Raw genomic sequence first — 56,465 nt, 5'->3', positions numbered from 1 at the left:
GCGGGCAGGATCAGCTTGGTCGGCGTCGCGACGAAACAGATCCGCGAGACGTTGCGGCCGCGCACGCGCAACCGAAGCTTGGGATGGAAATGCCCCGACAGCTCGGGCCGCGTCTCGCGCGCGCTCGCTTCGTGGCGGAGCACCAGCCCGTCGACCACCGCCTCGTCGACCACCACGCCGCCGCAGCGATCAACCAAGCCGGCATCGTGCCCCGCATCATGATTGCCCGTGATCCACGTCCAGCGCGCCGCCGAGGTCAGGCTGCGCAGCGTCGCCTGCGCCGCGGCGGGCAACCGCTCGCAGCCCTTGGGGTCGTGGAAACTGTCACCGAGGCACCAGATCTCGCGCGGGCTGAGCGCGTCGACGACCGCGCTGAGATCGGCAAGCGTCGCGAGCGAATCGTAGGGCGGCAGCATCTGCCCGCGCTTGGCAAACCAGCTCGCTTTCTCGAAGTGGAGATCGGCCACCAGCAGCGCCTGGCGCGCCGGCCAGAACAGCGCACCGTTGCGCAAGGCGAGCAGGGAATGCCCCCCGAAGGCAAGCGGGGCGAACGAAAAGGGAACCATGACCCCGCCTATGTCGCAATCGATGCAACCATGCAACGCTGTCCGGCCGAGCGACGGTCCCGTTCGGTTAAACCGCTTGCGCAAAGGCGTAACGGGCGTAAAGCGCGCCGTCCTCTCCGGCGAGCCATTACCCCCTTATGACCTCTGCCACTGACAGCATTGTCGCCAAAGCCACCCCGCACCCAGCGCTCGTCGCGCTGACGATCGGCGCGATCGGCGTGGTGTTCGGCGATATCGGCACCAGCCCGCTCTACGCCTTTCGCGAGGCGCTCAACCTGACCGCCAAGGACGGGCTCGACCCCGGCGAGATCCTCGGCGTGCTGAGCCTGGCGATCTGGTCGTTGATCCTCGTCGTCACCGTCAAATACGTCATCTTCCTGATGCGCGCCGACAATCAGGGCGAGGGCGGCGTGCTCGCGCTGACCGCGCTGGCGCGGCGCGCGCTCGGCAAGCGCTCGCTGATCGCGCTCGTGCTGGGCGCGGCAGGTGCGTCGCTCTTCTATGGCGATGCGCTCATCACCCCGGCGCTGTCGGTGCTCTCGGCGGTCGAGGGGCTCAAGACGATCCCGGGGCTTGGCGACGTGTTCTCCGACTCGGTGATCCTCGGCGTGACGATCGTCATCCTCGTCGCGCTCTTCTTCATCCAGAGCCGCGGCACGGCGAGCGTCTCGGCGCTGTTCGGCCCGGTCTGCATCGTCTGGTTCCTCGCGATCGGCGCGCTCGGGCTGTGGCACATCACCGACGAGCCCTCGATCCTGCGCGTCATCTCGCCGCATTACGGCGCGATCTTCCTCGCGACGCACGGCGTGACCGGGCTCTTCGTGCTCGGCGCGGTGTTCCTCACCGTCACCGGTGCCGAGGCGCTGACCGCCGATATGGGCCATTTCGGCGTGCTGCCGATCCGCATCGGCTGGTTCGTGCTCGTCTTCCCGTGCCTGATCCTCAACTATCTCGGGCAAGGCGCCTATGCGCTGAGCGCGCTCGAGGCCGCCGCCGCGGCGGGCAAGCCGTTCGTCAACCAGGACTGGTTCTTCCTGATGGCCCCCGAGGGCCTCCGTCCGTGGCTGATCGGCCTCGCAATGATGGCCACCGTCATCGCCAGCCAGGCGGTGATCACCGGCGCCTATTCGCTGACGCAACAGGCGATCCAGCTCGGGCTCCTCCCGCGGCTGCGCATCCGCCAGACCTCGGCGACGCAGGCCGGGCAGATCTACCTCCCCTCGATCAACTGGCTGCTGCTGGTCGGCGTGCTGGTGCTGGTGATCCAGTTCCGCACCTCCTCGGCGATGGCCGCGGCGTATGGCATCGCGGTGACGGGGACGATGGTGGTGACGACGCTGCTCGCCTATATCGTCGTGCGGCATCGCTGGAACTGGGGGCGCCCGCTCGCGCTCGCGGTAATCCTGCCGTTCCTGACGCTCGATTTGATCTTCTTCGGCGCGAACATCCTGCGCGTGATCGAGGGTGGCTGGGTACCGTTGGTCGTCGCCGCGGTGATCGGCCTCGTCATCTACACCTGGAACCGCGGGCGCGGGATCGTGCGCGCCTTCGAGCTGCGCCAGAGCGTCCCGCTCGCCGACCTCGCCGCCGCGCTCGCCAAGCGCCCGCCCGAGCGCGTCGAGGGGACCGCGGTGTTCCTCACCGCCAACCCCGACAGCGCCCCCGGCGCGTTGCTGCACAATCTCAAGCACAACAAGGTGCTGCACGAGAAGAACCTCATCTGCAGCATCCGCACCGCCGACCGCCCCTCGGTCGAGCAGGACGAGCGCGCCGAGATCCGCCCGGTCGACGCCAATTTCACGATCATCGTGCTGACCTATGGCTTCATGGAATCGCCCGACGTGCCGCGCGACCTGGGGCTCGAGGCGGTGAGCCACAAGAAGTCGCTCAACCCCGCCAAGACGAGCTATTTCATCGGCCGCAACACGATCAAGCCCGCTGCCGACCAGGGCATGCCGCTGTGGCAGGACCGGATCTTCATGTTCCTGCAAAGGAATGCGAGCGACCCGACCGACTTCCTGAAGATCCCGCCGGGGAAGGTGCTCGAGTTGGGGGAGCAGGTTACCGTCTAGACTACGCCGCGCTCTGGTCTCGGTATCACAGCGCGATCCGCCGACACAAAACGCCCCCCACCGGCATGGCCGACGGAGGGCGTTTCGCAGCGCAAGGGGTCGCAGCGTGCCTTACGGCCGCAGCACCACCTTGATCACCCCGTCCTCCTTGTCGCGGAACTTCTTGTACATCTCTGGCGCATCCTCGAGGCTCGCCGGGTGCGTCACGACGAAGCTCGGGTCGATGTCGCCCGCCTCGATCCGCGCGAGCAGCGGCGCGGTATAGGCCTGGACGTGGGTCTGGCCGGTCTTGATCGTCAGCCCCTTGTTCATCAACGCGCCGAGCGGGACCTTGTCGCCCATCCCGACATAGACGCCGGGGATCGACACCGTGCCGCCCATCCGGCAGCTCATGATCGCTTCGCGCAGCACATGGATGCGATCGGTGGCGAGGCCGATCGTCGCCTTGGTCTTGTCGAGCACCGCATCGAAGCTGCCATGGCCCGAGGCCTCGGCGCCGACCGCGTCGATGCAGCTGTCGGGGCCGCGGCCCTTGGTGCGGAATTGCAGCTCGTCATAAACGTTCTCGGTCTCGCTGAAATCGATCGTCTCGGCGCCGCCGGCTTGCGCCATCAGCAGCCGCTCGGGCACTTCGTCGATCGCGATGACGCGGCCCGCACCCAGCATCAGCGCCGAGCGGATCGCGAACTGGCCTACTGGACCGCAGCCCCAGATCGCGACCGTGTCGCCGGGTTCGATCTGCGCATTCTCGGCGGCCATGTATCCGGTCGGGAAGATGTCGGAGAGGAACAGGGCTTGCTCGTCGGTGACGCTGTCGGGCACCTTGATCGGGCCGATATCGGCCATCGGCACGCGGAGGTATTCCGCCTGGCCGCCGCAATAGCCGCCGAGCATATGGCTGAAGCCGAACAGGCCGGCGGGCGAATGGCCCATCGCCTTGATCGCCAGCTCGGCATTGGGGTTGGTGCGCTCGCACGCCGAGAACAGGCCCTTGCGGCAGAAGAAGCAATCGCCGCAGCTGATCGTGAAGGGGACGACAACGCGGTCGCCGATCTTGAGGTTGGTCACTTCCGAGCCCAGCGCGACGACTTCGCCCATGTTCTCGTGGCCGAGGATGTCGCCGGCCTGCATCGTCGGCTGGTAGCCGTCGAGCAGATGGAGATCCGACCCGCAGATCGCGCAGGCGGTGACCTTGATGATCGCATCGCGCGGATGCTGGATTTCGGGATCCTTGACGGTGTCGACGCGAACGTCGCCTTTGCCGTGCCATACCAATGCGCGCATTTCTTTTCTCCGGTCGCTGGATGCTTCCGCCGGGGGTGCGGAAGCGTTTTCATGCGGCCTAACGCGTCAGGGTGCGGATTGGGGGGCGTAAGCTTTTGTTTTTTGGGCTGATCGGGATCAGGTTGGGGACAAAGCGCGGCCTTCGCGTTCTTCAGGGAAGGCGTGGACCCCACCCACCGACGTCACCCCGGCCTTGTGCCGGGGCCCACCGAGACGCGCGTCCTGCCGCCGCAGCACATGCGGCGGGTGGGCCCCGGCACAAGGCCGGGGTGACGGTTTGGGGGTGTTGCGGATCGGGCGCTAGCCGGCGTAGGCCTTGACCAAATCAAACAGATAATCGCGCCCGTCATACAACGACTTCACGTTCATCCGCTCGTTGAGCCCATGCGCGCGGTTGAAGTCGCCGGTCATGAAGATGCCGGGCACGCCGTAGACCGGGATCCCGATCCCCTCGAAGAAGATGCCGTCGGTCGCGCCGGTCGACATCAAGGGCAGGATCGTCATGCCGGGAAAGTGCTTGGCCGCCACCGCCTGCGCCGGGCCCATCACCTTGGGGTCGAGGCTCGGCGGCACGGCAACGGGGCGGATCGGCGCGTTGGCGCTGACCTTCACCGCGGCGCCGGCGAGCGCCTGCAGCTTGGCGAGCGTCCCCTCGACGGTCTCGCCCGGGAAGATGCGGCAGTTGATGTTGGCGGTGGCGCGCTGCGGGAGCGCGTTCTCGGCGTGGCCGGCGCTGAGCAGTGTCGCGACGCAGGTGGTGCGCAGTGTCGAGTGGAAGGTCTTGTCGGTGCTGACGATCTTGTCGGCGGCGGTGTCGGCTGGGTTGGCGACGAGTTTCAACATCGCGTCGCGCATCTCGGGCGGTTGCGCCAAGGCGGCGCCCTTGAAGAAGGCGCGCGTCGTGTCGGTGAATTTGATCGGGAATTCGTAGCCCCTAATCGCCTCGATCGCGTCGGCGAGCTGGTAGATCGCGTTGGTCGGCACGGGCTGCGAGCTGTGGCCGCCGGGGTTGGTGGCGGTGAGCGTGAAGTTCTGCGAGGCCTTCTCGCCGACTTGCATGAACATCGCGAGGCGCTTGCCGTCGTCGGTCATCTGGCCGCCGCCGCCTTCGTTGAGGCCGAATTCGGCGGCGATCAGGTCGGGCTTGTTCTTGGCGAGCCACTGCGCGCCGTTGAAGGCGAAGGTGGTCTCCTCGCCGCAGGTGAGCGCGAGCTTGATCGTGCGCTTGGGGCGGTAGGTCTGCTGCTTGAAGCGGATCAGGCTGTCGGCCCAGATCGCCGCCATCGCCTTGTCGTCGGTGCTGCCGCGGGCGTAATAATAGCCGTCCTCCTCGATCAGCTTGAACGGATCGCGCGTCCAGTCCTCGCGCTTGGCCTCGACCACGTCGAGATGCGCGAGGAGCAGCATCGGCTTGGCCTTGGCGTCGCTCCCCATGAGGATCGCGACGAGGCCGCCTTCCTTGGGATGATCGGGGACGCTGAAATAGGTCAAGTCGGAATCGGCGAAGCCTGCCGCCTTCAATCGCGCGCCGATCTGCGCGGCGGCGGTGGTGCAGCTTCCCGAGGACAGCGTGGTGTTGGTCTCGACCAGCTCCCTGTAGAGGCCGAGATAGGCCTTCTGGTCGGGGCGGTCCTGCGCGGTGGCGGCGCTGGCGAGCGCGGTGGTAGCGAGCAGACTGGTGGCGAGGATCTTGGTGATGCGTGCGAACATTGGGGCCCCCTGTGTTTGGCACGAGGCTAGCGTGGTGGCGGGGGAACGCAACGGCGCGAGTCAAAAGCGCCTCCCCTGAACGGGAGGTGCGAAAAAAGGTTATGGCGCCTTTGGCTGCGCGAGGCGCAGTTCGCGATTGGCGAAGTCGATCCGCACGCGGCCGAACAGCCGCAGTGCATCCATGCCGAGCAGCAACGCGGGCCGGTCGTGCAGCCCGAGCCGCGCGAAGGGGGCGGCATCGACGAACGCCACCTGCAGATTGGCAAAGCTGATCTCGCCGAAGTGCACGCGGTCGAGCAGCGCCTGCTCGGCCTGGAGCGAGGCGCCGGTGACGCTGAGCACGCTTACCGCCGTCACCGCGCTGCTCGACGGCGCGGCAAGCCGGCGGAGCGCGAGATTGCCCATGCTGGTATCGGCGCCGGTGTCGATCACCACGCGCACGGTGCGCCCGCGATAGCTCGCATCGGTGACGACGAGCTGGCCGAGCAGATTCTTCGCGCGGATGACGATATCGTCGGGGCCGAAGCGCTCCTTGCGCAGCCGCTTGGTCGAGGGGATGACGGTCATCGTCTGCGCGGCGAAGTCGATCGTCACGGCATGGCCTTGCAGCGTGTCGATCCCGACCAGGCCGGCGGCGCCGAGATTGCGCGCAACGAGCGCGGGCGCCTCGATCCCGCGCGTCGACAGCCGCGCGCCACCGCCCGGCGATCCGATCTGCAGATCGGGGATGACGACGGTGCCGAATTGCGCCGACCCCGCCATCGCGGTGACATGGACGCTCTTCCCGGGCACCAGGCCAAGCTTGGCGGCGAGTTCGCGCGCGATCACGGTCCGCTCGGCGCCGGTGTCGACGATGAAGCGATACGGGCCGGCCGGACCGATCGTCACCGGCACGGTCATGCGAAGGCCCTCGGAGACGAAATCGAGCTGCTCGGCAGGGTTTTGCTGCAGCTCATGCTGCGCAACAGGCGAGGCCGCTGGGGTCGGCACAGGCTGGGGCTGGGCCAGCGCCGCGGCGATCGGGACAGCGACAAGCAGCACCGGGTTCATGGCGACAAACTACGCCCGTTTCGGCCGCTCGCCAAGCCGATCAGTCGAGCCGCATCGCCTCCTCGGCGAGCGCCTCGGCCTCGATCAGCAGCGCGTCGTCGGCGAGTCCCGTGGCGATCTTCTCGCGGCCGATCAGCGTGAGCACGGGCACCGCGAGTGGCGACACGCGGTCGAGATCGACGTGGAGCATCGTGTCGACCGCGCGATCGAGCAGGTCGGCCAAGCGCCCGACATCGGTCATGCGCGCGCGCGCGTCGGCCCAGGCGGCTTCGAGCAGCAAATGGCCGGGCTCGTATTTGCGCAGCACGTCGTAGATCAGGTCGGTCGAGAAGGTGACTTGCTTGCCGGTCTTGCGCTTGCCGGGGTGCTGGCGCTCGACGAGGCCACCGATCACCGCGACCTCGCGGAAGGCGCGTTTGAGCAGCGCCGAACTTTGCACCCAGTCGACGAACTCGTCCTCGAGAATGTCGGGCGAGAAGAGCGCTTGCGGGTCGGTGATCGGCTCGAGCCCGTAACAGGCGAGCGCATAATCGTTCGAGACGAAGCCGAGCGGTTTGAGCCCCATCGTCTCCATCCGGCGCGTGACGAGCATCCCGAGCGACTGGTGCGCGTTCCAGCCCTCGAAGCTGTAGGCGACCATGTAATGCCGTCCCTCGCGCGGGAAGGTCTCGACGAGCAATTGCCCGGGCGCGGGAAGCGTCGAGCGGCGCTGCTGCATTTCGAGCCATTCGCGCACGTCGTCGGGAAAGCGCGGCCATTCGGACGGATCGGCGAGGAAACCGCGGACGCGCTGCGCGAGGTTGGTCGACATCGCCATCCGCGCGCCGCCATAGGTCGGGATCCGCGCGGGGCGTGCGGTCGCGCGGACGAGCAGGTCCTCGGTGTCCATCCCCATCACTTCGAGGCTCATGCCCGCAAAGAAGAAGGTGTCGCCGGGGCTGAGCGTCGCGGCAAACCCCTCCTCGACCTTGCCGAGCGAGCGGCCGTTCTTGAAGCGGACGGTGAGCATCGTGGCCTCGACGATGATCCCGGCGTTCAATCGATGCTGCGCAACAAATTTGGGATGGCTGACGCGCCAGCTGCCATCGGCATCCTGCGTCAGCCGTTTGAACTTGTCATAGGCCTGGAGCGCATAGCCGCCGTCGCGGATGAAGCCGAGCACGCGGCTGAAGGTCGCATCGGTCAGCGCGGAATAGGGCAAGGCCGAGCGGATCTCGTCGAGCATCTCGGCTTCCTGGAACGGCGCGGCGCAAGCGCAGGCCATGATATGCTGCGCCAGCACGTCGAGCCCGCCTTGCCGGAAGATGTCGGGGTCGAGCTCGCCCGCATCGACCGCATCGAGCGCTGCACGCGCTTCGAGATATTCGAAGCGGTTGCCGGGGACGAGCACCGCCTCCGATGCCTCGTCCATACGGTGATTGCTGCGCCCGATCCGCTGCAGCAATCGCGACGATCCTTTCGGCGCGCCCATCTGGATGACACAATCGACATCGCCCCAATCGACCCCCAGGTCGAGGCTGGCGGTCGCGACGAGGCCGCGCAATTTGCCGTCGGCCATCGCGCCCTCGACCTTGCGGCGGGCTTCGAGCGACAGCGAGCCGTGGTGGATGCCGATCGGCAAGCTCATTGCGTTGACCTTCCACAAATCCTGGAAGATCAGCTCGGCCAAGCTGCGCGTGTTGCAGAAGACGATCGAGGTCTTGTGCGTCTCAATCTCGGCCATCACTTGCTCGGCGGCATAGCGGCCCGAATGGCCCGACCAGGGAACGCGGCCCTCGGGCAGCAGGATCGCGATGTTGGCGGGGACGCCGGGCTCGCCCTGCACCAGATCGACCGTATCGATATCGCCATCGGGGGCGAGCCAGGCGCGATAGCCGTCGGCGTCGGCCACCGTCGCCGACAGCGCGACGCGGCGCAGGTCGGGGGCGAGGCGTTGCAGCCGTGCCATGCACAGCGACAGCAGATCGCCGCGCTTGCCGGTGGCGAAGGCGTGGACTTCGTCGACGACGATCGTCCTGAGATTCTCGAAGATCAGCCCGCTGTCAGGGTAACTGAGCAACAGGCTGAGCGATTCGGGCGTGGTCAGCAGGATCTGCGGCGGCTTGATCCGCTGGCGCGCCTTGCGGTCCGAGGGGGTGTCGCCGGTGCGCGTCTCGACGCGGATGTCGAGGCCCATCTCGGCGATCGGGGTCAGCAGGTTGCGCTGGACGTCGACTGCGAGCGCCTTGAGCGGCGAAACGTAGAGCGTGTGAAGGCCTTGCGTCGGGGTCTCGATCAGTTCGGTCAGCGTCGGGAGGAACCCCGCCAGCGTCTTGCCAGCACCAGTGCTCGCGACGAGCAGGCCGTGATGCCCCGCCCGCGCAACGTCGAGCATCGCCAACTGGTGCGCGCGGGGAGCCCAGCCCTTGGCAGCGAACCAGTCGGTGATCGGGGCGGGAAGGTCGGATACGCTCACTCCCCCGATATGGGGTGCGCGACGCGGCAATGACCAGCCCCGCGCGCGCGAGTCACCGAATTGCGCGATACTCGCTGTAGCTCGTGCTGGTTTGCATCGTCCCGGCCTTGCCCATCATCGCGCCCGTCAGCGCGCTGGTCGCGTCCGACGGGACGACAATGCCATCGCCGAGCAGACGATAGCGCTGATCGACCGTGATGCTGCGCAGCGAGGCGACGAGCATTACGCTGAAGCTCTTGTTCGACGTCATCCGCACGCGCTCGACGAACGGCACCGCGCCGCTGGTGTTGACCAAAGCCTCGACCTGCGTATCGGCCGACGCATCGTGCGACCCGATCTTGAAGGTGCCTGCGGGCAGCCGGGCAAAGCGGTAGAGCACGCCGCCGCCGACCTCGCTGCGCGTCGCGGGGCTGCCGAACCACGCCGCCAGTTCCGCATAGGACGGGATCGGCCCGTGATTGGCCTTGCGTGACTTGGCGATTTCCTTGGGGGTCGGCGCACGGCCGTCGATGCTGATCAACGACCAGCGCTCGGCGGGCGCGCGGCTGGGGTCGAACTGCTCGACATAGGTTTTCCGCGGAGCGCCGGTCCGCTCGAACGCGAGCGTGCGGCGAAAGGCATGACGCACGGTCGGCGTGGCGCGGGCGGTCGCGACGATCCGGGTCTGCAGCGCGTCGGCGTGCGCGGCGGTGACGGGCATGGCCGCTGCCAGCGCGATCATGCCGAGGCCAAACATCTTGCTGTTATGGCGGGTCGGCAGGGCGGAAGGTAAAGGGACGCAAGTCATGCCGTACCGATCCTACAGCAATGGGGCCAATCCAAGGCGCACCCAAATCCCGCTACCCGCGCGGAGAGGGAGATTTGGAACTCAAACGCGTCCCACCCATATAGCCATGATGGCAAAGCTCGGCGACTGGATCGAACCCCACCCGCACGGAATCTACGTGAAGCCCGCCGATGTGTGGATCGATCCGTCGCGCCCCTCCCCCGTCGCGCTCGTCACGCACGGCCATGCCGATCACGCGCGTGGCGGGCACGACGCGGTGTGGGCGACGCCCGAGACGCTCGCGATCATGGACGCGCGCTATGGGCCGCAACCCGGCAACCCCGTGGCCTATGGCGAAAGCCACACCTTCGGCGACGTCAAGGCCACCTTCGTTCCCGCGGGGCACGTGCTCGGCTCGGCACAAATCCTGCTCGAATATCGTGGCGAGCGAGTCGTCGTGTCGGGCGATTACAAGCGCCGCGCCGACCCGACCTGCGCTGGCTTTCAGCCGGTCAAATGCGAAGTGTTCATCACCGAGGCGACGTTTGGATTGCCCGTCTTCCGCCACCCCGAGACCGGCGACGAGATCGACAAGCTGACCGCCGCGCTCCACGCCAATCCGACGCGCTGCGTGCTCGTCGGCGCGTACGCGCTCGGCAAGGCGCAGCGCGTCATCGCCGAACTGCGCGCGCGCGGCCATGACGCGCCAATCTATATCCACGGCGCGCTCGAGAAACTGTGCGCGCTGTACCAGGCACACGGCGTCGAGCTTGGCGAGCTGCGCCCCGCGACGGTCGCGAACAAGGCCGAAATGATGGGCCATGTCGTGATCGCGCCACCCGGTGCGATGGCCGATCGCTGGTCGCGCCGCCTGCCCGATCCGATCACCGCGATGGCATCGGGTTGGATGCGTGTACGCCAGCGCGCGGTGCAGCGCGGGGTCGAGCTGCCGCTGATCCTGTCGGACCACGCCGATTGGGACGAACTGACCGACACTTTGACCGAGATCGCGCCCAAGGAAGTGTGGGTGACGCATGGCCGCGAGGATGCATTGGTGCATTGGTGCCAGACGCGCCAGATCAAGGCGCGTGCGCTCGCGCTGTCGGGCTATGAGGATGAGGACGACTGAGCGATCGCGCTGGACTGCACGCCCTAACATAAAGCGGCGCCGCCTACCAAATAATCGGCAGCGCCCCTGGACGATTACAGCTTCAGGTGATTGCGGCCGCGCTGGCTATCATGCTTTTGATGCGTGATTGCGCGGTCGGCTTCGGCCTGGCGATCGTGGATCATGCGCTTGTCGGCAGGCGTCAGGCGACCGCCGTGGCCCGCGCGTTGCCGCGCTTCGAGTCGGTCGATCGAGCGCTGCTGCGCCTTCAACCGTGCGCTCTCGGCGCGCGTGAGCTTGCCCGAGCGATCGCCCGCGTCGGTGCGACGCTCCTGGTTTAGCTGGCGCAAATTGACCTGGGCGATGGCGGGCAGCGCCGCACTCAGCGTCACCGTCGCGGCGAGCATCGCCATAATTGCCTTACGCATTGAGATTGCTTCGTGAATTCGAGCCGCCCACCCTCAACGCGCCACGCGCCGCTTCTATCATACGGTCGCGCGATCGGTGAATTCGAGCGGTGGGAATGCCCTGCTCATAGGATTGTCACGTAAGTGAATTTATTGCTTCACATATCTGCAATATATGTCATCATTCTGTAACAGACTAATGTGGAGACTGATGATGACCCTGAAATTCGCTATCGCCATCCTTGTCGCAGGCGCGGCCGTCGTTCCGGCCGCAGCGGCGCCAACGCGCGATCCCGCCGCTGCCGTGCGCACGCTCGAAACCGTATCGCAGCTCTCGCCAAACGACGGTGGTGTCGCGATCGAGCTCGCCGCCGCCTATCAGCGCGCCGGCCGCACCGCCGACGCCAATACCGCGCTGCGTCGTGCGCTCACGCTCGACAATGCGATGCTCGAAACGCCGACCGGCGATGCCGTCTGGTCGCACCAGGTCGCCAAGCGCGCGCTCGCACGCGACGTTGCGCTGACCGCACGTTGAGCCTGTGGCCGGCCTGACTTCGGTCGGGCCGGCTCGCGCTTTCGATTAGGCGCGCCCTTTACGCGCCCCCGTTATGCGCCCTCGAGTGCCCGCGCCCGCCGGCGCTGCACCGACGATCCGATCCCGAGCGCCTCGCGATATTTCGCGACCGTGCGCCGCGCGATGTCGAAGCCCTTGGCGTTGAGCAATTCGACCAACGTGTCGTCCGACAGGATCTTGTCGCCCTCCGCCCCGATCAGCGCCTTGATCGCCGATTTGACCGCTTGTGCAGACACCGCCTCGCCGCCTTCGGACGACTGGATCGCCGAGGTGAAGAAGTATTTGAGCTCATAGAGCCCGCGCGCGCACGACAGATATTTGTTGCTGGTGACGCGCGACACCGTCGATTCGTGCATCTCGATCGCGTCGGCGACCTGGCGCAGCGTCAGCGGCTTCAACTGCGCGACGCCGTGGAGGAAGAACCCCTCCTGCTGCTTCACGATCTCGGCGGCGACCTTGATGATCGTGCGCTGGCGCTGGTCGAGCGCTTTCACCAGCCAGTTGGCACTGGCGAGCATGTCGCCGAGCCACGCCTTGCTCGCCTTGTCGCCGCGTGCGCTCGACAGTTCGGTATAATAGCTGCGGTTGACGAGCACGCGCGGCAGCGTGGCTGCGTTGATCTCGATTCCCCAGCCGTCCTTGCGCTTGGCGACGAACAGATCGGGCACCACGGCCTGGGTCGGTTCGCCGCCGAAACGGCAGCCGGGCTTGGGATCATAGCCGCGGAGTTCGCGGATCATGTCGGCCAAGTCTTCGTCATCGACGTTGCACAGCCGGCGAAGCCGCGTGAGATCGCCGCGCGCGACGAGATCGAGATTGTCGATCAGCCGCGCCATGCACGGATCGTAGCGGTCGGCTTCCTTGGCTTGGAGCGCGAGGCACTCGGCGAGATCGCGCGCGCCGACGCCGGTCGGCTCGAAGGTCTGGATGATGGCGAGCACTTGCTCGACCCGCGCCAGCGGCACGCCGAGCCGAGTCGCGATGTCGAGCAGCGACGCGGTGAGATAGCCGCATTCGTCGATCTGATCGATCAGATGCGCGGCAATGAACAAGTCGGCGCCTTCGATAGCGGTGCCGGCCTGCGCGAGCAGATGGTCCGACAGGCTGAGGCCGGTATCGGCGAAGCTGTCGAAATCGGGGCCGTCCTCGCCCGTCCCGCCGCCGCTGCTTGCGCCGTTGAGACCGAGCGACCCGTCCATCCCCGCGCCCCCCGCCTGATCGGCTGGGCTGTCATGGTGGAAGCTCTCGGCGGTGAAATCGACGTCGAGCGAGGCCTCGCCCGAATCGCCACCAGCCAGCAGGAGTTCGTCGGCGGTGGCGGGTTGGTCGCGGATCGGGGCGTCGGGTTCACGGTCCTGCGTCGGGCCGTCGTCTTCGGGCGCGCTCGCCTCGAGCAAGGGATTGCGCTCGATCTCCTCGGCGAGGAAACCCTCGACCTCGAGGTTCGACAGCGCGAGCAGGCGGATCGCCTGCTGCAGCTGCGGCGTCATCACCAGCGATTGCGACTGGCGAAGATCGAGGCGCGGCGCGAGACTCACCGATTCGTCGCCCCGGCGTAGGCCGGGGCCGCTGCGTTCGACGCGCCCGCTCCACCAGACAACCCAGCGGCCCAGGCCTGCGCCGGGGCGACGAGGGAGGTGGCGTCCACCATGATCAGAGCGAGAAGCCCTCGCCGAGATACAGCCGCCGGACATTGGCGTCGGCGACAAGCTCGGCGGGCGAGCCGGTGAACAGCACGCGGCCGTCATAGATGATGTACGCGCGGTCGACGATCTCGAGCGTCTCGCGCACGTTGTGATCGGTGATCAGCACGCCGATGCCGCGCTTCTTCAATTCGCAGATCAGGTCACGAATGTCGGCGATCGACAGCGGGTCGATCCCCGCGAAGGGCTCGTCGAGCAACATGATCGACGGATCGGCGGCAAGCGCCCGCGCGATCTCGGCGCGGCGGCGCTCGCCGCCCGACAGTGCCATCGATGGGGAATCGCGCAACCGCGTCAGGCCGAACTCGTCGAGCAGCGTATCGAGCCGGAGCGCGCGCTGCGCCTTGTCGGGCACGGCGAGCTCGAGCACGCTGAGGATGTTCTGTTCGACCGTCATCCCGCGGAAGATCGAGGTTTCCTGCGGGAGATACCCGAGGCCGAGGATCGCGCGGCGGTACATCGGCAGGCCGGTAATGTCGTTGCCGTCGAGCATGATGCGGCCCGAATCGGGCTTCACCAGCCCCATCACCGAATAGAAGCACGTCGTCTTGCCCGCCCCGTTCGGCCCGAGCAGCCCGACCACTTCGCCCTTGGCGACCGACACCGAAACGTCGGTCAGCACGCTGCGCTTGTCGTACGATTTGGCGATCGACACGACCGACAGCCCATCATTCACCGGCTGCTCGGCGATCGGCGGCGCGCTGTCGAGGGTCATGGTGTCGCTCATCGGGGCGTGCTCGCAGTTTAGAGTTAGCGAAGGGTTAACCGCACGGCATCTGGCAGGCTTCGTGCATGCCTATACGCCATTCGCACCGCGCGGGATAGCAGCGGGCGCCGAATTGCCCCGCTTTCGCGTCAGTTACGCTTGGGGACCGAGAAGGTCCCGCTGACGCGACCGCCGCTGCTCGTCGTGGTGCCGGCCTTGCCGCCACCGCCGCCGCCGACCGACGAGCCGTCGATCACTGCGCGACCGGTATCGAGGTTGATCGTCAGGCGCCCGCCATTGACGGTGTTACCCGCCTGGATCAGCGTAACCGCGCCGAGCATCGTCACGACGCGCTTGTTGAGATCGTACACCGCGAAGTTGCTGCGCGCGGTCTGGTCGGGCCGAGTCACGACGACATTCCCCGCCGCGTCGAGTCGCGACACCTGCGGGCTGCCATCGACGACCTGGCCGGTATAGGCGACCGTCATCCGCGCCGCATTGAGCGTCATTTCGGCCTGCTTTACCGACACGCTGCCCGACAGCAGCGCGCGATTGGCCTTGTCCTGCAACTCGATATGGTCGGCGCTGAAGTTGATCGGCGCGGCCGAATTGTGCGCCGTCTGTGCGCTCACGACCGCCGCCCCCGACAGAACGAGCGAAACGGCGAAAAAGGCGAGAAGGCGCTGCATCGGGACTATCTCTTCTTTCGCGGGATGATCTGCAAGTGCGCATTACCATCGAGCCGCACGATATGATTGACCAGATCGGCATTGAGCTGGTTGCCGCTGAAGGTGCCCTGCGGCACCGAGCCCGTCACCGCGCCGCCGCTCTTCATCGTCCGGGTCTTGAGATCGACCGTCGAATCCTGCGTGACGAGGCGGTAGCCACCGCTGCCGTTGACGCGCACCGGGCCGTCGATCGTCACTTGCTGCTTGTCCATGTCGTAATGGCCATGCTCGCCGACGATGTTGGCAGGACCGTCCTTGAGCCCGATTTCCGCGGTAAGCTTCTCGAGCTTGACGATCGGTTCCGCCGAACTCTTCTGCACCGCCGACCCCGCGGTCAGCGCGAAGGCCTGGCCCTTGTCGTCCTCGCCCTTGTAGCTCGCCGACTGGACGCGCAGCCGCTCCTTGGCGACCTCGACCTTTTTCTTGTCGAGCAGGAAGCTGACATCGCCGCCCGAATAGAGCGGGAGCACGACGACGAACGCGGCGAGCACGCCGATCAGGATCGGCAGCACGATGCGCAGCGTGCCGATCACGCGGTCGTGGCTACTGCCCGGCGCCGCCCATACCTTGCGCGAATCGCGAATCGCGCGCGCGTCGGACCGCGCGTCAGACATGGGGCTGCTCCCCGCCGCGGCTGGCATCACATGTGCGCAAAGATGTCGACTTCCGGCCAGCCGGCAATGTCGAGCTCGGCGCGCCACGGCAGGAACTGGAAGCACGCCTGCGCGAGTTCCATCCGGCCTTCGCGGACGAGGCGGCGGTCGAGCTCCTCGCGCATCGCGTGGAGATAGCGCACGTCGGACGCGGCATAATCCTTTTGTGCCTCGCTCAGCACCGGGCCGCCCCAGTCGGACGATTGCTGCGCCTTGGAGATATCCTGGCCGAGCAATTCGCGCACCAGCTCCTTGAGCCCGTGGCGATCGGTATAGGTGCGCACCAGCCGCGAGGCGATCTTGGTGCAATAGACCGGCGCTGCGGTCACTTCGAGATAATGGCTGATCGCCGCGAGATCGAACCGCCCGAAGTGGAACAGCTTCACGCGCGCCGGGTCGGCGAGTAACGCGCGCAGATTGGGCGCGGCATAATCGCTATGGGGCGAGAAGCGGACGAGATGCTCGTCGGGGCCACCGTCGGACAGCTGTACCAGGCACAGCCGGTCGCGCGGCGTGATCAGCCCCATCGTCTCGGTATCGACCGCAATGTCGGCGCCGGGCGCGAACAGTTCGGCGGGGATGTCTTCTTCGTAAAGATGTACAGTCATCGCCCGGCCCTAGCGGCGAATGGGCCGCTGCTCAATGGGTGGGCTTGCGCTCACCCTCAATGCGACGGCGTGCGTCCCCGCGCGCGCCGCGCCGCGATGTTGAGCGCCTCGACCACACCCGAGAACGCCATCGCCGCATAGATATAGCCCTTGGGCACATGCACGCCGAAACCGTCGGCGATCAACACCGCGCCGATCATCAGCAGGAAGCCGAGCGCGAGCATGACCACGCTCGGATTGGCGGCGATGAAATTGGCGAGCGGCGTCGCTGCCAACAGCATCACGCCGACCGCGACCACCACCGCGACGATCATCACCGGCAGATCATCGGTCATGCCGATCGCGGTGAGGATCGAATCGATCGAGAACACCATGTCGAGCAGCAGGATCTGGACGATCGCCATGCCGAACGACAGCGCCGCGCCGGCCTTGCCGGGCGTCTCCTCGCTCGCTTCGTCGTGGTCGATCGTATGGTGGATCTCGGTGGTCGCCTTCCACAGCAGGAAGACGCCGCCCGCCATGAGGATCAGGTCGCGGACCGAGAACGCGGTTTCGAACGATGGCGCGCCGTGCGCATCGAGCATCCCCGTCAGCCCGAGATCGAAGACCGGCCGCACCAGCCCGGCGATCCAAGCGATGATCGACAGCAGACCGAGTCGCAGGACTAGCGCCAGGCCAATGCCGACTCGGCGGACCTTTTCGCGCTGCTCGGGCGGGAGCTTGTTCGACAGCAGCGAAATGAAAACCAGGTTATCGATCCCGAGCACAATCTCCATGACGATCAGCGTCGCCAGAGCGGCCCAGGCGGCGGGATCGGCGAGCAAGGCGGGGATCGACATGCCCGAGTCTGTGCCGTGCTTGCCACATCTGCGCAAGAAGCGTGTGATTCGTGCCGTATTTTCGACGAATTCATTCGCAGGGTCTGGCAATTTGCGTTACACGATTCGGTGGCACGATTGGTTTGGTGCCGAAACCCTGCGTCTTTCGTCCGACGCAACGGTTGCGATATCGATGTCGGACGAACCGGGAAGACGAACAGGGCATGAGTTTCGATAAAGGACGCCGCGGCGATCGTGGCGGGCGCGGGCGCGACAAGCGCGACGGTTTCGGCGATAGCGGCGGCTTCGACGGCGGCTTCGGCGGCGGCGGTGGCGATCGTTTCGGCGGCGGCGGCGGTGATCGCTTCGGTGGCGGTGGCGATCGCTTCGGCGGTGGCGGCGGCGATCGCTTCGGCGGCGGCGGCGGCGGTTTCCGCAGCGGCGGTGGCGGCGGTGGCGGCGGCTTCGGCGGTGGTGGCGCAGGCGGCGGTGGTGGCCGCGGCATGCCCCCGCAAGTTGTCGGTGAAGGCACTGGCGTCGTAAAGTTCTTCAACGGACAGAAGGGCTTCGGCTTCGTCGTTCGTGATGACGGCGGCGAGGACGTGTTCGTGCACATCTCGGCTGTCGAGCAGGCCGGCCTGACTGGTCTCGCAGAGGGCCAGCCGCTCGGCTTCACCCTCGTCGACCGCGGCGGCCGCATCTCGGCGACCGACCTCAAGATCGACGGCGAGCCGATGGCCGTCACCGACCGCGGCCCGCCGCGCGAGCGTGATGCTGCTCCTGGTGGCCCGCGTGGCGCCGCTCCTGGTGGTGCGCCGCAGCGTCAGCTGACCGGCGAGAAGGCAACCGGCACGGTCAAGTTCTTCAACGCGATGAAGGGCTTCGGCTTCATTCAGCGCGATGATGGCCAGCCCGACGCGTTCGTTCACATCTCGGCAGTCGAGCGTGGCGGCATGACCTCGCTCAACGAGGGCGACCGGCTCGAGTTCGAGCTCGAAGTCGATCGTCGCGGCAAGATGGCGGCTGTGAACCTGACGTCGATCGCTTAATCGCTTTCGTCTGACGCAAACGAGATAGACCCGGCGGGCCTTTAGGCCTGCCGGGTTTTTCTTTGTGTGCGGCGCGGGGCGTGTGCCGTACTTTCGTCAGCTCCCCGGCGAAGGCCGGGGCCCAGTCGCGCTACCAGGCGTTCGCTGGGTGTGACCAATCAACGACCCGCCCATGCCTGGGCCCCGGCCTTCGCCGGAGAAGCACAGAAAGACGATAGATGCGCCTAGCCCTTGCTGCGATCGCCCTCACCTTCGCCGCGCCCACGCTCGCGGCTCCCGGCCCCAAGGTCGTCGCGGCGAGCTTCGCGCAGCTCGCGACCCCGCTGCCGCTGCCGTATGACGAGACCGCGAACGCCAAGGTGGACGTCGCCGCGGCGCGCGCCCGCGCCAAGGCGCAGCACAAATTGCTGCTGATCGACCTTGGCGGAAACTGGTGCCTCGACTGCCGCCTGCTCGCGGGGACGATGGAATTACCGGGCCTGCGCGAATTCCTCGCCAAGAAGTACGAGATCGTCACGGTCGATGTCGGCCGGTTCGACAAGAATCTCGACGTGGCGGCGAAATATGGTCTCAAGGACCATTTCGGCGGCGGCGTGCCGAGCGTGCTGATCGTCGATCCCAAGACCGACACGCTCAAGAACCCCGGCCGCACCGCCGCGCTCGCCGATGCCCGCACGCTCAGCCCGCAGGCGCTGTCGGACTGGCTGGCGAGCTGGGTCCGCTAAAGCAATCTGACCGTCACCCCGGCCTCGTGCCGGGGTCCATCGGGATGCACAGTCTCACGGCACAGCACGCGCGGCGCGGTGGCCCCCGGGACAAGCCCGGGGTGACGAAATGGGATTGCGTTCAGCCCCCAGCGAACCGGTCGGTGGCGCGGATCAGCTGGTCGAGGATGCCGGGCTCGCTATAGGCATGGCCGGCGCCTTCGATCAGGTGGAAATCGGCCTCGGGCCAGGCCTGGTGGAGCGCATAGGCATAGCGCGCCGGGCACGGCATGTCGTATCGGCCATGGACGATCGTCCCCGGGATTCCGGTCAGCCGCCCGGCATCGCGCAGCAACTGGCCGTCCTCGAGCCAGGCATTGTGCGCGAAGAAATGATTCTCGATCCGCGCGAAGGCGAGCGCGAAATGCCCGTCCTGGAATGCCGCGCTCATCGCCGGGTCGGGCAGCAGCGTGATCGTCTCGCCTTCCCAGATCGTCCACGCCTTGGCGGCTTCGAGCTTGGCCGCCTCGTCGTCGCCCGTCAGCAGGCGGCGATACGCCTCGATCATAGTGCCGCGCTCGGCCTCCGGGATCGGCGCGACGAAGCCTGCCCATTTGTCGGGGAACATCTCCGACACGCCGAACTGATAATACCAGGCGAACTCGGCCGGCGTCGCGGTGTAGATGCCGCGCAGGATCAGCGCGCTGACGCGCGTCGGATGCGTCTCGGCATAAGCGAGCGCAAGTGTCGACCCCCACGATCCGCCGAACACCAGCCAGCGCTCGACCCCGACGAGCGCGCGCAGCCGCTCGATGTCGTCGACGAGATGCCAGGTCGTGTTCGCCTCGAGCGCCGCATGCGGGGTCGAACGCCCGCAACCGCGCTGGTCGAACAGCAGCACTTCGTAGCGTGCCGGATCGAACAGCCGGCGATGGCTCGGCGAAATGCCGCCGCCGGGGCCGCCGTGGAGGAACACCGCGGGCGTCGCGCCGGGCGTGCCGCAGCGTTCGTAATAGAGCGTATGCCCGTCGCCGACGTCGAGCGTGCCCGTCGCATAGGGTTCGATCTCGGGATAGAGCGTGCGCAGGTCGGTCATCGAAACGGGTCCGGAGCCAGAGGTCATTTGAGCGGGATCGGCCGCCCTTCGACCATCACATAGCCGATCTTGAGCACCGCGGCAGGGTCGACCAACGGATCGCCCGCGACCGCGATGAGATCGGCCGACTTACCCACGTCGAGCGTGCCGGTCTCGGCCGCCAGCCCGAGCAGATCGGCGCCGCCCTTGGTCGCCGCGATCAGCGCGTCGCGCGGGGTCATCCCGCCCTTCGTCACCATCAGCCCGAGTTCCTCGCCATTGCGCCCGTGCGGATAGACCGCGGCATCGGTGCCGAGCGCGATCGGTACGCCGGCCTTGTAGGCGCGGTTGAGCCCCTTGCCCCACACCGCGAGCGTCGCGCGCCCCTTCGTCTCGGCGTTGGCGGTGAAGACGCCCTTGCCGAGATATTGCTGAAGCCCCGAAAAGGCCATGAGCGTCGCCGAATAGTACGTGCCGTGCGCCTTCATCAGCGCGACGCCGGCATCATCGACGAAGGTGCCATGCTCGATCGAATCGACCCCGGCGCGCACCGCTGCGGCGATTCCCTTGGGGCCATGCGCGTGCGCTGCGGCCTTGAGGCCAAGCTGGTGCGCGGTGTCGCAGATCGCCTTCATTTCCTCGTCGGTGAAATGCTGTTCGAGGCCGATCTTGCCATCGTCGAGCACACCACCGGTCGCGTGGAACTTGATCACGTCGACGCCGTAGGCCGCGACGCGCCGCACCGCCTTGGCGCATTCGAGCGGCCCGGTGCACACCCAAAATTGTTCGCCGCTCGCGTCGATCGCATGGCGCAGATCGGGGTTGAGCCCGACCGTGCCGTCGCCATGCCCGCCGATGATCGACAGCGCCGGTCCCGAGACGAGGATGCGCGGGCCGGGAAAGCCGCCGTCCTTGACCGCGTCGCGCATCGCGATGCTCGCGGCGGGCAGCCCGCCGAGATCGCGCACCGTGGTGAAGCCCGCGCGCGCGGTGATCAGCGCGTTCTTGAGGCCGATCGTCGCGGCATAGGGTTCGGAATACCCCGGCGTCAGGCCCTTGTACCACGGCTCGCCGGCATTGCTGGTGAGGTGGACATGGACGTCGATCAGCCCGGGCAGCACCGTCCGGTCGCGCAAATCGACCACCGTCGCGCCGGCGGGCGCGGTGGCGCCGTCGTCGATCCGCACGATCCGACCGTCGGTGACGATCACGGTCGAGGCGCCACGCTCGGGCTTGGCGGCGTCGACGATGAGATGGCCGGCCTGGATCGCGAAGGTTTCGGCAAGCAGCGGCGTGGCAGCGGTCGAGGCCAGCATTGTGGCTACGGCGATCAGGACTTTGCGCATCATTTCCCCCCTGGGTTTTTGCGCGCAGCCTAATCGTTGCGGGGGCGGTGTCGAGGGGTCACGTGATCAGCCGCTCGAGCGCCGCGACCGTGTCGGCCTCGGCGGCGGGCTTGTCGGTGCGGATCCGCGCGATGCGCGGAAAGCGCATCGCCACGCCCGATTTGTGGCGCTTCGATTGATGGATCGAATCGAACGCGATTTCGAGCACGAGCGTCTTCTCGACCTCGCGCACCGGGCCGAACCGCCCGGTCGTATGGTTGCGCACGAACTGGTCGAGCCGCTTCAATTCCTCGTCGGTGATCCCCGAATAGGCCTTCCCGACCGGGAGCAAGGTGCCGTCCTCGGTCCAGCACCCGAAGGTATAATCGCTGTAGAAGGACGAGCGGCGTCCCGAGCCGCGCTGTGCGTACATCATCACGCAATCGGCGGTGAGCGGGTCGCGCTTCCATTTGTACCACAACCCGGTCTTGCGCCCGCCGAGATAGGGCGAATCGCGCCGCTTGAGCATCACACCCTCGATCGCGGCATCGCGTGCCCCCGCGCGAATGCCCTCGAGCGCGGTGAAATCCTCCGCCGCGATGACGGTGCTGAGATCGAACCGCTCGGGGTCAAGCCGCGCCACGAAGGCCTCGAGCCGGACGCGGCGCTGGTCCCACGGCAAGGGGCGGAGATCCTCGTCGCCATCGTAAAGGATATCATAGAGCCGCACGAACGCCGGCGATTCGGCGAGCATCTTGGCCGAGACGACCTTGCGCCCAAGCCGCTGCTGCAACGCGTTGAAGCTCGCCGCGCCGCCCTCTTCGGTTGCCGAGCCTTGTGCGTCGCCTTTCACCATCAACTCGCCATCGAGCACGCCCGGCGTGGTGAAATCGCGCGCGACTTCGGGGAAGCTTGCGGTCACATCGTCGCCGGTGCGGCTGTAGAGCCGCGTCGTGCCGGCGACATGGACGATCTGGACGCGGATGCCGTCCCACTTCCATTCGGCGGCATAGTCCTTGAGGTCGACGCGCAGCTCCTCGAGCGGGTGCGCGAGCATGAACGGGCGGAATACGGGCACGTCGGCGGCGGTCGGCTGCGGCCCGCGCCGCTCGGCCCAGTCGAACAAGGCGGTGTAGGGCGGCGCGATGCCGTGCCACACTTCCTCGACCGCCTCGACATCGAGATCGAAGCCGTTGGCGAGCGCGGTCTTGGCGAGCCGCGACGACACGCCGATCCGCAACGCCCCCGTCGCCATCTTGAGCAGCGCAAAGCGTTCGTCCGAATCGAGCCGGTCGAGCATCGCGGCGAGTGCGGCAGGCGCATCGGAGCGCGACAGCGAAGACAGGCGATCGACCGCCTGCGCGATCGACAGGGGTTCGGGGTCGGGCGCGATCGGCGGGGTCGGCCACAGCAACGCGACGGTCTCGGCGGTATCGCCCACATAGTCGCGGCTCATGCGGAACAGCACCGGATCGACGCGCTGCTCGATCAGCGTGCGGATCACCGCGGACTTGACGCCGGGCAAGTCGAGCTCGCCCGTCAACGCCGCCATCGCCCAGCCGCGATCGGGATCGGGCGTGACGCGCAGATAATCGGTGATCAGCTTAAGCTTCGCATTGCGCGAGCGGGTGTAGATCAGCCGGTCGAGAAGGTCGGCAAAAGCGCGCATTGTCCCTCAACATGCGCGCGGCGCTGGGGTTCCGCAAGCGGCATCCCGCGCTTGCTCCGAGCGGCGCGGGATCCTAGGCTGGATGCCATACCCGATCCTCGAAAGGTTCTGTCATGCGTGAAGCTGCGATCGTCTCCACTGCCCGTACCCCGATCGGCAAGGCGTATCGCGGCGCGTTCAACGCGACCGAGGCGCCGGAGCTTGCGGCGCACGTGATGAACGCCGCGGTGGCGCGCGCGGGGATCGATCCCGCGCGGATCGACGAGATCTTCTGGGGCATCGGCAATCAATGGGGCAGCCAGGGCGGCAATGCCGGACGGATGGCGACCTTCGCCGCCGGCTTACCCGAAACGGTGCCGGCCTTCACGCTCGACCGCAAATGCGGATCGGGGCTCACCGCGATCGCGCTCGCCGCGCGCTCGATCATGTGCGACGAGATCGACGTCGCGCTGGCCGGCGGGATGGAATCGATCAGCCTGACGGTGACCAAGGACGCGCCGCGCTACGTCAACCAGTCGGTGATCGCGCGGGAGCCCGCCGCCTATATCCCGATGATCGAAACCGCCGAGATCGTGGCCGAGCGCTACAATATCAGCCGCGCGGCGCAGGACGCCTATGCCGCGATGAGCCAGCAGCGCGCCGCGCGCGGGCTCGAGAGCGGCGCGTTCGCCGAGGAGATCGCGCCGATCACGGTCGAGAAGGCGCTGTTCGACAAGGCAGGGACGCGCACCGGCAGCGAGACGGTGACGCTCGCGCAGGACGAGGGCATTCGCGCAGGGACGACGGCCGAAGCGCTGGCGGGGCTCAAGACCGTCTGGCCGGGCGGCGATTTCTCCGGGCCCGGCGCGAACGTCACCGCGGGCAATGCCAGCCAATTGTCCGACGGCGCCTCGGCGCAGATCATGATGGACCACGCCACCGCCAAGGCCGAGGGGCGCGAGGTGCTCGGCGTGTATCGCGGCTTCCAGGCGGCGGGGTGCGGGCCCGACGAAATGGGGATCGGCCCGGTGTTTGCGATCCCCAAGCTGCTCGCGCGCGCTGGCCTTTCGGTCTCCGATATCGGGCTGTGGGAATTGAACGAAGCGTTCGCCTCGCAATGCCTCTATTGCCGCGACGCGCTCGGCATCGATCCCGAGCGCTACAACGTCAATGGCGGCGCGATCGCGATCGGACACCCGTTCGGCATGACCGGCAGCCGGCTCGTCGGGCACGCGCTCATCGAGGGTCGCAAGCGCGGCGTGCGCTGGGTCGTGGTGTCGATGTGCACCGCGGGCGGAATGGGCGCAGCGGGGCTGTTCGAAATCGTTTAGCCACGCTAGGGGCACTCCGAACAAGGCTAGTTTTTGCCTCCTTAACAAGAGCAAAGCAGCAAAATCGGGTGTCAGGCTAAACAATGTTACAGTTTTTGTTTTGCCCCTATCTGTTTAATCTATGTTAGCGAACTCATCGAGTGCGGAACAGGGGCAGGTGTGACCCGTTCTACAGACATGTCGACCGGTGCTCGCTATGAGGTTCTCCTGGTTCCATCGGAAATGTCTTTGACCACTTCCGAATGGACTTGGCGTCGCCTTGACGGCGACGCCAGCGTTTCCGCGCACGGACTGCGCCATGCGACCTTGCCAGAATGCTTCGCCGAGGTGCGCGACCACGCCAAACAGTTTGGCCCGGCGACGGTCGCGGTCAATTTGCACGGCGACGCCGCGCCGCTTCCGCAAGGTGGTGAGGCGCTCTTGCCGAGTCGAGACGGCGCCTTGGCGAACCGGCTCGCTCCGAAGGCGCTGCTTCGGAGACGATCGGCGCTGCGCGGCTAGTCGGCGAAGAGCAAGACGGGCGTTTCGAGATAGCGCTTGAGCGCCTGGACGAAGTTGGCCGCATCCCAGCCATCGACGACGCGGTGATCGCAGCTGATCGACAGGTTCATCAGCTTGGCGCGGACGATCTCATCTCCGACGAAGACCGGCCGCTCGACGATCTTGTTCGGCCCGATGATCGCGACTTCGGGACGGTTGATCACTGGCGTCGTCGCGATTCCGCCGAGCGGGCCGAGCGAGGTAACGGTCAGCGTGCCGCCGCCCATTTCCTGCGGCGTGAGCTTGTTGGCGCGCGCGGCTTCGGCAAGGCGGAGGATTTCGCTGGCGAGCTGCCACACGTTGCGGTCCTGCGCGTCGCGGATGACGGGGACGGTGAGGCCCGCATCGGTCTGCGTCGCCATGCCGAGGTGCACTGCACCGTGACGCGTCACCACGCCGGCTTCGTCGTCATAGCGCGCGTTTATCATCGGGAAGGCGGGGATCGTCTTGCAGATCGCGGCGATCATCAACGGCAGCATCGTCAGCTTGGGGCGGTTGCCGCGCGCGCCGTTGAGATCGGCGCGCATCGCCTCAAGGGCAGTGACGTCGATTTCGTCGACATAGGTGAAATGCGGGATCGCGCGCTTCGACGCCGCCATGTTCTCGGCGATACGGCGACGCATGCCGATGACCTTGATCGGTTCGTCCGGGCGTGCGTTGCTGGCGTGGGGGGCGTGATAGCCCTGGCCCTGGCCGTAGCGGAGGAAGGCGTCGAGATCACTGTGGCGGACGCGGTCGGACTCGGTCTTTACCTGGGTAAGGTCGATGCCGAGATCAGCCGCGCGCGCGCGGACCGCGGGGGAGGCAAGCGCCTTCTCTTCCCTCCCGCTTGCGGGAGGGGACGCAGCCACGGGCGTCGCGCTGGCGGGGGCGTCCTGTCCTCCCCCGGCCCCTCCCGCAAGCGGGCGGGGAGCAGGTTGCGCTTCCTCGACGCCTGGGTTCTCGGCTTCATATTGCTGCGCGACCTCGACCTGCTCGGCACTCGCAGGCGCCGCCTTCAGCTCGGCCGGCGCGTCATCGCGCAACGCGGGCGCTTCCTCAGCACCAACGTCCGCGGCGTCGGTCTCGATCACCACCAGCGCAGCGCCGATCGACACTTGGTCGCCGACTTCGCCCGCAAGTTCGACCACCACGCCCGACACCGGCGATTCCATCTCGACCGTCGCCTTGTCGGTCATCATGTCGGCGACCTGCTGGTCCTCTTCGATCCGGTCCCCGACCGCGACATGCCATGCCACGATCTCGGCCTCGGAAATGCCCTCGCCAATGTCGGGCAGCTTGAACGTAAAACGCGCCATTATGCGTCCTTCATGATCTTCTTGAGCGCCTCGCCGATGCGGACGGGGCCCGGGAAATATGCCCATTCGAGGCTGTGCGGATACGGCGTGTCGAAGCCCGTCACGCGCTCGATCGGGGCTTCGAGATGGTAGAAGCAGCGCTCCTGCACCAGCGCCGACAATTCGGCGCCGAAGCCCGAGGTGCGCGTCGCCTCGTGCACGATCATGCAGCGCCCGGTCTTCTTGACCGACGCCTCGATCGTCTCGATGTCGAGCGGGACGAGCGTGCGCAGGTCGATCACCTCGGCGTCGACGCCGGCCTCTTCCATCACCGCGAGCGCGACATGGACCATCGTGCCGTAGACGAGCACGGTCAGCGCCTCGCCGGGGCGCACGACCTTCGCCTTGCCGAGCTCGATCTTGTAGTATCCGGTCGGCACCTCGCCCGCGGGATGCTGCGACCAGTTCTGCGTCGGCTTGTCCCAATGGCCGTCGAACGGGCCGTTGTAGATGCGCTTGGGCTCGAAGAAGATCGTTGGATCATTGTCCTCGATCGCGGCGATCAACAGGCCCTTGGCGTCGTACGGGGTCGAGGGGATCACGGTCTTCACCCCCGAAATGTGCGTGAAAATGCCCTCGGGGCTCTGGCTGTGCGTCTGCCCGCCGAAGATGCCGCCGCCGAACGGCGAGCGCACCGTGATCGGCGCGGTGAATTCGCCCGCCGAACGATAACGCAGCCGCGCCGCCTCGCTGACCAGCTGGTCGAGCGCGGGGTAGATGTAATCGGCGAACTGGATCTCGGGGACCGGGCGCAGGCCGTACGCCCCCATCCCGACCGCGACGCCGATGATGCCGCATTCGCTGATCGGCGTGTCGAATACGCGCGTCTTGCCGTATTTCGACTGCAAGCCCGCGGTCGCGCGGAACACGCCGCCGAAATAGCCGACGTCCTCGCCCATCACGATCACGTCGGGGTCGCGGCCCATCATCACGTCCATGGCGGAGTTGATCGCCTGGATCATGTTCATGCGGGTCGAGGGTTCGGCGTCTGCCGCGGGCATGACGCTGGATTCGGTCGTTTCACTCACAACATAAACTCCGTCATCCCAGCGCAGGCTGGGATCTCGTGAGGCACGCGCGCGCTCGGGAACAGGGAGACCCCAGCTTGCGCTGGGGTGACGTGGGGGGCGCTCATGCTTTCCGCGCCCATGGCCGGCCGCTCGCGGTCTCCTCGGCGATCATTTGCGCCTGTTGTTCGCGCAAATGCCACGGCATTTCCTCGAACACGCCGTCGAACAGCGTATCGAGCGGCTGGTGCAGGCCGTGGCCGAGCACGCCGTTGGTCTCAGCCTGCTTCTGCGCCGCCTTGACCTGCTCGGCCAATTCCTTGTCCTGCGCCGCATGCCGCTCCTCGTCCCATTCGCCGAGCGCGATGAGATGGTCCTTGAGGCGCTTGATCGGATCGCCGAGCGGCCAGGCGGTCGGCTCGCCAGCCGAGCGATACTGGCCCGGATCGTCCGAAGTCGAATGGCCCTCGGCGCGATAGGTGAAATGCTCGATCAGCGTCGGCCCCTGATTGGTCCGCGCGCGCTCGGCCGCCCACAAGGTCGCGGCATAGACCGCGAGCGCATCGTTGCCGTCGACACGCAGGCCCGCGATGCCATAGCCGACCGCGCGCGCCGCGAAGGTCGTCGATTCGGCGCCGGCAAAGCCCGAGAAGCTCGAAATCGCCCATTGATTGTTGACGACGTTGAAGATCACCGGCGCGCGATAGACGCTCGCGAAGGTGCAAGCCGAATGGAAATCGCCCTCGGCGGTCGAGCCGTCGCCGCACCACGTCGCCGCGATCCGCGTGTCGCCCTTGGCCGCGCTCGCCATTGCCCAGCCGACGGCCTGCGGATATTGCGTCGTGAGGTTGCCCGAGATCGAGAAGAAGCCCGCTTCCTTGACCGAATACATGATCGGCAGCTGCTTGCCCTGCAGCCGGTCGGCGGTGTTCGAATAGATCTGGTTCATCATGTCGACCATCGACCAGCCGCGCGCGATCAGCAGGCCCTGCTGGCGGTACGACGGGAAGCACATGTCTTCATAATCGAGCGCATGCGCGGCGGCGACCGAGACCGCCTCCTCGCCCGTGCACTTCATGTAGAAGCTTGTCTTGCCTTGGCGCTGCGCGCGAAACATGCGCTCGTCGAACGCGCGGACCAACGCCATGCTGCGCAGCATCGCGCGCAGCGTATCGGGCGAGAGGCGCGGATTCCACGGGCCGACCGCCTGGCCTTCGTCGTCGAGCACGCGCACCAGATCGAACGCGAGATCGATGAACGTATCGGCCGCATCCGCCGGATCGGGGCGACGCGCCTTGCCCGCGGGCGGGATCGGCACCTGCGTGAAATCGACCGCATCGCCCGGCCGGAACTTGGGTTCGGGCACGTACAGCGACAATGGCGCAAGATTGGGCTTCAAATGATCGGGGACTCGGTCGGTCGCCATATACTCTCCACAACGCGTGCCTGGCTTGTGACCGACAGGCGGAATCGTTCTTCGAGCCTTGTTATAAAATTTCAACGCGCTTGGCGAGGGGGCGTTTGTCACGGAATGCGACGACCCGTCGCGCGAGGATGACGGACCAGCTTGACTCTGTAGCGACAAAGAGAACAAAATAGGAACGATGCTTCAAGTGAGTCGTGCCCGTGTCCTGTCCTGCCATCATCGCCGAGCTTCGCGAAAGCCTCAAGAAGGTGGAAAGCGACGGGCTGCGTCGGCGCCCGGTGCTGCCTTTCGGGATCGCGCCGATCGACGAACGGCTCGCGCCGGGCGGGCTGCGACTCGATTCGCTCCACGAGATTTCCGCGGCGAGTCCTGCCCCGTCGGACGATGCGGCGGCGACCTTGTTCATGGCGGGGATCGCGGCGCGCGCCTGGGGGCCGGTGCTGTGGGTGGTGCGGCGGCGCGACCTGTTCGCACCGGGGCTCTACCAGGCGGGTCTCGCGCCGGGGCGGCTGATCTATGCCGAGGCGGGCGACGATGCCGAGCTGCTTGCGCTGATGGAGGAGGGCCTGCGGCATCGCGGGCTCGGCGCGGTGGTCGGCGAGGTCAAGCGCGCGGCGATGCCCAATACGCGGCGGCTGCAGCTTGCGGCCGAGGGCGGGAAGACGATCGCCTTGTTGATGAAGCGCCATGCGCGAGAGGGTGGGAACCCGCTCGCCGTGCCCTCGGCGGCGATGACGCGCTGGCGGATCGCCTCGGCGCCCTCCGCACCGCTGCCGGTCGGCGATGCGGGCGTCGGGCGGGCGCGATGGCAGGTGGAGCTGGTCCGCCAACGCGGCGGCGAATCCGCCGATTGGATGATGGAGGCATGCGATGAAACGGGTCGCCTCGCTCTACCTGCCCGACTGGTCGATCGAACGGCTGGCGCAGGCCGAGCGCTCAGCCGCGCCGCTTGAGGGCGCCAGCGTAGATCCGCAGGGCCACGCCGAGGCCGTCGCGCGCGAGCAGGCGGTGGCGTGCTCGGTGCCGCGCGGTGGCGGCTGGCGGCCTGGCGCGCGCTGGGCACGGAGCGAGGAACTCGACGCGAACGCACGCCATCGCAGCGCGGGACGCGTGAGCGAAGCTGCACCGCATCCGTTCAAGGCGATGCCGCCGGATGAGGGGCGGACGCCGCTGCGCGATGCGCGGGCTGCATCTTCTGCCTCCCCTCCCTGGAAGGGAGGGGCTGGGGGTGGGTCGGCCCGCGGCGAGGGCAACGCCCGCCCTAGGCCGACCCACCCCCTACCCCTCCCTTCCAGGGAGGGGAGTAAAGGGGTGCCGCACGTTCCTTCCACCCCCGTCCCAGCGCCCGATCGACCATGCCCCCGGCATGGCCTGAAATGCGCGGGGCGCTGCTCAGCTGACGCTCTTCCAGGGGGGGAAGGACAAGCACCAGCGCCTGCCCCGTGCCCCCCCCTCCGTCACCCCGGCCTTGTGCCGGGGTCCACGCCTCCACTCGGGCGGCAGGGTGCGGTAACGGGTGGACCCCGGCACAAGGCCGGGGTGACGAACGGCGGTGTGGCAGAATCGCCCCCGCCGCCCCGCATTACCTCGCTCCAATCCGGCAACCAGCTCGTCATCGCCGCCGCCTGCCCCGCCGCGCGCGCGCTCGGGCTCGCGCCGGGCATGGCGGTGACGCAGGCGCGCGCGCTGGTGCCCGAGCTCGACATTCGCCCCGCCGACCCCGCGGGCGACCGCGCCGCGTTGCTTCGGCTGGCGACGCTTGCCGCGCGGCGCTGGTGCCCAGTGGTGATGCCGTCGGGCGAGGACGGACTGTTCCTCGATATCAGCGGCGTCGCGCATCTGTTCGGCGGCGAGGCGGCGATGGCGCGGCGGATCGTGCGCATCCTCGCGCGGCTCGGCTTCACCGCGCGCGTCGCGGTGGCGGATACGCCGGGCGCGGCGTGGGCGCTCGCGCGGTTTGCGGTCTCGCCTGCCCCTACCCCCCGTCACTCCCGCGAAAGCAGGGGTCCCGCTTCTTCTTCGGCAGTGGAGAAGAAGCGGGATCCCCGCTTTCGCGGGGATGACGGAATATTGGTCTGCCCGCCCGCCGCCCATATCGACGCGCTCGCCCCCCTGCCCACCCGCGCGCTCCGGCTCGACAGCCGCGCGATCGAGCTGCTCAAGCGGCTCGGCATCGAGACGATCGGCCAGCTTGCCGCGCTCCCGCGCGCCCCGCTCGCGCGGCGTTTCGGCGGCGCGCTCGTCGCGCGGCTCGACCAGGCGAGCGGGCGGCTCCCCGAACCGCTCGACCCCGTGCCCGTGCCCGAGCCGATCGGCGTGGTGCAGCGCTTCGCCGAACCGATCGCCACCGCCGAGGCGATCGAACATTGGCTCGGCCAGCTGATGCCACGCCTCGTCACCGCACTCGGCCAGGCCGGGCTCGGCGCGCGGGCGGTCGAGCTCGTCGCCGACCGGATCGACGGCGTGCCGCAGCGACTGCGGATCGGCCTCGCCCGCCCGACGCGCGACGGCGCGCATCTACTGCGGCTGACGCTGCGGCGGATCGAGGAGATCGCGCCGGGCTACGGCATCGATGCGCTCGCGCTCCACGTCCGCCGTGCCGATTCGCTCGGCGCCGAGGCGTTCGCCGAGACGCTCGAGGACCAGGCGCCCGACCTCGCGCCGCTGATCGACACGCTCGCCAACCGGATCGGAAGCCACGCGCTGTGGCGCACGATCCCGGTCGAGAGCGACGTGCCCGAACGCTCGATCGCCGCCGCGCCGCCGCTCGATCCGCCGGCGCGCGCGGCGGCAAAGCTCAAGCCCGACGATGTCCGCCAGCTCGATCGCTCGGTCGCGCTCCACCCGTGGGACTCGCGCTGGCCACGCCCGGTGCGACTGCTGCACCGCCCCGAATTGCTCGACCATGTGCTGGCGGAACTCCCCGACCAGCCGCCCAAGCGCTTCACCTGGCGCGGCATGGCGCACCGCGTCGTGCGCGCCGATGGCCCCGAGCGGATCCTCGGTGAATGGTGGAAGCGCGGGACCGAGCGCCACAGCGTGCGCGACTATTTCCAGGTCGAAGACGAGGCCGGCCACCGCTTCTGGCTGTTCCGCCGCGGCGATGGCGAACGCGGCGAGACGGGCGACCTCGCCTGGTTCATGCACGGGTCGTTCGGATGAGCGGCGGCTCAGCGCCGCGCGTCGATCGCCTTGAGGCGCCCCTCGCGGCCATAGTCGAGCAGGCGGGTATCGGCGGTCAGCAGCGGGCAATTGTACGCTCGCGCGGTCGCCATGATGATCCGGTCGCACGGGTCGCCGTGGATCTCACGCGGCAGGCTCCCCGCGTCCAACGCGATCTGGCGGGTCATGTCGGCAATGACGAGCCCTACCTCCACCAAACGCTCGATCCAAATCTCGGGCGGCATGGCGAGCGTCACGTTGCGCCGCGCGACGAGCATCCCGATTTCCCACATACTGATCGCGGCGAAGAGCGCCTCCCCCGATCCGATCGCGTCGGCCACGGTGTTTCCCGCAACCTTTCCGAGGCGCGGGTCGCCATCGGCGAACCAGATCAGGACGTGCGTATCGAACAGGATCACCGATACAGCTCGGCAGGATTATTGGCCTCCCACTCCGCTTCCCAGTCGGGATCGACCGGGGCGGTAGGGTCTACTCCGGGTGCCCATGTCACAGACCCCTTCATCATACCGAACCGTGCCACGGGGGCGGTCTTTTCGGCCACCGCCGACACGGTCGCAACCGGCTTGCCGCGCTTGGTGATGGTGATCGATTCGCCGCTTGCCTGGACCTCGTCGAGGATCGCCAGGCATTTGGCCTTGAATTCCGCCGCGCCGATCATCTTCGTCATGGGCTTTGCTCCTGCCGAACTGGTCACTTCTTATAGTCACTTCGCCAGATTCGGGCAATGATCTGGTCTGAATTGCAAGTGACGACGCATTACAGTTTCCTGCGCGGCGCATCGTCGCCCGACGATCTCGTCAAGGCCGCGGTGTTGACGGGAATGCCGGCGATCGGGGTGACCGACCGCAACTCGGTCGGCGGCGTGGTGCGCGCACTGGTCGCGACCGAGGAACTGTCGGCGATCCGCCCGATCCGGCTCGTTGCGGGGTGCCGGCTCGATCTGGTCGACGGGACGTCGGTGCTCGTCTGGCCCGAAGATCGCGCGGCGTGGAGCCGGCTCACGCGGCTGCTGACACTCGGCAAGGGCCGCGCCGATCCGCAAAAGGGCGAGAAGGGGCAATGCTTCCTGCATTGGGAGGATGTCGCGCAGCATGCCGAGGGGCTGGTCGCAGCACTGGTTCCCGGGCTGACCGAAACCTATGCCGAGGATGCCGAAGCGCTGCGCTGGATGGCCGACGTGTTCGGCAATCGCGGCCATCTCTGCCTGACGCAGCACCGCCGCCCCGGCGATGCGCAGCGGCTCCATAGCCTCGATGCGCAGGCGCAGCATTATGGCCTCACCCCGCTCGCGACCGGCGACGTGCTCTATGACGTGCCGCAGCGCCGGATGCTGCAGGACGTCGTCACCGCGATCCGCCACCGCTGCACGATCGACGACCTCGGCCATGCGCGCGAACGCAGCGCCGACCGGCACCTCAAGGGCCCCGCCGAGATGGCGCGGCGCTTCAAGCACCATCCGCGCGCGCTCGCCGCGGCCGAGGCGATCGTCGAGCGCTGCACCTTCTCGCTGCGCGAGCTGAAGAACCAGTATCGCTATCCCGACGAAGTGGTGATCAGCCAGCGCACCCCGCAGGACGCGCTCGCGACGATGGCGCGCGACGCGCTGTCCGACCGCTTCCAGGGCGCCCCACCGCCCGAATACACCAAGCTGCTCGAGCACGAACTCGGCCTGGTCGAGACGATGGGCTATGCGCCCTATTTCCTCACCGTCAATTCGATCGTCCGCTTCGCGCGCAGCCAGGGCATATTGTGCCAGGGGCGCGGATCGGCGGCGAATTCGGTGATCTGCTTCGTGCTCGGCATCACCTCGATCGATCCGATCGTCCATACCTTGCTGTTCGAGCGCTTTATCTCGACCGAGCGGCGCGAGCCACCCGATATCGACGTCGATTTCGAGCATGAGCGGCGCGAGGACGTGATCCAGTGGATCTACGAGACCTATGGCCAGCACCATGCCGCGCTGACCGCGGTCGTCAGCCGCTATCGCTCGCGCGGCGCGGTGCGCGAGGTCGGCAAGGCGCTCGGGCTGCCCGAGGACATGACCGCGGCGCTCGCCTCGCAAGTATGGGGCTGGTCGAACGACGGCGTCCCGCTCGAGCATGTCGAGGCGCTCAACCTCGATGCGACCGAGCCGCGGCTCGCGCTGACGCTCGAGCTCGCGACGCAATTGATCGGCACGCCGCGGCACCTGTCGCAGCATCCCGGCGGCTTCGTGCTGTCGCACGACCGGCTCGACGAACTCGTGCCGGTCGAGCCCGCTGCGATGATCGACCGCCGCGTGGTCGAATGGGAGAAGCTCGACATCGAGGAGATCGGGCTGATGAAGGTCGATATCCTCGGGCTCGGGATGTTGGGGTGCATGCGCCGCAGCTTCGATCTGCTGCGCGAGCATAAGGGCATCGATATCCGGCTCGACAGCCCCGAGATGCAGGTCGACGACCCTGCGACCTATGCGATGATCCAGCAGGCCGACACGCTCGGCACCTTCCAGATCGAGAGCCGCGCGCAGATGTCGATGCTGCCGCGGATGAAGCCCAAGGAATTCTACGACATCGCGATCCAGGTCGCGATCGTGCGGCCGGGGCCGATCCAGGGCGACATGGTCCACCCCTATCTCAAGCGGCGCGAACAGAAGGAGAAGATCGAATATCCCAATGCCGCGCTCGAGGGCGTGCTCAAGAAGACGCTCGGCGTGCCGCTGTTCCAGGAGCAGGCGATGCTCGTCGCGATCGTCGGGGCGGGGTTCACGCCCGGCGAGGCCGACCGGCTGCGCCGCGCGATGGCGACCTTCAAGATGACCGGCGGGGTCGGCGAATTCCGCGACAAGTTGATCAACGGCATGCTCGGCAACGGCATTTCGCTCGATTTCGCCGAGCGGCTGGTCAAGCAGATCGAGGGGTTCGGCAGCTATGGCTTTCCCGAGAGCCATGCCGCGAGTTTCGCCAAGATCGCGTATGCGTCGAGCTGGATGAAGTGCCACCATCCGGATGTGTTCTGCGCCGCGCTGCTCAACGCGCAGCCGATGGGGTTCTACGCGCCGGCGCAGATCGTGCGCGATGCGCGCGAGCATGGCGTGCGGATCGCGCCGGTGTGCGTCAACCGCAGCGAGTGGGATACGATCCTGCTTCCTCCCCTCCCGCTTGCGGGAGGGGACCGAGGGGTGGGCACGACCGGCGTATCACACGGTACCGCTTGCAATGGAGCGCGAGCCCAGCCCCTCCCGCGAGCGGGAGGAGTGACATTGCCCCTCCGCCTTGGCCTGCGCATCATCCTCGGCATCTCGGGCGCCGAGGCGGGCCGCATCCTCATCGCGCGCGGCGACCGGCCGTTCGCGTCGATCGAGGATGTCTGGCGTCGCGCCGGCGTGTCGCTGCTGACGCTCGAGAAGATCGCGCAGGCCGATGGCTTTCACGGCTTCGGGATCGATCGCCGCAAGGCACTGTGGGAGGTCAAGGCGCTCGGGCAGAAGCCGCTGCCGCTGTTCGCCGCCATCGAATCGCCGACCGAGCCGAGCGTGACGCTCAAGGCGCTCACCGCCGGACGCGAGGTGGTCGAGGATTATCGCGCGACGCAGATGTCGCTGCGCGCGCATCCGCTGAGTTTTTTGCGCGGCGAGCTCGAGCGGCGACGGGTGACGCGGTGCGGCAACCTGCGCGGGATGAAGGACGGCACCCGCGTCGAGGTCGCCGGGCTGATCCTGGTGCGGCAGCGTCCGGGGAGCGCGAAGGGGGTGGTGTTCGTGACGCTCGAGGACGAGACCGGCATCGCCAATGCGATCCTGTGGCCCGACCGGTTCGAGGCGCAGCGCCGCGTCGTGATGGGCGCAGCGATGCTCGGCATCAGCGGGCGCGTGCAGAGCGAGAGCGGGGTGACGCACGTCATCGCCGACCGCATCATCGATCTGACGGGGATGCTCCGCCAGATCGGCGATCTCGATTTGCCACGCCTCACCATGCCGGGCGACGGCGCGACGCATGGCGGCACGATCGACCCGCGCGACCGCAAGCCCGAGTGGAAACCGCCGGCGCAACGCGCGCTCGAAAGCTGGCCGCCGCGGGCGGGTGGGAAGGAGGATGCGGACCTTATTCCGGTCCGCAGCCACGATTTCCACTAGCGCGCCTAACCCTCCTCCCCTCCCTTTCCGGGAGGGGAGTCGAGAGCCCCAACGTCAGGCGGTCTTGCCGGTCTCGAACAGGAACCACGCGCGACGCTCGGCATCGTCGGTCCAATTGTCGATCATCGCGCTCGTCGCATTGTCCTTGGCTTCGTCGGCGATGTCCTTCGCCTCGCGCAGCGCCTCGACCAGCTTGAGATTGTCGTCGCGCAATTCCTTGAGCATCGCGGCCGGCGCGACGAACTCGGCGTCATTGTCGGTGATCGTCTGATGGCGTGCAATGTCGCCGATCGAGCGGAGCGTGGTGTTGCCGGTCTTGCGGACGCGCTCGGCAATGTCGTCGGTGCCGGCGAAGATCTGCGCCGCCTGCTCGTCGAGCAGCAGGTGATAGTCGCGGAAATGCGGGCCCGACATGTGCCAGTGGAAATTCTTGGTCTTGAAGAACAGCGCGAACGAATCGGCGAGGACGCCGTTGAGCGCCTCGGCGACGGTCTTGGTCGCATTGCTCTGCAGGTCGGTCGGGGTGTTCAGCGCCTTGGCAACCATGGGGTGCACTCCTGAAAAAGTTGATTCGATGCAGCAACGATTGTCTGGCGCAATGGGTCCCACCCCGCGCAGGCAAAAATGCGATCAGACCGATCGCCGCACTAGATCAGCCGCAGCGCACCAAGCCCTTGGACGGCGCCGGAAATCAGCAGGGCGACCGACGCGGCGATGCGCAGCGCCGTGGTCGGGATCGTCCGCATCCCCCGCGTGCCAAGCAGGATCGCGGGTACCAGCACGACCATCGCGCCGATCGTCGCGCCGACCGCGGCGAGCGCCGGCGTCGTGCTGCGCGCGGCGAGCGCGGCGGTGATGAATTGCGTGCGATCGCCGAAACCGAGCATCCCGACCGCGACCAGACTCGTACCAAACGTGCCAAGCCGCCAGTCGCGCAGCTTGGGCGGCTTGAGCGGCCAGCAGCCCGACGCGCCGGCCGAGAGCAACGCGAACGCCAGCAGCAGGTCGCGCGCATTGGGCGAGAGCATCGGCGCGACGATCACCCCGCCGACAACGCCGATCGCATTGCCGAGCGCGATCGCGAGCGTAGTCGCGGCGATCACCGCGGCCTTGCTCGCGTATCGATCGCCGAGCAGCGCCGCGGTCCACGGCGTGCGATCGCTCGCCTGGGCAAACAGCGCCGCGACGAGCGCGGCCATCAGCGCGTCCATACGCTCAGCCGTTCCGCCGCGCGAATCGCCCGACTCGCACGCGCCCTGCTTGCCCGCTCCGATCGATTGCCCCACATGCCGCGTGCATACGCTGTTGCCCCTTCGCCGCACAGGCTAAGCCGCAAGGCATAAAGGCCGGCTTAACTGCGCGCGAATCGGCGTGCGCGCTTGACATCCATGGCCTGTTCCGCCATCGGGCAGGGCTTCAAGCGGCGGCTCGTTCGCCGCTTTTGCATTTTCAGATCACAGGAATTCAGGTCATGGCAAAGCCGACCACGGTCAAGATCAAGCTCGTCAGCACGGCAGACACCGGCTTCTTCTACACCACGAAGAAGAACCCGCGCACCAAGACCGAGAAGCTGAGCTTCAGCAAGTACGACCCCGTCGTGCGCAAGCATGTCGAGTTCAAGGAAGCCAAGATCAAGTAAGCCGCTGGCCGCAAGGCCGGTTGCGTCGATCAGGGCCGCGGGCACTCGCCCGGCGGCCTTTTTCGCGTTCCTAAAAGCCCCTCCCCTTCAGGCGAGGGGTTGGGGGTGGGGAAGTGCCTCGCAGAGAGCGCTCACGAGATCAAACGTCCCCACCCCAACCCCTCCCCTGAAGGGGAGGGGCTTAGAAGGTCACAGCAACGCTGCGACCGAATCGACGAAGCGCATCAGCGAAATCGGCTTCGACACGTACGCGTCGGCCCCCGCCGCGCGGATCCGCTCTTCGTCCTCGCGCCCGGCATAGGCGGTCACCGCCATGATCGGGATCGCGCGCAAGGTCGCATCGGCCTTCAATTGCTGGATCAACTCATAGCCGCTGACATGCGGCAACTGGATGTCCATCACGATCAGATCGGGCGCGAAGGCGCGGGCGCGCACCACCGCCTCGCGCCCGTCGCGCACGCCTTCGGTCGCATATTCATGCGCGCGCAAAAGGTCGCAGAAAAGTTTCAGGTTGAGTTCGTTGTCCTCGACAACGAGCACCCTTTTTGCCACGCCCGCCATTCCTTGGTCCATGGGACGTCCTACCCAATGCGCAGCGCAGTGACAAATACCGACCCGACCCAAATCGCGCTCAACGCGCTTGTCTGGACGCTCGGCGACGAAGATCGCGCGCAACGCTTGCTCGATACGACCGGCCTCACCCCCGACGATCTGCGCGCCCGCGCGAGCGAACCCGCGGTGCTGTCGGCAGTGCTCGGTTTCCTCGAGAATTACGAACCCGACCTGCTCGCCTGCGCCGAGGGGATCGGCGAGCGGCCCGAAGCCATCGTCGCCGCGCGCGCCGCGCTCGATCCGGAGTATTACGAATGAAGGGCCTATTGATCTGCGATTGCGACGAGGTGCTGCTGCACATGGTGCGGCACTTCGGCGTGTGGCTGCGCGAGACGCACGATATCGACTTCGCGCATGAGAGCGGCGATTTCGCGGCGATGACGCGCCGCGGCGGCGGCCCCAAGCCGACGCAGGAGGAGATGTGGGAACTGCTCCACGGCTTCTTCCCCGCCGAGATGGGCCGCCAGACGCTCGTGCCGCACGCGCGCGAAGCGCTCGCGGCGTTGTCGCACGTCGCCGACGTGGTGATCCTCACCAACCTCACCGACGCCAACCGCGAGCCGCGCATCGCGCAATTGCTCGGCCACGACATGCCGTACCGCGTCGAGACCAATCAGGGCGGCAAGGGCGACCCCGTCGCGCGGCTGGTCGCCGAATTCGGCGATCCCGTGACGGTGTTCGTCGACGATCTCGCCGTGCATCACACCTCGGTCGCCAAGCATGCGCCTGATGTGTTCCGGCTCCACATGGTGTCGGAGCCAGATCTCGCCCCCCAGGTTGCACCCGCGCCCGACGCGCATGTGCGCATCGACGACTGGCAGGCGGCGCACGCCTGGATCGCCGATCGTTTCACCGCCGGCGTGCCGGCCACCGCCTCATCTGAAAGGACTTCTGCATGACCGACCGTATCGACCGCAAGCTCGCCGACCTCGGCCTGACGCTTCCAGCCCCCGCCGCGCCGGTCGCGTCTTATGTGCCCGCAGTCGATGCGCACGGGCTGCTGCATATCTCGGGGCAGTTGCCCTTCATCGATGGCACGCTGGTCACCGGTCGGCTCGGCGATGGCGTCGATCTCGAGGCCGGCCAGAAGGCGGCGCAGGCGTGCGGCCTGATGCTCGTCGCGCAGATCAAGGCGGCGCTCGGCGGGCTTCACCGCGTCGAGCGGATCGTCAAGCTCGGCGTGTTCGTCAATTCGACCGCCGATTTCACCGACCAGCCCAAGGTCGCCAATGGCGCGTCGGACCTGATGGTCGAGCTGTTCGGCGAGGCCGGCAAGCATGCGCGCAGCGCGGTCGGCGTCAGCGCGCTCCCGCTCGGCGCGGCGGTCGAAGTCGACGCGATTGTGCAGATCTCGACGCTGTAATCTTTATCCTCCCCCGCAAGGGGGAGGATTTCCCTCCTAGCCGTTCCTGCGGTGCGACGCCTGCGCGCGTAGCAGCGCGACTTCGACCGGGATCGTCCGCGCGATCGTCGCCGGTGTGAGGTCGTCGCGGGCGCTGCCGGGGAAGAGCACCGTCACGACATCCCCTTGGATGCTCTCCATCGGATCGACGACGCGCACGCACACGCCCGCCGTGTTGCGTTTCGCGCACAGTTCGCGGCCGAGCGCGCGGTGCAGCGCGATCGATCCCTCGCCCAGTTTCTCGAACGGCCCGGTGTCGGCGACGATGACGGGCACGGTCACGCCGTCATGGACGACATAGCCGAAATCGCCCGCCTTGACCCCGGTCAGCGCGGTGAACTGCCCCTCGACGTCGGACGGACCCTCCCACGGGATGACGACATAGGGGATGCGATCGGCATCGACCGGCACTTCGCCGCCGCGCCCGTCGGGGAGCATCAGTGCGGTCGGGCATTGGTCCATCGCGCCATGCTTGGGGCTGCACGCAAAGGGCGAGCCGTCGAGATCGACCGCCAGTTTCGAGACATAGGCGATCGTCCCGTCGGGCAGCCGGCGCAGCGCGGTCACTGCGTTGGGATCGTTGCGGCAGCCGTGGACGCGGTGTCCGCGAAAGCGGTCCTTCGCGTCGCACAGCCCGAACTCCTGCCGGTACGCTTCGTCGAGCGACTGGCCGGCGGAGAGATCGACCGTGGCGGGCGCGCCGGCGGCTTGCGCTGCCGGCGGCGTGACGGTCGCGAGCAGACCGAGCAAAAGCGTACGCAGCATCATTGCTCGTCGCTCACGAATGCGCCGGACTAACGCTCGCCGGAGCGTGCGGATCCGGGATCGCCTCGAGCCGCGCATCGCCCGCGACGACGGCCTTGGGCACGCGCGGCATCGTCTCGAACGGCAAGCGCTTGTTGAGCGTCTGCGACCAGCGTTCGAGCCATTCGTTGCCGTCGGGCCCGACATAATGGTCGGCGGTGCGATACGCCGGATCGCGCATCGCCGCATCGAGCGTGATCGGTCGCAGCCGCGCATCGCGCAGGATCGCGGCGAGCGCGTCGATGCTCGCGGCGTTGAGGCGGCTGGCATGGAGCAGGAAGACGAAGCTCGGCTCGCGCCCGAACAGGGTGCGTGCGGCCTGCTTGTACCAGGCGACGATCTCGCGCGTGAAGGTCAGATATTGCTGCCGGACCCGTGCCGCAGCCGCCAGGTCGCCGCGCGCGATGGCAGCGTCGTACAGCGTGGCGAACTGCCAGTCGCTATTCTCCATCGTCACCGGCGCGACGCGGTAGCCACGCTCGCCGAGCCAGCCCTCGAAGCGCGTGCGCACCGCCTGCGTCGTCCCCGTCTCGAGAAAGGGATAGCGGAACCAATGCTCGCGCCGTCCGCGTGCAGCGAGCAAGGGCGCGGTCACCGTTTCGTCGCGCGCGACGTCGGCGATATAGGTCTCGACCGGCGTCTTGGTGAGCGAAGGATGCGAATAGGTGTGGTTGCCGAGGTCCATTCCGGCATCGAGCCACGCCTCGAGCAAGGCGATCCGCGCGGGGCGGTCGGCGGCATCGAGCTGGATCTCGTTGACGAAGCCCGTCGCCTTCCAGTGGTTGCGCTGCATTCCCGCGAGCAAGCGGTCGGTGACGTCCTTGCCCTCGGCCGCGGTCCAGAAACGGCCATAGACGGGCAGATCGTCGACGGTGATCGCGACCCCCGTGGCGTAGAGCGGCGCTGAAGTCGCGGCGATCAGCGCGGCGACCGCGAGGCATCCGCTGCGCGCACGAGGCCGGAAAGCGCGCAAGGCGGAAAATACGCCCGAGAAACGAGGTTCGACCATGCGGATCCTGCTATGGCGGGAAAGATAACGCCGTATCGAGGACGATCAGCGTGGCAACGACTGCGAATGTGGCGTCTGCGGCAAGCGAAACAAGCCCCCGCGAAATGAACCGAAAGGACGCGAGCGCGTAATGCCGGGGATGAGCAGGAAACAGCAACAGCGTAGCATACGGTCAATCCGCTGGGCTGCCGGTGCGGCGTTGCTGCTCGCGGCGGGGTGCAGCCGCTCGGTCCACTCCCCTGCCCCGCCGCGCGTCGACACCGCGCCCGACTTTCCGTTGCAGACCTCGTCGATCGTGGTGCCGATCTCGGGCTCGCTCGACGATCTGCAGCGCGCACTCGAGACGCAGATTCCGCAGCGTTTGTGGCAAATCGACAAGCAGCTCGATTCCTGTGTCGCGGCAAAGCGCGTCGATCTCGGCATCGCCAAGGTCAAGGTCGTCCCCAAGCTCGGCTGCCGGATCGTCGGCGACGTGCGGCGCGGCAAGCTCGTGCTCGGCGGGCGCGGCGACCGGTTGACGATCACCATGCCGATCCACGCGACGATCGCGGCAAAGAAGGTTGGCGGGGTGGTTTCGAAGACCGCGACGGGCGACGCGATCGTCCACGCCCTCGCGCGGCTGTCGGTCGTCGGCAATTGGACACCCAGCGCCAAGGTGTCGATCGCCTATGACTGGACGACCCCGCCGGGGATTGATTTCCTCGGCCAGCGGATCGAATTCGCGAGCAAGGCCGATGCCCGGCTCAAGCCAGTGGTCGCCAAGCTCGAACAGACGCTCCCGCAGGAGCTCAACAAGCTCAAGCTGCGCGCCAAGCTCGCGAGCGCGTGGCAGCAGGGCTTCACCGCGATTCAGCTCAACCGCGAGCGCCCGCCCGCGTGGATGCGGATCACGCCCAAGCAGCTCGGCGTCGGCGGCTATAGCATCGATCGGCGGACGCTCACGCTGACGCTGGCGGCCGACGCGCTGACCGAGACCTTTGTCGGCGATCGCCCGGCCGACCCGGTCGCGGCCCCGCTGCCCCCGCCCGCGCGGAAAATCGGGCAGCGTGGGCTCAATTTCTTCATCCCGGTGCTCGCCGATTATGCGCAGCTCGAGCCGGTGGTCGAGCGCGCGTTGCGCAAGCGCGCGCAGAAGGGGATCACGCTCGCCGGGATCGGCCCGGTCGACGTCGAGTTCGGCAAGGTCACGGTCTATGCCACCACCGGCGGGCACCTCGCGGTCGGCATCGTCGCCAAGGCCAAGGCGCGCCAGAACGCTTTGCTCGCGACCAAGGGCGAGGTGTGGCTGACCGCAATTCCGTACAACGTCCCGGGATCGCAGCTGGTGCGCGTCCGCGACGTGACGATCGCCACCGATACCGACAGCGAGATCACCAACCTGCTGATCGCGGTGTTCAAGGACGGGTCGATCCGCGAGAGCATCGCGCAAGGACTCTCGCACGATTTCGCGCCCGATTACGTCAAGGTGCTGACCGCTGCGCGCAAAGCGATCGGGTCACGGCGGGAAGGCGATTTCGTGCTGTCGGCCGACGTCACGCGCGTCGAGAACGGTACGCTGGCGGTGACCGGCAAGGGGCTGTTCATGCCGGTCCATGCTGTCGGCCAAGCCTCGATCGCCTATCGGCCGCGCTGATCGGCCGCGCGATCGCCTTGGGCGTCGAGCGCTGGGGTTCGACGCGCTGGAGGATTGTGCAGTTCGAGCATCAGCCCGCCGCGCGAGACGTTCAGCACCGTCACGTCCACGCAGGACAGGCCATGCTTCAGCCGGGCCGGCACGCGCGTCGCCACGCGGTGGTCGCGCTTGTTCATTCCGCCCGGCGCTCCTGGATCCAGCCCTGATTGAGCGTGAACCCGCGGTTCCGAATGCCAGCCCCGGTGGTGGACAAGGGGTAGTTGCTCCACCGGGGCTGGTCTTCGCCGCAGTCCGGGATCAAGGGGATGTCCCGGGGCGGACCGGACACGGGTCGGTGGTGAACACCGCCGCTCCCGATTCCATTATAGCAAGGCACCGCGCGATTCGGCGGCGCAGCACCAATTTCTGGAGACCCGCGCTCAGACCCACCAGCCGAGCGCCGCCGACACGATCGACGTGGGTCGGCGGCGTGCCACCGATGCGGTGGGTGGGCGGCGGCCCCAAGTCCCGATCCGCAGCCATGGCGTATCTGCTCGCGACGACGCTCGACCTGCTTCCGTGCGGCACCGAATGTTCCCCGCGAACGCCTCTTTTCTTTGGAGAGTTTCGCGCGTCGAGCGGCCGGCGTCGCGTTAGGAAAAATACCATAGTACCGCTTCGGCCGGTCAGTCGACCGCCACACCAGCCTGATGCTGCGCGGCAGCGGCGAAGGCTGTCGACGATCGGCAGGACTGGGCAGGCCGCCGCCTGACCGCACCGCTACGCGCTGCGCGCTGCGTCGGTCAGGTGAATCCGGCGCGCGCGGCGTCGAGCCAACCGCCGGCATAGGCAATCCGAAGCGCCTCGGACAGGCTATGGACATCGAGCTTGGCCATCAGGTTGGCGCGGTAGATTTCGACCGTGCGCGGACTGAGCCCAAGCTCGTAGGCGATGATCTTGTTGCGCTTGCCCGCAATCAGCCCGCGCAGCACATTGCTTTCCTGCGGCGACAGCCGCGCGAGGCGTTCGGCCGCATTCCGCGCCTTCTCGGCCGCCTGCACGATCTCCCCAGCCCGATCGAACGCCGCCTCGATCACGCTGAACAGCGCTTCGGGATCGTAGGGTTTTTCGAGGAAATCGAGCGCACCGGCCTTCATCGCCTCGACCGCCGCAAGCGTGCTGCCCTTCCCGGTAAGCATGACGGGCACCATTTGCGGATATTGATCGGTCAGCAGCTTCACGACCTCGATGCCGTTGCGTCCCGGCATGCTATAGTCGAGCAGCACGACGCCAGGGTCGAGATCCGCCACCCGGCCCAGAAAAGCGTCGCCCGATATGAACCCCTGCACCACGATATCGAACCGCGCGGCGACCAAGGTCTGGAGCGACGCGCGCGTCGCATCGTCGTCATCGACAATATAACAGCTGCGCATCACGGGAGTTTCTCCTCACCGGTCAACCCTGCGCTTCATGTCCTCCCAGAGGATATCCAAGATGGAAGGAAAATCCGCGATGAATATTCTGATATTTATATTTGTTAATTAGGTTAATAAATATAGTATTATGCGTTTTTATGATCTCTATACTAGAACAGCTCTTATGTTCGCGATGGCTGACAAAAGCTATGACATACATTGAAAATCGATATCTTCGCCTGACTGAGCACCGCTTCGGTTCTGGTTGGTACGATCGTACGCAGCTTGCGCGGCACCGCGCACTACGCAGATTTCCGGATCTGCGTCGGATCCCGCCCACCTGCCCTATCGGAACTGTCGCGGCGACATCGGATCGGCGCGTGGCGACAGATCCTGCTAGGCGGTTACGGGGACGCGTCTATGGGTGGTGCGGGTCGGGGACCACGCGCCACACCAGAACGGGCGAACCCGCAAGCGGAATTGGCTGGAGCCAGTCGATCCGTTCGCCACGTTCGAGCCGTGCCCACAGCCCGTTGGGCGCGGCATGTTTGTACATTTCGGTTTCATTCTCACCAGGGCATGCCGCGAGATAGGCCGCGCCACTGGCGAGCACGCGGCGATGCGCGGTTTCGGGCGTGCCCATGAACGTCGCGAGCACGGTGTGGAGCGCCGCGATGTTGCGATGATAGCCCGCCCCGACCGCGCTGTGCCGGGTCCAGGCCAACACATTGGGGGTCACGTCGATCGGCGCGAAAATCCGAGCGGGGGGCAATTGGGCGAGATCGGCCATCTCATGCCCGTGGGTGCATGCTGGCCGCAAAGGTCGTGGCGCGGCCGGCATGGCCTGCAACCCGAAGGCACCCCCCGCCCCCAGCAGCGCGACAAGGGCCAAGCCAGGGGTTGCCGCGACCAGGGAGCCCGCAGTTGCGAGCGTCCGAAGAATAAGCGATCGCACCCCGCGCGCGCGCGTCAACATCGCATGGAGCGCCCACGCCGCCCCCGGCAGCGCCAACGCGTTCGCGGTCGCACCCGAGCGCATCACCAGCAGCGACACCACGAGCGATCCCGCGGCGAGCGCCAGCAGCATCGTCCATTGCGCGCGCGCGCGGCCTTCGCTCGCGCGCCACGCGAACACGCCGCCAACCAACCCGACAATCGGAAAGCCAATCGTCATGAGCGCCGCGCCGGGCGTCTGCTGCCAGACCGGCAGCCCTTCCGAAACGTTATCGTACCAGAATTTGCGGACCAGCGGATCGAGCGCGGCGAACGGGCCAACCAGACATTTGGGCGCGAGGATACCGAGCACTGCCAGGGCCGCTCCACCCGCAACTGCCAACAGCGCCACGCGCGCCGCGCGCGACGCGCGCGGCACCATCATCGCAAGCGTTACGCCGAGCGTCGCGGTGCCAAGCCCAACGATCCAGGCGGGCGAGATCGCGTCGCAAGCGGGTGCGAAGATCGCCGGACCGCGCGTCGCGACGTGGAGCGCGCTTACCAAACCCGTCACCGCCCATACCGCGCCCAACGCTTGCGGGCGTCGCGTCGGGTCGAACGCCCAGGCAAGCACGACGACGCCAAGGATCGCGACGGTGATCGGCATCCCCTCGAGCGAGATCGTCAGCAAAACGGCGAGCGCGAGCCCGACCAGCGCGCCCGAGCGCGCAGTCGGCTTTGCCAACAACGCGGTGACCGCGAGCAAAGCAAAAACGACCTGCCACCCGTGATGGTCGATCCGCAGCGGACGGAGTTGATCGAGCAGCGGGACTGAAAGCGGTGCCAGCAGCACCGCCAGCTTGGCACGCTCGAGCCCGGCAACGCGCCGCGTCAGTTCCGCGCCGAGCGCCAGCACCGCGAGCAGCGTCACCAGTGGCACCGCGACCAAAGCGATCCGGTTGGCGACCGCCGGGCCGAAAACCGGATCGAACACCAGCATGACCATTGCCAGCGGCAGATCGACGAGCCGCGACCAGTGCATCGCGAAATGCCCGTCCCACAGGCGGTGCTGGCCGACATCCCACCAGCTCTGTCCATTCAGCCAGTCGCGAACCTCGAGCAGCCGCATCGCATCGTCGGGATCGGGAAACCACAGATGCGCGATCTGCCGCGACGAGACGAAGATCAGGACGCATGCGGCAATGGCCCAGCCGATCAGGACCGAAGGCCAAAGCCGCTCGCGAGTCACGCCGCCAGCCGCTTGGGCACATGCCGCACGCTGGCGAGCGCGGCCTGCTCGCTGTCGTGACCGGCTTCGTGATATTCGGCGTCTTCGTTGACCGCCCAGATATCGTAGATCCGCTCGCCCGCGACGATGTTGCGCACCGTCAGCATCGCGGTCATCATGGCGTGATCCTGGTTGTTGTAGCGGTGCATGCCGTTGCGCCCGACGAGATGCAGCGTGTCGTAACGCGCCTCGAGCTCCGCGCGCATCGCATCGACATTCGCGCGATAGGCGTCGTCATAGACGGGATAGGCCTTTTCCTGCCGCACGACCTCGCCGCCGACCACCGAGGCCGGATCGCATAGGCCGAGCGTGGCGAGTTCGGCGGTCGCGAGCGCGACCAAATCGGCGTCGCTCGACGACCAGATGCCGTCGCCCTCGAAGCAGAAATATTCGAGTCCGACGCAAGCGAGCGTCGGGTCGGGCACCATTTCGGGCGACCAGCTCCGGAAATTCTGGACACGGCCGACCTTCACGCGGGGGTCGTGGACGTAAATCCAATTGTCGGGAAACAGATCGTCGGCCTTGATCATCAGCGCCACCGTCAGGAAGTCGCGATACCGCAAGTCGAGCGCGAGCGGCAGCGTCTCGGGCAGCGGATGGATCCGCCCGGCGAGTTCGCGCATCGGCGCCGACGAGATGACGTGTCCAGCGTTGAGCGTGCGGATCTCGCCGTCACGCTGCACCGCGACGCGCCAGCGGCCCGTCGCGGCGTCATGGCTGAGCTGGTGGAGCGATGTCGCCATTTCGACGCGGTTGCCGCCTTCGACGACGCGATCGCGCGCGGCATCCCACATCATGCCTGGCCCCTGCCGCGGATAGCGGAAGGTTTCGAGCAAGGACTTCACCGCCATGCCGTCGTTGCGACGCTTGTTGAGACCGAGCGAGCGCTTGATCCCGTCGAGCACCGCGCCGCCGAGGCTCAGCCCCTTGATGCGCTGCGCCGCCCAATCGGCCGACATTTCGCCGCACGGCATCCCCCACACCTTCTCGGTATAGGTCTTGAAAAAGATCGAATAGAGTTTGTGGCCGAACTGGTTGACCACCCACTGCTCGAACGACTTAACCTCCTTGTGCGGACGGATCTTCCAGCGCGCATAGCTCGCCATGCACAGCGTCGAACGCCAGATGCCGAGATTGCGCAGCGCCTCGAACGCACGCAGCGGATAGCTGTAGAATTTGCCTTCGTAATAGATGCGGCTCATCCGCGGCCGCTCGATGAAATCGTCGGGGAGCAGCTCGTTCCACAGGTCGACGACTTCCTTCGACTTCGAGAAGAAGCGGTGCCCGCCGATATCGAAGCGAAAGCCGTCTTTCTCGACCGTCCGGCTGATCCCGCCGACATAGGTCGGATCCTTTTCGATCACCGTCACCGAATAGCCGAGCTTGGTGAGCTGATACGCGGCCGTCAGGCCGGCCGGGCCCGCACCGATGATGGCGACATCGACGGGCTGGTCGCGGTGCATGGAAATCCCTTCGAAGAGTGTCTTCGCCGGTCGGTTTGGCTGCGAAAGTCTAATGTGTGGTTAAAATCCGGTAAGATTCGGTCTTCTGCCTGCCACCCGGTCGTGGAGCGACGGGTCGATCGAGCGAAATTGCAAACCGAGCGGGCGGCCAGGTCAGGCGAACAGGTCGTCGACGCGCAGCGATGGCGGCGCGAGCCCGTCGGCGACCGCATAGCGCAGCATCGTTTCCAGCACGTCGCGATTGCCCTCGACTCCATAGGTCCAGGGATCCGTGCCGAGCGCGGCGTGCGCCTGGTGGACGAAGGAGGGCAGCCACGGCACCATGACCTTGGGGAAATCGCGCGAGTGCAAGTCCGCCGCTGCAATGCTGCGGGCCGCGTCGAAGGCCGCGAACACCGCGTCCGCCAGACCGGCGCGCGCGGCGATCAGACTGCGCCGGACGACCAGCACGTGCATGATCGGGAACAGCCGGCGGCTTTCCCAGAACAGCAGCTCTGCCGCTCGGGGATCGGGCCAGAGCCGATCGACCGGGGTGGCGGGATCGGCGAAGGCGCGGGGTGCGGTCGGGCTGATGACGGCGTCGATCGCGCCCGCGCGCAGCAACGCGTCGAGCGTCTCGGGCGAACGTTCGACGCGCAGCCCCGGCAGCAAGACGAGCGGCATCCGGTCCTCGAGCATCGGCGCGTGGAGGCCGCCGGTGATCCAGGTGATTGATTCGCGCGCGACGCCGTAATCGTCGGCAAGCAAGCCGCGCAGCCACAGCGCCGCGGTTTGCTGGAAATCGACGAGGCCGATCCGCTTGCCCGCCAGATCGGCGGGCGACGCGATCCCGCGGTCGGTCCGCACATACAGGTTCGAATGGCGGAAGCTGCGCGACAGGAACGCCGGCACCGCGCGATAGTCGCGCCGCCCCGCCGCGATCGCGGCGATGTGCGACCCCATCGAGAGCTCGGCGACGTCATAGGCCTGGTCGTGCAATACCTGCCGGAACAGCCGCTGCGGCTCGACGATCAGGAGATCGTGCGCCACGCCCTCGATCGACACGCGACCATCGAGCAGCGCCTCGATCCGGTCGGAGAAGGTGCAGCCGATCGAGAGCGCCCGCTCCATCAGGCGAGCGTCACGTCGATCTGCTCGGCGCGCGTGAGGTTCGCGAGATCGCCCGCGCGGTCATGCTCGGTCGGGAAGCAGAAGGCGGCGCAGTCACTGCCCGCGACATCCCAGAGCTCGGCACCATTGCCGCCCGACGCCGTCGCGACCCAGCGGGCGGCCCCCGAAAGGATCTGCGTCGCATAAGCGGTCCCCGCCGGGATATTGGCCGAATCGCCGCTGCCGAGCTGATAGGTCTCGCCGTCGAGCGTCAGCGCGACCTGGCCGTCGAGGATATAGAGAAACAGATGCGTAGCGGCGTGGCGCAGCGCCGGCATCGTCGCACCATGCCCGCCCTCGATGACGCGCATATCGATGAATCCCGCGCTTTCCTCGGTCGTGAGGACCGCGGTCGAGAGATGGCCGAGCAAAGTGCGGCGCGTGCCATAGCCTGCTTCGAGGAAGTAGGATGCGGGCGTACCCGGCAACTGCTGATCGGCGGCGCCGACCGGGGTGGCCTCGGCATAGACCGGATTGTCGACGCGCATGATGCCGTGCTTGCCCATCGCCGGCCCCATCCGCGAGAAGTCGAACGGCTTGTCGGCGGGCGGCAGCCCGGTCATCCCCCACACTTCGCCCGCATCGGCGAAGAACTGCTCCCATCCGCCGGGGGCCACGACGCCGAAGAATTGCGTGCGCGGGGCGACGCTTTGATAGCTGTGCGTGCCGCCCGGTTTGACATAGGCGAAGTCGCCGGGGGTCAGCACGCGCGATTGATCGCCGCTCCACACCTGCAGCTTGCCGCGGACGCAGAACCAGGTGTCATGCTCGCGCTCGTGCCAGTGCATCGGGATCGGACCGCGATCGAGCGGGGCGTCGCACACCATCGCGCCGAAACCTCCCGCAGTCTGCTCGATCCCGGCGAGCGTGCGCACGACTTGGCCCGCCACGAGATGCGACACGCCCTCGCCGGCGCGCAGGACATAGGGGGTGGCACCGGGCAGGGTTCGATTGAGCGTCATGGCGTTTCTCCTAAAGCAATCAGGCGAACGGAATGGCGAGCTGTGCCGCCTTGCATTCCGCGGTCTTGGGCGGGGCAATGCCCCATTGGTCGGATCGGCCGGGGGGCCAGGTCCAGTCCTCCGGGCTGCCGACGCGATAGCTCTCGTCGACCTGCAACACCTCGGCAGTGTATTCGATGACGAAGCCGAACGGATCGACGAAGTAGGTGAAGACGTTGTCGCCCGGCCCGTGCCGCCCCGGCCCCCAGCCGATCGGAAAGCTGCGGTCGATCATCTTGCCCGCCGCGAGCATCACGCCCTCCCAGGTCGGCATTTGGAAGGCGACATGGTTGAGCGTGTTGACCGGCGCGGTCGAGATGACGATCGTGTGATGATCGGCATTGGTGCGCACGAACCCCATCATCTTCGACCGATCGGTCAGCCCGAAACCGAGCGCGTCGGTGAAGAAGGCGACGTCGCGGTCGACATCGTCGCTGTTGAAATTGACGTGCGACAGCCGCTCGGGACGCGCGGGATCATCGGGCAGCGCGGCGACCGGCGTGTCGCCCTGGACGAGCCGGATCGCGCGGCCCATCGGGTCGCGCAGCGCCAGGACCGCGCCGCCACCAGGCTCGTCGGCGGCGCGCGCCGCGTGCAGCAGCGTCGCGCCGTGCGCGAGCGCCGACTCGCAGAGCGCGGCAGGGTCGCTATCGTCGGCAAGCCGGAAGGTCATCGAACGGATGTCGGGTGCGTCGCCGGCGTGAAGCGCGACCACGTGCGAATCGGTTCCGGTCGCACGCAGCCATGCGCGCTCGCCGCTGCGATCGGCCAGGTCGAGCCCCCATACCGCAGTGTAGAAATCGATCGCGGCGGCGAGATCGGGCACCGTCAGATCGACGCTGCGCAGCCCGGTGATCGGGAAACGGGCCATGATCCTCTCTCCAGCCGCGGATGCGCGGTCGGTGTCGCTATGCGCGCCGATCGACATATCCGCAAATATGCATTGCCTAGAGATGCATAGTCTATGACTATAGCCGTGGACGGAGGCCATGATGATCGATTCCCGCGTCTTGCGCATGTTTCTGGCGATCGGCCGCGGCGGTTCGATCAGCGGGGCGGCGCGCGAGCTCAACATCTCGCAACCCTCGGTTTCGGTGGCGATCGCGCAATTGGAAAAGCAGCTTGGCACGGCCTTGTTCGTGCGGGGGCGGCGCGGGATCGTGCTGACCGATACGGGCACGGTGCTGATGCGCCGCGCCGAGATGATGGAGGCATTGCTGCGCGATACCGAGGAGTCGGTCGCGCTTGCCAGCAAGGGCGTCCGTGGGCCGTTGCGCGTCGGCGGGACGCCCGGCGCGCTGGTCAGCCTGCTGCCCGCCGCGATCAATCGCATGGCGCAAGCCGACCAGATGGCGCTGCATATCATCGAGCGGTCGGACGCGCAGCTCGCCGATCTGCTGCGGCGCGGCGCGATCGAGGTGGCGGTGGTGACGACCGGGATCGAGCCGCCGCCCGAGGATATTACGGAGATCAGTATCGCGCGCGATCCTTTCACGCTGATTGTCGGGAAGGCGCATGACGCGCTGGGGCCGACGGTGTCGCTCGGTGAGATGAGCGCGATGGGGTGGGTGCTGCCGCTGCCGGGCGGCGCGTTCCGGCGGCAGATCGATGCGCTGTTCCTCGCCGCCGAAGTGCCCTTGCCGCTCGACGTGATCTATTGCGATTCGCTGCTGACCTCGATGGCGATCGTGCGCGGCGGCGCGCGCGTCACGATGCTGCCGCGCGGCGTGGCCCGCGCCGAACTGTCGATGGGCGTGCTGCGCGCGGTGCCGGTGACCGACGCGAAGGTCACGCGCAGCATCGGGATCCGCACGCTCCGCAATCGCGCGCTATCCGACCTGGGCGCACAATTGGTAAAGGCGATCACCGCCGTCCTGGCATAGCCTCAACCTATGCTATTCGCAAAATCCAATATTTTACAAAGGGCATAGGAAGCACGCATTGGGGCGCTCGGTGTCATCAGAACACCGCGAGAGGATCCCGATCGATGCGCTGCCACTGCCCGTATTCGTCCCCCGAGACCGTCCGATGACAGTGCCGCCGGCCTATGATCTGGTGATCGTCGGCTGCGGTCCGGTCGGCGCGCTCGCGGCGAACCTCGCGGCGCAGGCGGGACTGGCGACCCTGGTGATCGATCGTGACTCGGCGCCCCACATATTGCCGCGGGCGGTGCATCTCGACCACGAAATGATGCGCCTGTTCCAGGGCGTCGGCCTGGCCGATGCAATCGCCCCGACCATGCGCGAGACCGAGGGACATCTGCATATCGGCGCCGATCACGGCGTGATCCGCTATATGGGGACGGCGGGGCGACCCAAGCCGTTTGGCTGGGCGAACGATTACTTCTTCTATCAGCCCGAGCTCGAAGCGCTGCTGCGCGACGGCTTCGTGCAAGCCCCGACGGTAACCGTGTCGCTCGACACGACACTCGACGGCTTTGTCCAGGACGATGCCGGGGTCAGTGTTAAGCTGGGCCGCAACGGCACGACCGACACGGTCCGCGCGCGCTGGGTAATCGCGTGCGACGGCGCGCGCAGCGATACGCGCAAGGCGCTGGGCATCGCGCTCGACGATCTCGATTTCGAGGAATCGTGGCTCGTCGTCGATGCGCACGTCGACCAGCCGGTGCGCTTTCCCGACCTCTGGGGCGTCCCCGAAGCGGCGAACCTTCAGCAATTGTCGGTGATGATGTGCGACCCGCAGCGCCCGGCGACGATCGTGCCCGGACGCGGCAATATCCGCCGCTGGGAATTCATGCTGCTGCCGGGCGAGGACGACGCCGCGATGATGCAGCCCGACGCGGTGGCGGCGCTGCTCAAGCCGTATCTCGACGGCGTGCCCTACGACCTGATCCGTGCCACGACGTACCGCTTCCACGGGCTGATCGCCGAGCGGTGGCGCGACGGACGCGTGTTCCTGGCGGGCGACGCAGCGCATCAGACCCCGCCCTTTTTCGGGCAGGGCATGTGTCACGGGATGCGCGATGTCGCGAACCTGATCTGGAAGCTCGCGCTGGTCGAACAGGGCGATGCCGATGCGGCATTGCTCGACACCTATCAGGTCGAACGCGATCCGCACGTGCGCAGCGTCGTCAGCGCGGCGGTCGCGGCGGGTCGCTATATCTGCGAACTCGACCCCGAACGCGCCGCCGAGCGCGATGCCGCGATGCGCGCGCAGCACGCTGGCACATCCGGTCGAACCGCGGCGGACCTCATCCCGGCCTATACCTCCGGGGCAATCGCGGCTGGAACGCGCGGTGCCGGTGAGCGCTTCATCCAGCCGTGGATTGGCGGCGACGCGACGATCCTCGACACCGTAACCGGCGGTGGCTGGCGGCTGTTCGCGATCGATGCGGCGGCAACAGCGGATGTTTCGGCGTCGCCAAGCCTCGCCGCGCTGTCCGCGCTCGATCTGACGATCGTCGATGCGGCGGCGCTCGACGACGGGGGTGTGGTCGGGCGCTGGCTCAAGCTTCGCGGCGCGCGCTTCGTGCTGGTCCGCCCTGATTTTTATGTGTTCGGCGTCGCGAACGAGGATCTCGCTGCGCTGCTGATGCAGGCGCGCACCGCCCTCCATTTGCACGCGCCAAAACCGGAATCCGCCGTGGCTGAGCTTTCCGCAGCGGTCTCGGCCCCTGCTCGAGGAGTACGTTAATGCCTTATGTCAGCTTCCGCCGCGTCGATGGCACGACCAGCTATGGCCGGATCGATCATGCGACGATCCACGATGCCGGTGCGGTTGCGGGCGCGCCAGTCGATTTGAAGGCCGCGATCGCGGCGGGTCCGCTGTCGGCCCTTGCGGATGGCCCGGCCATTGCCGCGGCAGACGTATTGCTGCTGCCGGTTATCCCCAATCCGGGCAAGATCCTGTGCGTCGGGCATAATTACGAGAGCCACCGGGTCGAGACGGGTCGCGCCAAGGTCGACAATCCGTCGATCTTCACGCGGTTCGCCGATACGCTGATCGCCGACGGCCAGCCGATCGTGCGGCCGCTCGTGTCCGAGCATCTCGATTTCGAGGGCGAACTCGCGATCGTCATCGGTCGCGGCGGGCGTGCCATCGCCGAGCAGGATGCGATGACACATGTCGCGGGCTATGCCTGTTTCAACGACGCGTCGATCCGCGATTGGCAATGGCACACGTCGCAATTCATCCCGGGCAAGAACTTCCCCGGCACCGGCGCCTTTGGCCCGCAATTGGTGACGCCGCAGGAAGCGGGCGATCTGTCCGGCGTGCATGTCACGACGCGGCTCAACGGCGAAATCGTCCAGGATCAGCCGATCGGCGACATGGTGTTCCCGATCGCCAAGATCATTGCCTATGTCTCGGCATTCACCGCGCTTTCGCCAGGGGATGTGATCGCGACGGGCACGCCCGGCGGCGTCGGTGCCAAGCGCACGCCACCCTTGTGGATGAAGGCGGGCGACCGCGTCGAGGTCGCGATCGGCCCGGTCGGAACGCTCACCAATCATGTGGTCGATGAGGATGTCGCCCACTGAGCCGTGCGTAAAAAACCAACAACAACAACAACAACAACAACAACAACAAAATCAGGAGAGGTCATCATGAACCGCACGCTTGCCGTCGCACTCGCATCCGCCAGCTGGCTGGCTGTCCCCACCATTGCCACGGCGCAGGACAGCGCAGCTTCTACGTCGCCGCCCGCGGCGACCGTGGCCGACCAGACCGGCGCCGATATCGTCGTCACCGCGCAGCGTAGGCGCGAACGTGTGGTCGACGTGCCGATTTCGATCACGGTTGCCGATCAGAAGCAGCTCGAGCGCCAGCAGGTCAACACGCTCAACGATCTCAACCGCATCGCGCCCTCGCTCGAGATTCAGCAGGCACCCGGCCAGAATACCGGCGGCGGCGGCGCGATCCGCGGGATCGGAACGCAGACCTTCTCGGCGGGCGCAGTGGCATCGGTCGGCGTGGTGGTCGACCAGGTGAGCCAGGGCAACGCCAATATCGGCGATCTGTTCGACGTCGCGCGGATCGAAGTGCTCAAGGGGCCGCAGGGAACGCTGTTCGGCCTCACCACGTCGGCCGGCGTCATCAACGTCAGTACCAACGCGCCCGATCCGACCCGGCTCAGCGCGCGCGTGCGGACCGAGCTTTCGAACGACGGCACCGCCGGATCGAAGTTCGGCAATCAGGTCGTGCAGGGCGTCGTCAACGTGCCGCTCGCGTCGAACGCTGCGATCCGTGTGTCGGGGCTGCTCAACCAGCGGCAGGGCGTCAATCGCAACGCGCTGACCGGCGACCTCAACAACGTCGACCGCTTCGGCTTTCGCGGGCGGTTGCTGTGGACGCCGAGCGACGCGCTCACGGTCAACGTGATCGGCGACTACACCAAGTCGCGCCTTGAGAATGGCGGCGACTTCTTCACCTTCGTCCGGGCCGGTGGGCCGGGACCATTCTTCGGCGGCGGCGGGTTCGATCCGGTCGGCATCACCGCGCGGCTCGCCAGCTGTGGCGTGACCGTGGGCGAAGGCAATCAGAACTATTGCGCCGCGCGACCGCGGCTCAGTCGCACCTACAATTTCGGCGGTTCGCTCCAGCTCGATTACGATGCGGGTCCGCTCACCTTGACATCGATCACCGCCTATCGCGTGAACAAGGAGCGCGGCGACGTCACCTCGATCTTCCGCGGCGATCCGCTCGAATTGCAGGTCGAAAACGGCGCAACGCACCGCAATATCGACCTGTTCACGCAGGAATTCCGCGCCAGTTCGCCATCGGGCAACCGGCTGGAATATACGGTCGGCGCCTTCTACTCGCACCAGAAGCAGACCCGGACGCCCGAATCGCTGAGTGTCACGCTCATCCCCGCGCCCAATGTCGCGATCCCGATCGCGCGATCGATCGGCGCCTATGACACGATCGTCGATGAATCGCTCGCCGCGTTCGGGCAGGCGACCTTCCACGTGACGCCGGCCTTCCGGCTGATCGGCGGCGGGCGCATCACCAGCGCCAAGCTGTCGCTCGATCGCAACAATCTGGACCTGGCGACGAACCGGATTCAAGCGCAGCGGTTGAGCACGGAAAAGATCTCGTATCGTTTCGGCGCGCAATATGATCTCCTCAAGAACGCGATGGTCTATGCAACCGCCTCTCGCGGCTTCAAGGGCGGGCAGATCGCGACGCCGGCGGCACCGCTGTCGCCCTACATCGTGCGTCCAGAGATCCCG

Annotated in this window: 52 protein-coding genes (2 of these 52 cut by a window edge); 19 read left to right on the top strand and 33 right to left on the bottom strand. The window is 67.1% G+C overall.

Annotated elements, in window-relative coordinates; genetic code table 11:
* A protein-coding gene (pdeM, locus tag IE187_RS16160; protein WP_189677084.1) for a ligase-associated DNA damage response endonuclease PdeM crosses the window boundary here: on the bottom strand, positions 1-566 show its 5' portion. The gene continues 124 nt to the left of window position 1, outside the view; only the first 566 of its 690 coding nucleotides appear in the window; it begins with the start codon at positions 564-566; the stop codon falls past the left edge of the window.
* A gap of 137 nt (positions 567-703) precedes the next feature.
* Between pdeM and IE187_RS16155 the strand changes: the two genes are divergently transcribed.
* Positions 704-2,638, top strand: a complete 1,935-nt coding sequence (locus IE187_RS16155; protein ID WP_189677083.1) for a potassium transporter Kup — start codon at positions 704-706, stop codon at positions 2,636-2,638.
* Positions 2,639-2,749: 111 nt separating this feature from the next.
* On the opposite strand, the gene IE187_RS16150 is transcribed toward IE187_RS16155, so the two are convergent.
* The 5 genes from IE187_RS16150 to IE187_RS16130 all read right to left on the bottom strand — a co-directional run bounded on the left by IE187_RS16150 (position 2,750) and on the right by IE187_RS16130 (position 9,858).
* The gene (locus IE187_RS16150) at positions 2,750-3,922 is read right to left on the bottom strand and encodes a zinc-dependent alcohol dehydrogenase (protein ID WP_189677082.1); all 1,173 of its coding nucleotides are present in this window, start codon (positions 3,920-3,922) and stop codon (positions 2,750-2,752) included.
* Between the two features lie 300 nt (positions 3,923-4,222).
* Positions 4,223-5,632, bottom strand: coding sequence for a M20/M25/M40 family metallo-hydrolase (locus tag IE187_RS16145; RefSeq protein ID WP_189677081.1), 1,410 nt, complete (start codon positions 5,630-5,632; stop codon positions 4,223-4,225).
* A 99-nt stretch (positions 5,633-5,731) separates the two neighbouring features.
* Positions 5,732-6,682: an aspartyl protease family protein gene (locus tag IE187_RS16140; protein WP_189677080.1), complete on the bottom strand. Its 951-nt coding sequence runs from the start codon at positions 6,680-6,682 to the stop codon at positions 5,732-5,734.
* Positions 6,683-6,722: 40 nt separating this feature from the next.
* Complete coding sequence (locus IE187_RS16135) at positions 6,723-9,137, bottom strand: ligase-associated DNA damage response DEXH box helicase (RefSeq protein WP_268249520.1); 2,415 nt, start codon at positions 9,135-9,137, stop codon at positions 6,723-6,725.
* Between the two features lie 52 nt (positions 9,138-9,189).
* The gene (locus IE187_RS16130) at positions 9,190-9,858 is read right to left on the bottom strand and encodes a hypothetical protein (RefSeq protein WP_229839452.1); all 669 of its coding nucleotides are present in this window, start codon (positions 9,856-9,858) and stop codon (positions 9,190-9,192) included.
* Between the two features lie 175 nt (positions 9,859-10,033).
* On the opposite strand from IE187_RS16130, the gene IE187_RS16125 reads away from it, so the two are divergent.
* Entirely contained in the window at positions 10,034-11,032 is a 999-nt protein-coding gene (locus IE187_RS16125; protein ID WP_189677079.1) for a ligase-associated DNA damage response exonuclease, read from the top strand.
* Positions 11,033-11,106: 74 nt separating this feature from the next.
* Here IE187_RS16125 and IE187_RS16120 read toward each other — a convergent pair whose 3' ends face one another.
* Entirely contained in the window at positions 11,107-11,439 is a 333-nt protein-coding gene (locus IE187_RS16120) for a hypothetical protein (protein WP_189677078.1), read from the bottom strand.
* A 193-nt stretch (positions 11,440-11,632) separates the two neighbouring features.
* Between IE187_RS16120 and IE187_RS16115 the strand changes: the two genes are divergently transcribed.
* On the top strand, positions 11,633-11,953 hold the full coding sequence (locus tag IE187_RS16115; protein ID WP_229839451.1) for a tetratricopeptide repeat protein: 321 nt from the start codon (positions 11,633-11,635) through the stop codon (positions 11,951-11,953).
* Positions 11,954-12,024: 71 nt separating this feature from the next.
* On the opposite strand, the gene rpoN is transcribed toward IE187_RS16115, so the two are convergent.
* The 6 genes from rpoN to IE187_RS16085 all read right to left on the bottom strand — a co-directional run bounded on the left by rpoN (position 12,025) and on the right by IE187_RS16085 (position 17,229).
* Positions 12,025-13,530 carry an RNA polymerase factor sigma-54 gene (gene rpoN, locus IE187_RS16110; protein ID WP_189677076.1) on the bottom strand — a complete coding sequence of 502 codons (1,506 nt, stop codon included), beginning with the start codon at positions 13,528-13,530 and terminating at the stop codon, positions 12,025-12,027.
* A gap of 115 nt (positions 13,531-13,645) precedes the next feature.
* On the bottom strand, positions 13,646-14,422 hold the full coding sequence (gene lptB, locus IE187_RS16105; protein WP_133191733.1) for an LPS export ABC transporter ATP-binding protein: 777 nt from the start codon (positions 14,420-14,422) through the stop codon (positions 13,646-13,648).
* Positions 14,423-14,550: 128 nt separating this feature from the next.
* Positions 14,551-15,090, bottom strand: a complete 540-nt coding sequence (locus IE187_RS16100; RefSeq protein ID WP_189677075.1) for an LptA/OstA family protein — start codon at positions 15,088-15,090, stop codon at positions 14,551-14,553.
* A gap of 5 nt (positions 15,091-15,095) precedes the next feature.
* Positions 15,096-15,743 carry an LPS export ABC transporter periplasmic protein LptC gene (gene lptC, locus IE187_RS16095; RefSeq protein WP_189677074.1) on the bottom strand — a complete coding sequence of 216 codons (648 nt, stop codon included), beginning with the start codon at positions 15,741-15,743 and terminating at the stop codon, positions 15,096-15,098.
* A 26-nt stretch (positions 15,744-15,769) separates the two neighbouring features.
* Positions 15,770-16,390 carry a ribonuclease D gene (locus IE187_RS16090; RefSeq protein ID WP_133191730.1) on the bottom strand — a complete coding sequence of 207 codons (621 nt, stop codon included), beginning with the start codon at positions 16,388-16,390 and terminating at the stop codon, positions 15,770-15,772.
* Between the two features lie 56 nt (positions 16,391-16,446).
* Positions 16,447-17,229, bottom strand: a complete 783-nt coding sequence (locus tag IE187_RS16085) for a TerC family protein (RefSeq protein WP_189677073.1) — start codon at positions 17,227-17,229, stop codon at positions 16,447-16,449.
* Between the two features lie 203 nt (positions 17,230-17,432).
* Here IE187_RS16085 and IE187_RS21675 point away from each other — a divergent pair, with 203 nt between their 5' ends.
* Positions 17,433-18,257, top strand: coding sequence for a cold-shock protein (locus tag IE187_RS21675; RefSeq protein ID WP_189677072.1), 825 nt, complete (start codon positions 17,433-17,435; stop codon positions 18,255-18,257).
* Between the two features lie 218 nt (positions 18,258-18,475).
* The gene (locus IE187_RS16075) at positions 18,476-18,982 is read left to right on the top strand and encodes a thioredoxin family protein (protein WP_189677071.1); all 507 of its coding nucleotides are present in this window, start codon (positions 18,476-18,478) and stop codon (positions 18,980-18,982) included.
* A gap of 121 nt (positions 18,983-19,103) precedes the next feature.
* Here the strand turns inward: IE187_RS16075 and pip are convergent, their stop codons facing one another.
* Genes pip through IE187_RS16060 form a run of 3 tightly spaced genes read right to left on the bottom strand, consistent with a single transcriptional unit; the run spans position 19,104 to position 23,030 of the window.
* The gene (pip, locus tag IE187_RS16070) at positions 19,104-20,057 is read right to left on the bottom strand and encodes a prolyl aminopeptidase (protein ID WP_189677070.1); all 954 of its coding nucleotides are present in this window, start codon (positions 20,055-20,057) and stop codon (positions 19,104-19,106) included.
* Positions 20,058-20,080: 23 nt separating this feature from the next.
* Entirely contained in the window at positions 20,081-21,385 is a 1,305-nt protein-coding gene (locus tag IE187_RS16065) for a metal-dependent hydrolase family protein (protein ID WP_189677069.1), read from the bottom strand.
* A 55-nt stretch (positions 21,386-21,440) separates the two neighbouring features.
* Positions 21,441-23,030, bottom strand: a complete 1,590-nt coding sequence (locus tag IE187_RS16060; RefSeq protein ID WP_189677068.1) for a cisplatin damage response ATP-dependent DNA ligase — start codon at positions 23,028-23,030, stop codon at positions 21,441-21,443.
* Positions 23,031-23,143: 113 nt separating this feature from the next.
* Here IE187_RS16060 and IE187_RS16055 point away from each other — a divergent pair, with 113 nt between their 5' ends.
* Together IE187_RS16055 and IE187_RS16050 are read left to right on the top strand one after the other, a co-directional pair.
* The gene (locus tag IE187_RS16055; RefSeq protein WP_189677067.1) at positions 23,144-24,340 is read left to right on the top strand and encodes a thiolase family protein; all 1,197 of its coding nucleotides are present in this window, start codon (positions 23,144-23,146) and stop codon (positions 24,338-24,340) included.
* 159 nt (positions 24,341-24,499) lie between these two features.
* Positions 24,500-24,841 (top strand): hypothetical protein, encoded by a 342-nt coding sequence (locus IE187_RS16050; protein ID WP_189677066.1) that lies wholly within the window; start codon positions 24,500-24,502, stop codon positions 24,839-24,841.
* Here IE187_RS16050 and IE187_RS16045 read toward each other — a convergent pair.
* The 3 genes from IE187_RS16045 to IE187_RS16035 form a co-directional block, all read right to left on the bottom strand.
* Positions 24,838-26,178, bottom strand: a complete 1,341-nt coding sequence (locus IE187_RS16045) for a dihydrolipoamide acetyltransferase family protein (RefSeq protein WP_189677065.1) — start codon at positions 26,176-26,178, stop codon at positions 24,838-24,840. The genes IE187_RS16050 and IE187_RS16045 overlap by 4 nt on opposite strands.
* Entirely contained in the window at positions 26,178-27,185 is a 1,008-nt protein-coding gene (locus IE187_RS16040; RefSeq protein ID WP_133192184.1) for an alpha-ketoacid dehydrogenase subunit beta, read from the bottom strand. The genes IE187_RS16045 and IE187_RS16040 overlap by 1 nt, the downstream gene beginning before the upstream one ends.
* 163 nt (positions 27,186-27,348) lie before the next feature.
* Entirely contained in the window at positions 27,349-28,650 is a 1,302-nt protein-coding gene (locus IE187_RS16035; RefSeq protein WP_189677064.1) for a thiamine pyrophosphate-dependent enzyme, read from the bottom strand.
* A 248-nt stretch (positions 28,651-28,898) separates the two neighbouring features.
* On the opposite strand from IE187_RS16035, the gene IE187_RS16030 reads away from it, so the two are divergent.
* Together IE187_RS16030 and IE187_RS16025 are read left to right on the top strand one after the other, a co-directional pair.
* Positions 28,899-29,603, top strand: a complete 705-nt coding sequence (locus IE187_RS16030; RefSeq protein WP_189677196.1) for an ImuA family protein — start codon at positions 28,899-28,901, stop codon at positions 29,601-29,603.
* 601 nt (positions 29,604-30,204) lie between these two features.
* Entirely contained in the window at positions 30,205-31,812 is a 1,608-nt protein-coding gene (locus IE187_RS16025; RefSeq protein WP_189677063.1) for a Y-family DNA polymerase, read from the top strand.
* An 8-nt stretch (positions 31,813-31,820) separates the two neighbouring features.
* Here the strand turns inward: IE187_RS16025 and IE187_RS16020 are convergent, their stop codons facing one another.
* Entirely contained in the window at positions 31,821-32,231 is a 411-nt protein-coding gene (locus IE187_RS16020; RefSeq protein WP_165954558.1) for a type II toxin-antitoxin system VapC family toxin, read from the bottom strand.
* On the bottom strand, positions 32,228-32,500 hold the full coding sequence (locus IE187_RS16015) for a type II toxin-antitoxin system Phd/YefM family antitoxin (protein ID WP_133191718.1): 273 nt from the start codon (positions 32,498-32,500) through the stop codon (positions 32,228-32,230). The genes IE187_RS16020 and IE187_RS16015 overlap by 4 nt, the downstream gene beginning before the upstream one ends.
* Before the next feature lie 57 nt (positions 32,501-32,557).
* Here IE187_RS16015 and IE187_RS16010 point away from each other — a divergent pair, with 57 nt between their 5' ends.
* Positions 32,558-35,947: an error-prone DNA polymerase gene (locus IE187_RS16010; protein ID WP_189677062.1), complete on the top strand. Its 3,390-nt coding sequence runs from the start codon at positions 32,558-32,560 to the stop codon at positions 35,945-35,947.
* Positions 35,948-36,001: 54 nt separating this feature from the next.
* Here the strand turns inward: IE187_RS16010 and IE187_RS16005 are convergent, their stop codons facing one another.
* Positions 36,002-36,493 carry a Dps family protein gene (locus IE187_RS16005; protein ID WP_133191716.1) on the bottom strand — a complete coding sequence of 164 codons (492 nt, stop codon included), beginning with the start codon at positions 36,491-36,493 and terminating at the stop codon, positions 36,002-36,004.
* A 101-nt stretch (positions 36,494-36,594) separates the two neighbouring features.
* Entirely contained in the window at positions 36,595-37,158 is a 564-nt protein-coding gene (locus IE187_RS16000; RefSeq protein ID WP_189677061.1) for a TMEM165/GDT1 family protein, read from the bottom strand.
* A gap of 260 nt (positions 37,159-37,418) precedes the next feature.
* Between IE187_RS16000 and rpmG the strand changes: the two genes are divergently transcribed.
* Complete coding sequence (gene rpmG, locus IE187_RS15995; protein ID WP_010162189.1) at positions 37,419-37,586, top strand: 50S ribosomal protein L33; 168 nt, start codon at positions 37,419-37,421, stop codon at positions 37,584-37,586.
* A 189-nt stretch (positions 37,587-37,775) separates the two neighbouring features.
* On the opposite strand, the gene IE187_RS15990 is transcribed toward rpmG, so the two are convergent.
* Positions 37,776-38,138 carry a response regulator gene (locus IE187_RS15990; protein ID WP_133191713.1) on the bottom strand — a complete coding sequence of 121 codons (363 nt, stop codon included), beginning with the start codon at positions 38,136-38,138 and terminating at the stop codon, positions 37,776-37,778.
* Positions 38,139-38,174: 36 nt separating this feature from the next.
* Between IE187_RS15990 and IE187_RS15985 the strand changes: the two genes are divergently transcribed.
* From IE187_RS15985 to IE187_RS15975, 3 genes are read left to right on the top strand one after another with little or no spacing between them, the layout of a single operon-like run.
* A complete protein-coding gene (locus IE187_RS15985) occupies positions 38,175-38,456 on the top strand; it encodes a DUF3572 domain-containing protein (RefSeq protein WP_133191712.1) in 282 nt (93 codons plus the stop codon).
* The gene (locus IE187_RS15980; protein WP_189677060.1) at positions 38,453-39,097 is read left to right on the top strand and encodes an HAD family hydrolase; all 645 of its coding nucleotides are present in this window, start codon (positions 38,453-38,455) and stop codon (positions 39,095-39,097) included. Before IE187_RS15985 ends, IE187_RS15980 begins: the two co-directional genes overlap by 4 nt.
* Positions 39,094-39,561 carry a RidA family protein gene (locus IE187_RS15975; protein ID WP_010183131.1) on the top strand — a complete coding sequence of 156 codons (468 nt, stop codon included), beginning with the start codon at positions 39,094-39,096 and terminating at the stop codon, positions 39,559-39,561. The genes IE187_RS15980 and IE187_RS15975 overlap by 4 nt, the downstream gene beginning before the upstream one ends.
* A 36-nt stretch (positions 39,562-39,597) precedes the next feature.
* Here IE187_RS15975 and IE187_RS15970 read toward each other — a convergent pair whose 3' ends face one another.
* Both IE187_RS15970 and IE187_RS15965 read right to left on the bottom strand, forming a co-directional pair.
* On the bottom strand, positions 39,598-40,365 hold the full coding sequence (locus tag IE187_RS15970; protein ID WP_229839449.1) for a glycoside hydrolase family 75 protein: 768 nt from the start codon (positions 40,363-40,365) through the stop codon (positions 39,598-39,600).
* Between the two features lie 13 nt (positions 40,366-40,378).
* Positions 40,379-41,413, bottom strand: coding sequence for a polysaccharide deacetylase family protein (locus IE187_RS15965; RefSeq protein ID WP_189677058.1), 1,035 nt, complete (start codon positions 41,411-41,413; stop codon positions 40,379-40,381).
* 139 nt (positions 41,414-41,552) lie between these two features.
* Between IE187_RS15965 and IE187_RS15960 the strand changes: the two genes are divergently transcribed.
* Positions 41,553-43,046, top strand: coding sequence for a DUF4403 family protein (locus IE187_RS15960; RefSeq protein ID WP_189677057.1), 1,494 nt, complete (start codon positions 41,553-41,555; stop codon positions 43,044-43,046).
* On the opposite strand, the gene IE187_RS15955 is transcribed toward IE187_RS15960, so the two are convergent.
* The 7 genes from IE187_RS15955 to IE187_RS15925 all read right to left on the bottom strand — a co-directional run bounded on the left by IE187_RS15955 (position 43,031) and on the right by IE187_RS15925 (position 51,145).
* Positions 43,031-43,222 carry a hypothetical protein gene (locus IE187_RS15955; protein WP_189677056.1) on the bottom strand — a complete coding sequence of 64 codons (192 nt, stop codon included), beginning with the start codon at positions 43,220-43,222 and terminating at the stop codon, positions 43,031-43,033. The two genes, IE187_RS15960 and IE187_RS15955, sit on opposite strands and share 16 nt — an antisense overlap.
* A 606-nt stretch (positions 43,223-43,828) precedes the next feature.
* Positions 43,829-44,458, bottom strand: a complete 630-nt coding sequence (locus IE187_RS15950; RefSeq protein ID WP_189677055.1) for a response regulator transcription factor — start codon at positions 44,456-44,458, stop codon at positions 43,829-43,831.
* A gap of 400 nt (positions 44,459-44,858) precedes the next feature.
* Positions 44,859-46,622 carry a hypothetical protein gene (locus tag IE187_RS15945; protein ID WP_189677054.1) on the bottom strand — a complete coding sequence of 588 codons (1,764 nt, stop codon included), beginning with the start codon at positions 46,620-46,622 and terminating at the stop codon, positions 44,859-44,861.
* Positions 46,619-48,124, bottom strand: a complete 1,506-nt coding sequence (locus IE187_RS15940; protein WP_189677053.1) for an NAD(P)/FAD-dependent oxidoreductase — start codon at positions 48,122-48,124, stop codon at positions 46,619-46,621. The genes IE187_RS15945 and IE187_RS15940 overlap by 4 nt, the downstream gene beginning before the upstream one ends.
* A gap of 153 nt (positions 48,125-48,277) precedes the next feature.
* Positions 48,278-49,234 carry an ABC transporter substrate-binding protein gene (locus IE187_RS15935; RefSeq protein WP_189677052.1) on the bottom strand — a complete coding sequence of 319 codons (957 nt, stop codon included), beginning with the start codon at positions 49,232-49,234 and terminating at the stop codon, positions 48,278-48,280.
* On the bottom strand, positions 49,234-50,235 hold the full coding sequence (locus tag IE187_RS15930) for a cupin domain-containing protein (protein ID WP_189677051.1): 1,002 nt from the start codon (positions 50,233-50,235) through the stop codon (positions 49,234-49,236). The genes IE187_RS15935 and IE187_RS15930 overlap by 1 nt, the downstream gene beginning before the upstream one ends.
* Positions 50,236-50,254: 19 nt before the next feature.
* The gene (locus IE187_RS15925; protein ID WP_189677050.1) at positions 50,255-51,145 is read right to left on the bottom strand and encodes a VOC family protein; all 891 of its coding nucleotides are present in this window, start codon (positions 51,143-51,145) and stop codon (positions 50,255-50,257) included.
* Between the two features lie 121 nt (positions 51,146-51,266).
* Between IE187_RS15925 and IE187_RS15920 the strand changes: the two genes are divergently transcribed.
* From IE187_RS15920 to IE187_RS15905, 4 genes are all read left to right on the top strand, one after another.
* Positions 51,267-52,157, top strand: coding sequence for a LysR family transcriptional regulator (locus IE187_RS15920; protein ID WP_189677049.1), 891 nt, complete (start codon positions 51,267-51,269; stop codon positions 52,155-52,157).
* Between the two features lie 145 nt (positions 52,158-52,302).
* Entirely contained in the window at positions 52,303-53,928 is a 1,626-nt protein-coding gene (locus IE187_RS15915) for a bifunctional 3-(3-hydroxy-phenyl)propionate/3-hydroxycinnamic acid hydroxylase (protein ID WP_189677048.1), read from the top strand.
* Positions 53,928-54,773 (top strand): fumarylacetoacetate hydrolase family protein, encoded by an 846-nt coding sequence (locus tag IE187_RS15910; RefSeq protein ID WP_189677047.1) that lies wholly within the window; start codon positions 53,928-53,930, stop codon positions 54,771-54,773. Before IE187_RS15915 ends, IE187_RS15910 begins: the two co-directional genes overlap by 1 nt.
* A gap of 66 nt (positions 54,774-54,839) precedes the next feature.
* A protein-coding gene (locus IE187_RS15905) for a TonB-dependent receptor (protein ID WP_229839448.1) crosses the window boundary here: on the top strand, positions 54,840-56,465 show its 5' portion. 654 nt of this gene lie beyond the right edge of the window; the window shows 1,626 of its 2,280 coding nt (coding positions 1-1,626); it begins with the start codon at positions 54,840-54,842; its stop codon lies beyond the right edge, outside the window.

The organism is Sphingomonas glacialis (assembly GCF_014653575.1).
GTDB lineage: Bacteria > Pseudomonadota > Alphaproteobacteria > Sphingomonadales > Sphingomonadaceae > Sphingomonas > Sphingomonas glacialis.
The sequence above is the reverse complement of the archived record's forward strand: the minus strand, read 5'-3'. Positions and strand labels throughout refer to the sequence as shown.

Coding starts and splice junctions, on each gene's coding strand:
- IE187_RS16155 (WP_189677083.1), top strand. CDS start 704: ATGACCTCTGCCACTGACAGCATTGTCGCCAAAGCCACCCCGCACCCA.
- IE187_RS16150 (WP_189677082.1), bottom strand. CDS start 3,922: ATGCGCGCATTGGTATGGCACGGCAAAGGCGACGTTCGCGTCGACACC.
- IE187_RS16145 (WP_189677081.1), bottom strand. CDS start 5,632: ATGTTCGCACGCATCACCAAGATCCTCGCCACCAGTCTGCTCGCTACC.
- IE187_RS16140 (WP_189677080.1), bottom strand. CDS start 6,682: ATGAACCCGGTGCTGCTTGTCGCTGTCCCGATCGCCGCGGCGCTGGCC.
- IE187_RS16130 (WP_229839452.1), bottom strand. CDS start 9,858: ATGATCGCGCTGGCAGCGGCCATGCCCGTCACCGCCGCGCACGCCGAC.
- IE187_RS16125 (WP_189677079.1), top strand. CDS start 10,034: ATGGCAAAGCTCGGCGACTGGATCGAACCCCACCCGCACGGAATCTAC.
- IE187_RS16120 (WP_189677078.1), bottom strand. CDS start 11,439: ATGCGTAAGGCAATTATGGCGATGCTCGCCGCGACGGTGACGCTGAGT.
- IE187_RS16115 (WP_229839451.1), top strand. CDS start 11,633: ATGACCCTGAAATTCGCTATCGCCATCCTTGTCGCAGGCGCGGCCGTC.
- lptB (WP_133191733.1), bottom strand. CDS start 14,422: ATGAGCGACACCATGACCCTCGACAGCGCGCCGCCGATCGCCGAGCAG.
- IE187_RS16100 (WP_189677075.1), bottom strand. CDS start 15,090: ATGCAGCGCCTTCTCGCCTTTTTCGCCGTTTCGCTCGTTCTGTCGGGG.
- lptC (WP_189677074.1), bottom strand. CDS start 15,743: ATGTCTGACGCGCGGTCCGACGCGCGCGCGATTCGCGATTCGCGCAAG.
- IE187_RS16090 (WP_133191730.1), bottom strand. CDS start 16,390: ATGACTGTACATCTTTACGAAGAAGACATCCCCGCCGAACTGTTCGCG.
- IE187_RS16085 (WP_189677073.1), bottom strand. CDS start 17,229: ATGTCGATCCCCGCCTTGCTCGCCGATCCCGCCGCCTGGGCCGCTCTG.
- IE187_RS21675 (WP_189677072.1), top strand. CDS start 17,433: ATGAGTTTCGATAAAGGACGCCGCGGCGATCGTGGCGGGCGCGGGCGC.
- IE187_RS16075 (WP_189677071.1), top strand. CDS start 18,476: ATGCGCCTAGCCCTTGCTGCGATCGCCCTCACCTTCGCCGCGCCCACG.
- pip (WP_189677070.1), bottom strand. CDS start 20,057: ATGACCGACCTGCGCACGCTCTATCCCGAGATCGAACCCTATGCGACG.
- IE187_RS16065 (WP_189677069.1), bottom strand. CDS start 21,385: ATGATGCGCAAAGTCCTGATCGCCGTAGCCACAATGCTGGCCTCGACC.
- IE187_RS16060 (WP_189677068.1), bottom strand. CDS start 23,030: ATGCGCGCTTTTGCCGACCTTCTCGACCGGCTGATCTACACCCGCTCG.
- IE187_RS16055 (WP_189677067.1), top strand. CDS start 23,144: ATGCGTGAAGCTGCGATCGTCTCCACTGCCCGTACCCCGATCGGCAAG.
- IE187_RS16045 (WP_189677065.1), bottom strand. CDS start 26,178: ATGGCGCGTTTTACGTTCAAGCTGCCCGACATTGGCGAGGGCATTTCC.
- IE187_RS16040 (WP_133192184.1), bottom strand. CDS start 27,185: ATGAACATGATCCAGGCGATCAACTCCGCCATGGACGTGATGATGGGC.
- IE187_RS16035 (WP_189677064.1), bottom strand. CDS start 28,650: ATGGCGACCGACCGAGTCCCCGATCATTTGAAGCCCAATCTTGCGCCA.
- IE187_RS16015 (WP_133191718.1), bottom strand. CDS start 32,500: ATGACGAAGATGATCGGCGCGGCGGAATTCAAGGCCAAATGCCTGGCG.
- IE187_RS16010 (WP_189677062.1), top strand. CDS start 32,558: ATGATCTGGTCTGAATTGCAAGTGACGACGCATTACAGTTTCCTGCGC.
- IE187_RS16005 (WP_133191716.1), bottom strand. CDS start 36,493: ATGGTTGCCAAGGCGCTGAACACCCCGACCGACCTGCAGAGCAATGCG.
- IE187_RS16000 (WP_189677061.1), bottom strand. CDS start 37,158: ATGGACGCGCTGATGGCCGCGCTCGTCGCGGCGCTGTTTGCCCAGGCG.
- rpmG (WP_010162189.1), top strand. CDS start 37,419: ATGGCAAAGCCGACCACGGTCAAGATCAAGCTCGTCAGCACGGCAGAC.
- IE187_RS15985 (WP_133191712.1), top strand. CDS start 38,175: ATGCGCAGCGCAGTGACAAATACCGACCCGACCCAAATCGCGCTCAAC.
- IE187_RS15980 (WP_189677060.1), top strand. CDS start 38,453: ATGAAGGGCCTATTGATCTGCGATTGCGACGAGGTGCTGCTGCACATG.
- IE187_RS15975 (WP_010183131.1), top strand. CDS start 39,094: ATGACCGACCGTATCGACCGCAAGCTCGCCGACCTCGGCCTGACGCTT.
- IE187_RS15970 (WP_229839449.1), bottom strand. CDS start 40,365: ATGCTGCGTACGCTTTTGCTCGGTCTGCTCGCGACCGTCACGCCGCCG.
- IE187_RS15965 (WP_189677058.1), bottom strand. CDS start 41,413: ATGGTCGAACCTCGTTTCTCGGGCGTATTTTCCGCCTTGCGCGCTTTC.
- IE187_RS15960 (WP_189677057.1), top strand. CDS start 41,553: ATGAGCAGGAAACAGCAACAGCGTAGCATACGGTCAATCCGCTGGGCT.
- IE187_RS15955 (WP_189677056.1), bottom strand. CDS start 43,222: ATGAACAAGCGCGACCACCGCGTGGCGACGCGCGTGCCGGCCCGGCTG.
- IE187_RS15950 (WP_189677055.1), bottom strand. CDS start 44,458: ATGCGCAGCTGTTATATTGTCGATGACGACGATGCGACGCGCGCGTCG.
- IE187_RS15940 (WP_189677053.1), bottom strand. CDS start 48,124: ATGCACCGCGACCAGCCCGTCGATGTCGCCATCATCGGTGCGGGCCCG.
- IE187_RS15935 (WP_189677052.1), bottom strand. CDS start 49,234: ATGGAGCGGGCGCTCTCGATCGGCTGCACCTTCTCCGACCGGATCGAG.
- IE187_RS15930 (WP_189677051.1), bottom strand. CDS start 50,235: ATGACGCTCAATCGAACCCTGCCCGGTGCCACCCCCTATGTCCTGCGC.
- IE187_RS15925 (WP_189677050.1), bottom strand. CDS start 51,145: ATGGCCCGTTTCCCGATCACCGGGCTGCGCAGCGTCGATCTGACGGTG.
- IE187_RS15920 (WP_189677049.1), top strand. CDS start 51,267: ATGATCGATTCCCGCGTCTTGCGCATGTTTCTGGCGATCGGCCGCGGC.
- IE187_RS15915 (WP_189677048.1), top strand. CDS start 52,303: ATGACAGTGCCGCCGGCCTATGATCTGGTGATCGTCGGCTGCGGTCCG.
- IE187_RS15910 (WP_189677047.1), top strand. CDS start 53,928: ATGCCTTATGTCAGCTTCCGCCGCGTCGATGGCACGACCAGCTATGGC.